The following is a 57671-nucleotide window of genomic DNA, read 5'->3' as shown; positions in this document are numbered from 1 at the left end:
GCGGGTTCAAAAGCGGCGCGAACTCGTGGAGCGCCTCGCCGGTCCAGCCGGCGGCGTCGAGCGCGTCGTCGATGTCGAGCAGTTCCGTGAGCGCCCCCGAGAGGAGCGTCTGGTCGATTGCGCCGGGCATCCCCACGGGGAACAGCAGGTCGGGGCGCATCGACTCCGGCCAGTCGCCGCACCGGCCGCCGACGTGGAGCGCGATTGTGCCGCCGAGGCTGACGCCGCCGACGCCGACGACCGGCGCGCCCTCGGTCCGCGCCCAGTCGGTGAGGACGGCGGTCTCCAGCGCGGCCGCCGAGTAGAGCGTGAACAGCCCGACGGGCGCGCGGGCGATGTAGGGCTCGCCGCTGTACCGACCGAGTAGCTCGCGGCGGCCGTGCCACGGCGCGTCGGGGAGGATGACCCGGTAGCCCTCTGGGGCGAGCGCGCGCGCGACGTACTCCTCTTCGGGCCAGTAGGTGAGTTGGTCGTCGAACATCCCCCACCCGGAGTGGAAGATGAGCGTCGGCAGGTCGGCGTCGCCGCCGGCGTTGGCGTCGATGTCGACGGGTTCGTACACCCGCGCGGTCGCCCGGTCGCTGAGGTGCGGCGACGGCGACCGGAAGCGAAGCAGGTACTCGGCGGTTCCCGGCCCGCGGACGGTCGCCGAGCGCTCGACGCGGGGGAACTCCTCGGCCGCGCTGGACTCGGCGAAGCCGTACAGTCGCTCGGGTTCGGCGAGTTCGTGGTTCCAGCGGGTCCGCGCGTCCTCGGGCGAGGGCGTCTCGAACTTCACCGGCGGCACGAGGTGTTCCTTCGAGAGGAAGCCGAAGATGTCGGTCGGTTTGGCCCGCCGTTCCGACACCTCGCGGCGCTCTCGCTCGACGGCGACGCGCTCGTCGGGCGTCGACTCGCCGTCGCCCCAGAACACCTGCTCCCAGCGGTCCATCGTCTCGACGTACGCGCCCCGGAGGCGGGCGTACCGCGCGAGAGCGCGTTCGATTCGGTCGTGGAGGTGCGGCGCGGGCGGCGCGCCGACCTCGCGGAGGTACGCTTCCGGCCCCTCCGAGAGCGCCACGTCGGCCGCGGCGCGAGCGCGGACGACCGCGAACTCGCGGGGGAGCGAGCGTGTCTTGAACGCCTCGAACGGGCGCGAGGTCAGCAGTCGGCCGGCGGGGGAGGTGAGCAACCGGTGTACCGCCGGGGTTTCGAGATGGTCCATACGGTGTGATACGAGTGACACGATAATGACCCTAGGCCCGCGTGTCGGAGAGTGAGAACGGTCGGGGTCGGCCGGCGCTCAGTCCGAGTCGAACCGCCAGCGCGTCGCGTCGGCGGGAAAGCCGGACCACGCCAGCGCGCGCTCGGGTCGAACCCGGAACACCGGCGTCCCGTGGCGAATCCCGTACTTCGCCTCGTAGGCGTCGTCGACGCGGGCGAGCGTGGCCTCGTCGGCGGTCTCCGCGTCCAGTCGCTCGGCGACGCCTTCGAGGATGACCACGTCGGTCCCGCTTTCCGTGTGGACCGCGAGGCGCGGGTCGCGCACGAGGTTCCTGACCCATCTGGTTCGCTCGCCGCCGCCGCAGTGGAACGCGCCGTCGACCCAGACGCCCCAGACCGGGCGGGCGTGCGGTCGACCGTCGGGGCGGGTCGTCGCGACCCAGAACACCTCGCCGTCGGCGAACGCGGTTTCGACGACACGCCACTCTAGAAGCCCTCCCTTCGAGTCGGGAATGCCGTAACTCGCTTCGGTCTCAGGGCGGTCGCGGGTGGTCGCCGGCGGCTCGTCGGCAGGCATGAAAGAGGGAGGGGCCGCGAGAGGTTAAGCGCGAAACCCTACCACGCCGTGAGCGCGTCGGTCCCGTGGGTCCACGTCAGGGCCGCGAGGAAGGCGAGGACGCCGGTGATGGCCGTCGCGCCGCCGACGAAGAACACCCACTCCATGCCGACTTCGGCCATGAGGTAGCCGCCGAGAAGGGGCGCGACGACGCTCCCGGGCCGCCAGAGGAGTTCGCGGATGCCGAAGCTACTGGCGACGCCCGCGCCGCCGGAGCCCTCGTCGGCGAAAAGCGCCATGCTGGCCGGTTCGCGGAGGCTGTCGGCGATGCCGAGCAGACCCGCGAGGCCGACGAGCGGGAGGAACGCGGGCGAGAGCGGACCGAGGAGGGGGAACGCCGCGGGGAGCGCGAGCGCCTCGCCGACGGCGGGCGAGAAGGGGACGGCGAGCGCGATGAGGCCGTAGAGGCCGCCGCCGACGAAGACGAACCGCGCGCGGCCGTACCCGTCGGAGACGCGGCCGGTGTAGGGCTGACAGAGCATGTTGGTGAACTTCTCGGCGACGACGGTGGCGGCGACGGCGATACCGCCGTATTCGAGGCCGCCGGAGGCCGCGGCAACGCCGGCGTAGATGGGCACCCACGTCCGGACGAGAGTGACCGCGACGGCGTACTGGACGCGAAACGTCGCCATCGTCAGGATGCGCTCGTTGAGCGCGAGGTCAGTGAAGGGAAAGCCGCGGACGCGGGTCTCGTCCGGCGGGAGGAACACCCAGATAGCGACGACGGCGATGCTCAGGAGAATCGTGATGACGATGAAGATGGGCGTGAAGCCGAACAGGTCGTAGAGGACGCCGGCGCTGATACTCCCGAGGATTGAGGCCGCAAAGCGGGCGGCGTTCGCCTTCCCGATGTGGTTCGCGCGCGTCCCCTCGCGGGCGAGTTCGCCGACGAGCGCGAGCGACATCAGCCCCGCGCCGGTGACGGCGACGCCCTGTGCGGCCCGCGCGACGATAAACGAGAGACTGGAGTCGACGAGCGGAAAAGCGGCGTAGACAACCGCGCCGAGACCGACCGTCCCGGCGAGGACGAGGCGTTTGTCGTAGCGGTCGCCGGCCCACGACAGCGGCACGACGGCGACGGTCTGGGCGAGCGTGAAGCCGGTGGTGAACATCCCGATGACGAACCCTCGTGAGAGGGAGAAACCGCCGAGCACGAGCCCGCCGAGGGCGAACTCGGGCACGAGGACCGCGCTCGGGTCGAGTTCGTTGATGTACTTCGGAAGCAGGGTGACGAGCGTGATGAAGCCGAACCCCCCGGCGAATCGAGTGAGATACAGCGTCCAGAATCTGAGACGGGTGCGGTCCATGGGCTGTGTGCGGCCAACCGGCGAAAAGAGGTTCCGGAACCGGCGGTCACCGTCGGCGACCTAAAAGCCCGTCAGATAGCGGCAGTGGGCTTTATCTTTCAGGACAAATGACATATGATATGGAACAGGTGGGTGGAGAGACGGCGGCGAGAGGCTCGGAGACGCGTCTCGTTCGGATCGAGCGGGAGATGAACGACCACGGGGCGATGACCGTCCGCGTGGTCGAGACCGGAGAGCTTCGCACCGTGGTGGCGTGTGCGACGTCGGACCTGCGGGAGCGACTCGCTTCGACGGCGGCTGGCGCGGAGTTCCCGCTTCGGCTCGCGCCGTCGCCGGGGCGCGGGAACTCGTGGGTCGCACTCGGGTGGTAGTCAGGAGTCGAAAAGCAGTTTCGCGCCGACCGCGAGGCCGCCGAACAGCACCACGAGCACCGCGCCGGCGACGACGTCGGAACCGAAAAGCACCCCGAAGTCCGGGGTGAGAACCGCAAGGAACCGGCCGGGGTCGAAGTGGTCCTCGACGCCCGTGGCCAGTCCGAAGACGATGGCGACGAGAAGCGTGATGGAGACGAGGACCAGTTCGGTCCTGTCGCTCTGGTTCATAGTCGGTAGCGTTCGGAGCGGGACATAAAACATCCGAGGGTGGGAAGCCACTCACCTATCAGCTATCCGAGTGATATAGACAGAAAGCCTCGGCTGTCGGAGCTGGTCTGGAAGGAAGGTAGTGGGCCGGACGCGATTTGAACACGCGACCGTCTGATTAAGAGTCAGACGCTCTGCCTAACTGAGCTACCGGCCCTTGCAATCTCTCGTAACTGCCGGTAGGTAAAATGACTTTCCTTTCTGTACGACGACGGCAGGGACGCACACGCGCGAAACAACGGACAAACGGTGGGTGTTAAGTGGCGGCCGGCCGGAGTAGCGGGCAACGATGAGTGCAGGGGTCAGCATTTCCTCGATGTCTACGTACGCGATACTCGGCTGTGGGAGCGTCGGGCACGCGGTCGCCGAGGAACTGACAGACGAGGGAAAAGACGTCCTCATCCTCGACAAGGACGAAAGCCGCGTCGAAGCCCTGCGCGACCAGGACTTGAACGCGCAGACCACGAACATCGCCGACCCGGAGCTCGCCGACGCCGTCACCGGACGCGACGTGATTCTCATCCTCTCGTCGGACGTCGAGGCCAACAAGGCCGCCGTCTCGACCATCCGCGACCGCGACGAAGACCAGTTCATCGTCGTCCGCGCCTCCGACCCCGTCTCAGAGGACGAACTGACGAAGCTCGGTGCCGACGTGGTCATCAACCCCTCGGAGGTCATCGCCGACTCCGCGCTCCGGAGCGTCGAGTCCGGCGAACTCGAATACAAGGCCCGCCAACTGGCCGATATCCTGCGTGACACCGACCACGGGATGGCCATCCTCACCCACGACAACCCCGACCCCGACTCGCTCGCCTCGGCGGTCGCCCTCCAAGCCATCGCCCGCGAGTACGACGTCGAAGCCGACATCCTCTACTCGGGCGACATGGGCCACCAGGAGAACCGGGCGTTCGTGAACATCCTCGGCATCGAACTCACCCCGCGGAGCGACTCGAAGCCGCTCGAAGAGTACGGCGCGGTCGCGCTCGTCGACCACATGAAGTCGGGGATGCCCGACCTCGGCGACGCCGATATCACGGTCTTTATCGACCACTTCGAACCCGACGACGGCATCGACGCCCGCTTTACCGACGTGCGGCCGAACGTCTCGTCGACCTCGACGATTCTCACGAAGTACATCCAGGAGTTCGACCTCAGCCCGTCGCAGGCGGTCGCCACGGCGCTTCTCTACGGGATTCGAGCCGAGACGCTCGACTTCAAGCGCGACACCACCCCAGCCGACCTGACCGCGGCGGCGTACCTCTACCCCTTCGCCGACCACGACACGCTGGAGAAAGTCGAGTCGCCGTCGATGTCGCCGGAGACGCTGGACGTGCTCGCCGAGGCCATCCAGAACCGCGACGTGCAGGGCTCGCATCTCGTCTCGAACGCGGGGTTCATCCGCGACCGCGACGCGCTGACGCAGGCGGCCCAGCACCTCCTCAATCTGGAGGGCATCACCACGACGGCCGTCTTCGGCATCGCCGACGACACCATCTACCTCGCGGCGCGGTCGAAGGACATCCGCATGAACATCGGGAAGATTCTGAGCGACGCCTTCACCGGCATCGGCGAGGCCGGCGGCCACTCCACGCAGGGCTCCGTCGAGATTCCGCTCGGCATCTTCACGGGCATCGAGTCCAACGACGACAACCGCGACACGCTCCTCCAACTCACCGAGGAGGCGGTAAAGCGCAAGCTCTTCCGTGCGATGGGCGTCGAGGGCGGCGAGAGCGGAAACGGGAGTTAGAACGTCAGGCGACGAGCGACTCTTCGTCTTCTTCTGGGTTCTTCAGGCGCTCGATGACGTCGTTGATGAGGATGACGTCGCCGACGGCGCGGACCCACCGATACGGGATGAGAACGCCCTTCCCGGGTTCGATCTGATTGCGGAACAGTTCGTCGTTCAGCGCCGTCAACGCGAGGCCGGTGACCGTCTCGTGGTCCAAGTCGAGGCGGACGTCTTCGACCTCGCCGACGAACACACCGTTGTTCGAGTAGACCTCCCGGCCTACGAGCGTCGTAATCTCTTCGGGCGTCCCGTCCATATCCGCCAACATGGGATGCCGGGTCTTAATTGTTCGTAGCCCGCGAGTCGGGGCGCAGACGCGCGGCAGACGGGCGTCCGACGCCGGCGGGAAATCACCGGACGAAGACGTGTCCTTCAGTTGAGAAGACGGGGGCGAGTCGCCGCGAACGACGACCGAGACAGGAGCCGAGTCGGGGGCGCGTTACCGCCGCGGCGCGACCAGTTGAATCGGGTGTTGCATCGGGCGGCTGAGGAGCGAGTCGAGCTGTTCGAGACAGGAGGTGCCGCTGGCGACGACCGTGCGGTCCCCGTTCTCGTCGGTCTGGAACTGCCCCTGTAGCTCGGAGCCGACGTCGACGCTGAGTTCGTAGTACTCGGACTTGTAGCCGAACGAGCCGGCCATGCCACAGCACTCCACGTCGGACGTGGCGACGTCGTAACCGAGGTCCGAGAGGACGGCCTCGGTGTGGCCTTCGAGGCCGAGCGTGCGCTGTTGGCAGTGGCTGTGGTAGGCGACTTCCTCGCCCGCACCGGCCGAGAGCGCGTCGGCGTCAGCGCCGTTGTCCAGCAGGCCGAAGACGTACTCCATGACCTCGTAGCTGGCCTCCGAGATGCGCTCGAAGGACTTCTCGGGCAGGAACTTCTCGTACTCGGTTCGGAACATCGCGAGGTCGGACGGCTCGATGACGACGATGTCGCGGCCGTCGTCGATGTGCTCCGCGAGGCCGGCGTACACGTCGTGGGCGTGGTCCTCGGCGGTCGCAATCATGCCCTGCGAGAGCGGGGCGCGACCCGACGAGCGAACGTCGGGGACGATGACGTCGACGCCGAGAGCTTCGAGGGCGCGGACCGCGGCCTTGCCGCGTTCGACCTGCACGTGGTTCGTGTACACGTCGGGATAGAGGACGGCGGTGCGGACCGGGTCGTCGACCCGCGAGGTGCGGCTCTCGAACCAGTCTTTCAGCGTCTCGCGCTGGAATTCGGGGAGTTCGCGGCGGGCGTCGATACCGAGGAACCGCTCCATGAGGTCGCGGGAGACGTCGAGGCCGGCGGCCCAGTTGGAGACGGGCGCGAAGAAGCTCCCGACCTTCGCGGCCGTCTCGAAGTTGCCGAAGAAGCGCTTCTGGAGGCTGACGCCGCCGGGTTCCTCGTCGGGGGTGAGTCCCTCGACGAGCCAGTCGAGTTCGGACACCTCGCCGCGGTTGACCCGGTCGCGGACGACCGTGTTTATCCACGGGATGTCGATTTCGACCGGGCAGGCGGTGGTACACCGGCTACAGCCGGTACAGAGGTCGTTGAACTCCGCGGCGCTGTCGAGGCCCTCGACGCCGGCCTCCCAGCCGGTGCCGATGCCGCCGGAGTAGGTCTCGCCGCCGAAGGCGTGGCCGCCGACGTGCTGGAAGTTGGCGCAGACGTTGGAACACGCCGAACACCGGATGCAGTAGAGCGTCTCGCGGAGTTGGTCGTCCTCGCGCATGTCGAACCGCCCGTTGTCGATGAGCACGAGATGGAAGTCGCGGTCCGTCTCGGTCGCCGAAAGCGGCGTGTCGGGGGCGTCGAAGTCGACGGTCGGCGACTCGACCGGCGGCGTCAGAAGCGAGATGTAGGAGGTGATGTCCTGTCCCGTCCCCGACTTGCCGATGAGTTCGACGAAGGGCCGGAGGTCCTCGACGGTCGGAATGACCTTCTCGACGCCGGCGACCGCGACGTGCGTGTCGGGCACGACGGCGGTCTTCCGGGCGTTGCCCTCGGAGGTGACGAGCGCCATCGTCCCGGTGTCGGCGGTGATGAAGTTCGCGCCGGTCATCCCCACGTCCGCGCCCTCGATGAGTTCGCCGAGCCGTTCGCGGGCGAACATGGTGAGTTCCTCGGCGGTTTCGAGGGGTTCGTCGGGGTCGAACGCCTCGTTGAACAGGTCGGCGATGGCCTCCCGCGACTTGTGGATGGCGGGCGCGACGATGTGCGACGGCGACTCGTCTGCGACCTGCAGGACCCACTCGCCGAGGTCGGTCTCGACCACGTCGATGTCGGCGGCCTCGAGGTCCTCGTTGACCTCTATCTCCTCGGAGGTCATCGACTTCGACTTGACGACGCGCTCTGCCTCTTTGTCCTCGCAGACCTCGCGGATGTACTGGTTCGCGTCGGCCGCGTCGTCGGCGATGTAGAGCGTGCCACCGTTCGATTCGACGGTCTCGCGCAGTTGGTCGATGAGTTCGGGGAGCCGTTCGATGGCGTCTTCCTTGATGGCCCGCGCCTCCGACTTCAGCCCCTCGTAGTCGTCGAGCGTCTGGACCGACTGGTAGCGCCCCTCGTTGAACCCGCGGGTGCTCGTGCCGACGGCGTCGCCCTCGGTCTCCATCAACTGTCGAATCTTCGCCGCCTTGGCCTCGCGCGCCTTACTCATCGAGAATCACCACGTGGACTTCCTTCGGACCGTGCGCTCCCTTCACCAGCGCGCCCATGTCGGCGGTGGCGCTGGGACCGGTGGCGATGATGGCCGAGGGGTGTCCCGTGCGGAACTCCTCGCCCAGCCAGTCGAACGCCTCGGGCATGCCGGGGACGATGTCCGACCGCCGGAGGACGGCAACGTGGAGGTCGCCGAACAGGCTCACGGGTTCGACGCCGTCGGGCGTGCCCTGCACGACGACGCTCCCGTAGTCCGCGATACCCAGCCCGGCCGCCGTGACGCCCGCGTTCGCCTCCCGGAGGTCCGCCGGGGTCGGGTCGATGTTCACCCAGTCGGGGAGGTCGACGCCGTCGTACGGGAGGGAAACGCCGATAGTCGGGTCCGAACAGAGTCCTTCGAGCACGTCCGCCAGCCCATCGGGAGACGCGTGTGTCCAGCCTACTTCGAGTCGTTCGAGCGAGTCCTCGAACGTCGCAACCGTGCCGGTTGACATACGTGGAGCTAGCGCGTTCTACATAATCGTTCTTCGGGTTCAGACACCACTCTGTCGGTTAATTATGAAGGATTGGGTCAGGGGAATCGACCGACCGCCTCGTCCGCGTCGGCGACCGTGCCGGCCGCCTCGCGCTTGCCGGCGGCGGACTTCGTCACCGCGTAGGCCTGCACGACCAAGTAGCCCGCCCAGAGGAGGTAGCCGCCGGTCCCGCTCCCGAGGACCGTCGGGACCGTTCGGAACGTCGCGAGCCCGATTCCGTTGAGCCACGTCCCGATGAGGAGGACGCTGAAGTAGCCGTAGAAGCCCGTCGCCCACCACATGCCGACGACGCGCGCCCAGCCGGGTTGGACGTGTTCGGGGAGCCGCGTCGTGTTCATCACGAGGACGAGCGCGGTGTAGGGCCACATTATCACGCCGGACATCGCGGCCCCGACGACGAGGAAGAAAAACGGCTCTTGGCCCTCGAACGGCGAACTGAACAGGAGGATGATGACGACGCCCCAGACGCAGAAGGCGGTGAGGAGCCGCCAGAACAGCTTCGGGAGGTCCCAGCCGGCCTCGCGACCGTAGGACTCGTAGAGGGCGTCGGCGCTGTTGCGGACGAACGACTCGACGATGGCGTACTCGGTGGTAAACAGCGCGACGAAGAGGACGGCGAAGACGAGAAACGAGCCGACCGGGCCGAGAAGCGGGACGACGTCGCCGAGCCACATCTGAATGGCGTTGGCGGTCGACCCCGACGCGTAGCGCATGGCGACGCTCATCAGCGCGGGGGCGACGAGGAGCAGGCCGAACACGAACGTGAGCAGGTGTTCGAGTTGGACGACGCGCCACCAGCCGCGCCAGCGGCGGAGGTTCGTCAGCGTCGGGCGGAACGCGAAGCCGTCGCGCTGGATGGGTTCGGGGTCGTCGCCGCGAAGCGGGTTCTTCACGCGCCCCTGATAGTTGCCCATGCCGTAGCCCTTCTCCCGCATCCAGAGGCTCTGAGAGAGGTTCAGGTAGCCGCCCGCGCCGGCGAAGGCGAGACCGCCGAGGAAGACCGCGATGTCCAGTCCCTCGGGGAGCGTTCCGACCGACCCCGCGGCCGCGGGGAGGTCGGCGAACTCGACCCACGAGCCGGTGACGGCGACGAGGAGCAGGGCCGCGCCGATGGCGACGAACAGGAGGCCGATTTGGAACACCTCGACGGCGTTGTACATGACCGACGACACCTGATACGAGAGCCAGATGACGCCCATGAGGGCGGCGGCGACGAGTTTCCACGTCGCGAGCGACGCGCCGAAGAGCGCGACCGACCCGTCGAGTCCGAGCGCCGTCGTGGCGACCTGCGCCGCGCCGGCGGCCCACCCCGGCCAGCCGAGGCTGATGAGGCCGCCGACGAGGAACGCCCACGGCCAGTACGACCCCACGCGTGCGAACGCGCGGAAGATGCTCTCGCCGGTGGCGAGCGTCCAGCGCTGAAGCTCCGTGTTGATGAGGAACTGCGTGAAGACGCCGACGACGAACGCCCAGAACACCGCCCAGCCGTACTGCGCGGTCAACACCGGCCAAAAGAGCGTCTCGCCGCTCCCGAGCGACGCCCCGAGCATGATGGCCGAGGGGCCGACGACGTGGCCGACGCGGGGGACCCGCGGGAGGTCGGCGAGGCGGAACGACCCGCCCTCGCCCGACTCGGGGTAGTCGTCCGAGTCGTCGGACTCCTCCAACTCCTCGTAACGAAGCGGGAGATACCACGTCCCGCGGTACTGCTTTCCCTCGACCTCGGAGGCGTAGACGTCGTCGCCGCCGGCGACGCTCGGTTCCGTCGAGGGCGCGGACGCCGAGGGGTCCGCGCCGGAGTCGTCCGAGTCGTCGAGCGCGTCCGACCGCGCGGACGGGTCGGCGTCGGAACCGGGTCGACCGTCGCTCACGAGACGAGACACCCCGGAACGGAACTATCGGACGGCGAATCGCTTGACATCGATGCGTTTGCCGGAATTGTGGCCCGATGGTGTATAAATTCGTAGGGTGGCTGTCGCGTTCGAAAACCGGACTACCCGCCGAGGAAGTGCCAGATGTGGCCGCGCTCTTCCGGCGGGTCGACGCCCGGCAGTTGCTTGAGCGCCGGCTGAATCGCGTTCCACCAGCCCTCGGCGGACTCGAAGCCGGCGGGGTAGTCGTGGTACACGTCCCGCAGGAAATCCGCCTTCTTCGCCTCCGGGTGGTCGGTGAGGTACTGGTACGCCGCCGACAGCGCCTCCCGGCGGGCGTCGAGCATCGGGCCGCTCCCCGGCAGGTCCGCGCGCTCGATGGCGGACGAGACGGCGGGCGGGTGGTCGAGGTCGTCCGGGTCGTCGGCCTTGGCCTCGCCCGAGTCCCCGGTTTCGGAGGGCGAAGCCGAGTCGGTCGAGTCGGCGGCCCGCCCCGCAGTCGACTCCTCGCGGGCGGGCATCGGAATCCAGAACACCCGGCTCCGAGCGCCGACCTTCCGGGTGGCGAGGTCGCCGCGTTCTTCGAGTTCGTTCAGCTTGTTGTGCGCGGTGCGCCGCGAGCAGTCGAGCGCCTCCATCACGTCGGTGGCGGTGAGGGGGCGAGCGGCGTCGTCGCGCCCCTCGAACACGTCCAAGACGGCGTCCAGCGAGATGCGTCCCACGTACTGTCCGTGCTCGTTTCGAGAGCGCGCGCGAGACTCATCGTCCATGATAATTCCAGTTCACACGACTGTATAAGCCTTTGCACACGAGTGAACATCCAGTACACTCGTGTGTTGTAGCCGTGAAACACGTGTGTTGTGGTCGCTTCGAGAATCGGTTTTCCAAAATCGGCTCCGAACGAGAACAGACAGGATAGACCATGTGAAACCAGAATTCGGCGGTTAATCGCGTATTTGTCCGAATATCCACGAGTGTACTGGGTTGTGTACTTCGGGTAAGTCGACCCCAGGAGATATGTCATGAATAGCGACGAACGATAGATATTTATCACAAAGGTTGTGTAGCGGATGCCACGATGCACCGCATCAGGCACGAATCTGGAACGGAACAGGCTGGAACGAACTGCGGAGGTGTGCGGCATGGTTAACGCGACCGACGCGGTCGTCGCACTGCTCCCGCTCATCACCATCGCCTATCTGATGGTCGGGCGGTACTGGCCCGCGACGCGGGCGATGCCCGTCGCGTGGGTCGTCGCAATCGGGGCCGGCGTCCTCGGCTGGGGCATGACGCCGCAGTGGGTCATCGCCTCGACCATCAACGGCTTCATCACCGCCTCGAACATCCTGTACATCGTCTTCGGAGCTATCTTGCTCCTGTACACGCTCAAGCAGACGGGCGCGTTCGACGCCATCAACAACGGCTTCGCCTCCATCAGCGAGGACCGCCGCGTGCAGGTCGTCCTGCTCGTGTTCCTCATGGGCTCGTTCATCGAGGCGGCCGCCGGCTTCGGCACGCCCGCCGCCATCGTCGGCCCGCTCCTCGTAGGCCTCGGCTTCCCGCCGCTCGCGGCCGTCGTGGTCGCGCTGACGGGGAACCTCATGGCCATCACCTTCGGCGCGGTCGGCACGCCGCTCATCATCGGGATGATAGACATCTTCGACGACGTGCCGGTCATCACGAACGCGCTCGACGCGCAGGGCATGGGCGTCGAACAGTGGGTCTCGGAAATCGCCGTCTTCGCGGCGATGAACCACGTCGTCGTCGGCATCCTGCTTCCCTTCATCGGCGTCGCCATGATGACGCGCTTCTTCGGCGAAGAGCGTTCCATCAAGCCGGCGCTCGCAGTGCTTCCCCTCACGCTGTTCGCGTGGGCGTCCTTCTCGGTCCCGTACTTCCTGACGGCGTACTTCCTCGGGCCGGTGTTCCCCGGCCTCGTCGGCGCGATGGTGGGGCTACTGCTCACCGTCTCCGCGCTCAAAGCCGGCTTCTTCCACCCCGACGAGGAGTGGGACTTCGCGCCGCAGACCGAGTGGCCCGACCACTGGGTCGGCGACATCCAGCCCGGCGAGACGAGCCAGCGCGGCGGCGCGGTCGCCGCCGACGGCGGTGCGGTCCAGCAGATGTCGCTGTGGAAAGCGTGGACGCCGTACGTCCTCGTCGCGGCGCTCCTCGTCGTCACCCGCGTGTTCGACCCGCTGACGAGCTTCCTCACGTCGACGCTCGTCTTCGAGTACGCCGACATCTGGGGCACGGAGTTGGCCGGCGACTTCCAGTTGCTCTACCTGCCCGGCGCGGTGTTCCTCGTGGTCCACCTCGTCACCATCGGCCTCCACGACATGGACGCGAAGCAGGTCAAAGCCACGTGGGCGGAGACCGCCGAGAAAGTCACGCCGGCGGTCGTCGCGCTGTTGTTCGCGGTCGCGACCGTCCAAATCATGCTCCAGTCGGGCAACGCCACGGGCACCGACAGCATGCTCATCGTCCTCTCCGAAGGCATGGCAGGCATCGCGGGCGGCGTCTACCCGTTCTTCGCCGCCTTCGTCGGCGCGTTCGGCGCGTTCCTCGCGGGGTCGAACACCGTCTCCGACATCCTGTTCGGCACCTTCCAGTACGGCGTCGCCGACCAGATCGGCACGCCGAAGACCGTCATGCTGGGCGCGCAGGCGGTCGGCGGGGCCATCGGCAACCTCATCGCCGTCCACAACGTCGTCGCCGCGCTCGCGGTCGTCGGCCTCGTCGGCGAGGAGGGCCGCGTCATCCGCCTCGAACTCATCCCGCTTCTGTACTACGGAACCGCGACCGGCATTCTCACGCTCCTGTTCAGCTACGTGCTGTTCCCGGGCGTGTTCTGACCGGCCGGCGCTTTCGACCCGGTTCGGCCCGGTCGAACTGCCCCGATTCGCCGAACTACCTCGGCCCGAATCGACCAGATTCGGTTCGGGGCGACCCGTCTCGACCCGGCTCGACTCGAACCGCGAATCGACTCGCAAACCACCCGCGCGCGACCCGGACCTACGCCCGTCACCGGGTGTCTTTATCCGTTCACGCAAACCGACATACGACAGAGCTAACCAATGGCATCCAACACGCACGAACCGGCCACCGACCCCGCGCTCGCTGGCGATTACGACTACGTCAGCGACGACGTCGAGCGGCCGGGGCTGGTCGAAGACCTCCAGTCCCTCGTCGAGGGCGACGTGCGCTTCGACACCTACACGAGAACGCTGTACGCGACCGACGCGTCGGCGTACGAGCAAGTCCCCATCGGCGTCGTCATGCCGACCTCGACGGCCGACGTGGCGGCGGTGATGGAGTACTGCGCCGACCGCGAGATTCCCGTCCTCCCCCGCGGCGGCGGCACGAGCCTCGCCGGCCAGACCGTCAACGAGGCCGTCGTCCTCGACCTCGTCCGCCACATGGGCGGCGTCGAGGAAATCGACCCCGAGGCGCGGACCGCGACGGCCGAGGCGGGCGTCCGCCTCGGCGAACTCAACGAGGAACTCGCCCCCCACGGCCTGAAGTTCGCGCCCGACCCGGCGTGGGGCGACCGCTCCGCGCTCGGCGGCGCAATCGGCAACAACTCCACCGGCTCGCACTCGCTGAAGTACGGCAAGACCGACTACTACATCGAGGAACTCGAAGTCGTCCTCGCCGACGGGACGGTGACGACGTTCGGCGAGGTGAGCGTCGACGAACTCCGCGAGTCAGGTGACCCCGACGGCGACCTCGAAGCCCGAATCTACGCCGAAATCGCGCGGATACTCGACGAGGAGGCCGACGAGATTTCCGAGCGCTTCCCCGACCTGAAGCGCAACGTCTCGGGCTACAACCTCGACATGCTCGTCGACGAGATGCGCGGCGAGCGCCGCACGCCCGACGACGCCGGTATCGACGAGGACTGGGAGGCCGGCCGCGTCAACCTCGGCCGGCTCGTCGCCGGGAGCGAGGGCACCCTCGGCGTCGTGACGAAGGCGACCGTCTCGCTGGAGGAGATTCCGAACACCGCGTCGGTGGCGCTTCTCACCTACGACGACGTCATCGACGCGATGCACGACGTGGCCCCCATCCTCGAACACGAGCCCGCGGCCGTCGAGGTCATGGACGACGTGCTTCTCGACCTCGCGCGGGACACCGCCGAGTTCGCGGACGTGGTCGGGATGCTCCCCGAGGGCACGGACTCGACGCTCCTCGTGGAGTTCTACGCCGACTCCGACGAGGCGGGCAAACAGAAGGTGGCGAACCTCATCGAAGACCGCGTCATCGACCCCGACGGGACCGAGTTCGACCCCGAGGAGGGCTCGGCCTCGGTGACCGAAACGGAGCGCCGCGCGACCGACTTCATGGAGGCCCACGACGCCGACACCCGCGCGAAGTTCTGGAAGATGCGCAAGTCCGGCCTCCCGATTCTGCTGTCGCGGACGACCGACGAGAAGCACATCGCGTACATCGAGGACACCGCCATCCCGGCGGAGAACCTCCCGGCGTACGTCTCCGACTTCCAGGACATCCTCGACGAACACGACACCTTCGCGTCGTACTACGCCCACGCGGGGCCGGGCGTCCTGCACATCCGCCCGCTCGTCAACACGAAGACCGCCGAGGGCGTCGAGACGTTCGAGGCCATCGCCGACGAGGTGACGGACTTGGTCGTCAAGTACGGCGGCTCCGTCTCCGGCGAGCACGGCGACGGCCGGGCGCGAACCCAGTGGAACCGCAAGCTGTACGGCGACCACCTGTGGAACGTCTTCCGCGACCTCAAGACCGCGTTCGACCCCGACTGGCTCCTCAATCCGGGGAACATCTGCGGCGACCACGACATGACCGAGAACCTCCGCTTTTCCCCCGACTACGAGTTCGACGCCGGCTTCGAGCCGGCGCTGAACTGGGACAACGACAACGGGTTCGAGGGCATGGTCGAACTCTGCCACGGCTGTGCGGGCTGTCGCGGCCAGCAGTCCACCGTCGGCGGCGTCATGTGTCCGACGTTCCGCGCCGCCGAGGAGGAGATTCAGGCGACTCGCGGCCGCGCCAACATGCTCCGGCAGGCCATGAGCGGCGGCCTCCCCGAAGACGAGCTGTTCACAGACGAGTTCGTCGACGAGGTGCTCGACCTCTGTGTCGGCTGTAAGGGCTGTTCGAAGGACTGCCCGAGCGAGGTCGACATGGCGAAGATGAAAGCCGAGGTCGTCCACGAGTACCACCAGCGAAACGGCTCCAGCCTCCGCGACAAGCTCTTTGCCAACATCGATTCGCTGTCGAAGCTCGGGTCCGCGTTCGCCCCGCTCGCCAACGCGGCGACGAAGGTGCCGGGCGCGCGGACGGTCATGGAGAAGACCGTCGGCATCGCCAAGGAGCGCTCGCTCCCGACGTTCCATTCGACGAGCTTCGTCGACTGGTTCGAGAGCCGCGGCGGGGCCGGCGTCCCGGAGGCGGAGGCCGACCGCAAGGCGCTGTTGTTCCCCGACACCTACACGAACTACAACCACCCCGAGGTCGGCAAGGCCGCCGTGAAGGCGCTTGAGGCCGCGAACGTCCACCTCCGGATTCCGGAGGGCGTCGCCGGCTCCGGCCGACCGCCGCACTCGAAGGGCTTTCTCGACAAGGCCCGCGCCGACGCCGAGCAGAACGTCGAGGCGCTCGCGCCCGCCGTCGCAGAGGGCTGGGACATCGTCCTCTGTGAGCCCTCGGACGCGGTGATGTTCCAGTCGGACTACCTCGACCTGCTCTCCGGCGACGACGTGGAAGCCGTCGCGGAACACGCCTACGGCGTCATGGAGTACGTCGACGCGTTCCGGCTGGACGAGTCGCTGTCGTTCCGCCCGCAGGACGACTACCTGACGTACCACGGCCACTGCCACCAGAAGTCCACGAAGAAGGACCACCACGCGGTGGGCGTCCTCCGCCGCGCCGGCTTCGAGGTGGACCCGCTGGACTCGACGTGTTGCGGGATGTCCGGGTCGTTCGGCTACGAGGCCGAACACTACTCCATGTCGAAGGCCATCGGGAACATCCTCGAAGGCCAAGTGGCCGAGAGTCCGGGCGACGTGGTCGTCGCCCCCGGCGCGTCCTGCCGGACGCAACTCGAAGACATGGACGGCGCGACCGACGACCCGCCGCACCCCGTCGAGATGATCGCGCGCGCCATCGACGCGTAAGCGACGCGACGGCAGAAACAACCGATTCGAGCGCGCCGCCGGTCGCCGTCCCGCCTCGTTTTTCGTCGCAGATACGTTTAGGGCGCTCGGCGGCCAACCGCGGGACGACGGAGATGCGAGGGAACCAGCCATGACACCGATGGAACTCGACGACGTGCGCGTCGACGCGTACATGACGACCGGCGTGGAGACCGTCGGCCCCGACGCGTGGGTCACAGACGTGGTCGACAAACTCAAGGCGGGACCGCAGTACGGCGGCCTCCCGGTGGTCGACGACGAGAACCGCCTCCTCGGGTTCGTCGGCGCGATAGACCTCTTGGAGGTCAACGGCGACGTGCGGGTCGAGTCGGTGATGAGCCGCGACCTCGTGGTCGTCCGCCCGGAGATGACGGTGAAGAACGCCGCGCGCGTCATCTTCCGCACCGGCCACCAGTTCCTCCCCGTCGTCGACGACGACCGAGTGTTGCTCGGCCTGTTTTCGAACGGCGACGCGGTGCGGAGCCAAATCGAGCGGACGACGCCCTCGAAGGTCCAGAGCACCCGCGAGATGCTCGAACGGACCCACGACACGTCAATCGACGTCGGCGAGCGGGAAGTCGAGGTCGGCTCGCTGATTCCGACCCAGCGGGAGGTCTACGGCGACGAGCTCGAGGGCCGGAAGTACGAACTCCAGAACGGTCTCGCGGAGCCGCTCATCGTCGTCTCCCACGGGTCCGAGACGCTCCTCGTCGACGGCCACCACCGGGCGATGGCCGCGAGGCGGCTCGATATCGACCGGATGCTCGCGCACGTGCTCACGGTCTCGTCGGAGGACGTCGACGAATTGGGCCTACGCAAGATGGCCCGACTCGGCGGCCTCCGGTCGCTCGCGGACGTGGAGGTCAACGACTACCTCCAACACCCGCTCATCGAGAAGACAGAACAGTAGCGAACGCGGAGCGAGGAGGCGAAAACGGTGGGGTGGTGGCGCGGCGGGCTACTCGGCGAGGTCGTCGAGCGCGTCGCCGAAGGCTTCGAGGCCGGTTCCCATCGCCTCGGGGTCGCCGCCCAGCGAGATGCGGAACGACTCCGGCGAGTCGAAAAATCGGCCGGGGACGACGAGCACGCCGCGGTCCCACGCGGCGTCCGCGACCGCGTCGCCGTCGGCGTCGGCGTGGTCGAGGAAGGCGAACGTCCCGCCGGCGTGGATGCGCCCATCGAGGTCGTCGCGCTCGGCGACGAACGACGCGAGGAGGTCGTGGTTGGCCGAGAGGTGCTCGCGGGCGGCGGCCTCTATCTCGTCGCTGTGGTGGAGCGCGCGCCGGGCGAGTTTGGTGCTCGGTTCGGCGACCGCGGGGAGGTACATCGACGCCGAGCGGGCACGCTCGACGACCTCCTCGGGGGCGATAATCCAGCCGACGCGGAGGCCGCCGAGGCCGTAGAACTTCGTCAGCGACCCGGTGACGACGGTGTTGTCGAGGCCGGACGCCGTGGTGCCGCCGAAGGGGCCGTCAACCGCGGGGTCGACGAAGGGCGCGTACACCTCGTCGACGAGGAGGTAGCCGCCGGCGTCGGCCGCGGCCGCCGCGACCTCGGCGAGTTCCGCGCGCGGCGTGAGTTTGCCCGACGGGTTGTGGCGGTTGGTGACGATGGCGAACGCGAAGGCGTCGGTCGAGGCCCCGTCGAGGCGGGGCGGTTCGAGTTCGTAGTCGTACTCCGGCGGGCGGACGAAGCGGTCGACGCGCGCGCCGAGCGCCTCCGAGGTGACAACGAGCGGCTGGTAGCCCGGCTTCTCCACGAGCACCTGCGGGCGCGAGGCGTCGGATTCGTCACGGTCTTCGTCGTCGCCGGACGCGAGGTCGAGGAGGGCGCAGGCGGCGAGGAAGTTCGCGTTCGTCGCGCCCGCGGTGACGAGGACCGACGACTCGGAGACGCCGTAGCGGTCCGCGAGTTGGCCGGCAAGCGTCGCGTCTTCGGGGTCCGAGCGACCCGCGAGAACCGGCGGGACGAGGTCGTCGCCGCGCCGGGACGAGCCGAGGTCGCTCGTCGCGAGGTCGTGGGTGGCCTCGTCCACCCGGTCGACAATCCACTCCAGATAGGGAATTCCGGGAAACGTCGTCGTCATTGGGACTCCTTCGCGGGCACTGCCGTAAGTCGTTGGGGTCTCGGGGACATCGGCCGCAGGCGATGGGGGACGGCGGGGCGCTCAGCGGTCGTCGGTCGGCGGCCGAGGAAGCGGCGCGGCGTCCGTCTGCCAGTCGTCGATGCGTCGCCTGGCCCACGACACCGCCGGCCGCGAGTCGTTGTAGATGACGCCCGCGAGACCTCGCTCCGAGTACGCGACCAGGAACGCGACGGGGCCGTCCGGGAGGTCCGAAACGACGAGACTGTAGGGAAGCGAATCGACCGACCGGAGCGAAAAGGAGTCGACCGACCACGCCTCGGCGAGCTGTGGCCGATAGGCGGTGACGAGCCGCTGGACCACGTCGTCGGTGGCGACCATGTCGACCGGGATGCCGCCCTCGACGACGGCCCGGTAGTAGGCGTCGACCTGCGAGGGAAGGGCCCCGCGGACGCAACCGCGTACCGACGTCGCCTCTTCGACGAAGGACGTGAGCTTCGACAGCGCGGGGCCGGAGCCGCCATCGGTGACGGAGATGGCGTCACAGCCGTCGAGGAACGCCGGTGCGAGCGGCGCGTCCGAGTCGAGCGAGTCGAGCACCGCGGCGGCCGCGTCGATGTCGTCCAGACACTCGACGAAGTGCGCGTACGTATCGAGCGCCATTCGACCGGCGAGCGTCGGGCGGTGGACGCCGCCGTTCGTCTCGACGAAGCCCGCGCTCTCCAGCTCGCGAAGCCCGCGGTCGACCGTCGACCGCGACACCGGGAGGTCGTCCGCGAGCTCCGCCGTCGTCCGAGGCTGGCGAACGACGGCGTCGAGCACGTCGGCGCGCGACGCGAGCACGTCGAACACCTCGTCGACCTCGGACCGAACCATGTCGAACTGCATGAACGTGTTACTACTTAAATAACAGGAGAACCGACGCTCAGTATATAAATAAACGAACTATTTATATAGCATAACTCACGGTGTGCGTGAGTGATGCGATGGGTGAAGTAAAGCGTGTGGCAGGAGTATGAGGGTATGCCGGGGTGCCTCTGACAACCGGCTTTTCGCCCGAACCGGGGTGCCCGGTCCGGTTCGGGCGTCAGAAGGGGAAGACATTCCCCTTCACATTTTGCTCCGAAACGCTTCTTCGACGAGGGGAACCGCCGTCTCCACCGAGTCGCCGCGCGCGAGGTGCGCGTCGCACGAGCAGTCCGACGAGCCGAAGCCATCGACGCCCGCCGCACCGAGCGACGACGCGAGGTCGGTCGCGACCGCGCACTCCACGTCGCGGTCGGTGACGCAGACGACGCGCGCGAGGTCGACCGCGGGGGACCCGCCGAGGTAGTCGACGTGCCAGTGGCGGGCGTCGTGGTCGCCGGCCGCGACGCGCCGGTGGCGGCGGACGCGGCGGAGGCCGCCCGTGCCGAACGCGCTCCCGACGTAGACGTAGGCTCCCGCCGAGAGGCGGTGGTCGCCCAGCGCGCCGACCTCGACGGTCACCGCGGGCGCGTCGAAGACCAGCGCGTACGTCCCGACGGGCGACCGAGCGTCGAGCGACAGCGGGTCGTCGTCGGTGCCGAGGACCGCGGGGTCGAGCGAGTGGACTGTCGGGGCGTCGTCGGTCGGGGTCCGCGGGGCGGTCATAGTCGGAGTACGTCCGTCCGGTTACGAAAGCTCGGCGGGTCGCTTTTCGGCGTTGTCGAGGAGAGCCGGGAACAGGTCGGCCGCGGCGGCGTCGAGGTCGTAGACGCTGTGGACGTCGTCGGGGTCGCGACCGCGGCCGCTGGCGACACCGACGGCCTTGGCGATTCTGTCGTAGTTGTCGCGGACGAGACTGCCGAGGAGACCGGGCATCCCGGCGCGGTCGGTGAGTTCCTTCGCGGCGGCGCGGCCGGCGTAGACGCGGCGCGCTCGGCGGTCGACGAAGACCATGGCGAACGGCACGTCGGCGAACTGGGCGTCGAGGAACGCCTGCGCCGCGTCGTCGTACCACGAGATGGCCTCCACGTCGTCGAGGCGCTTCAGCGCCGACGCGGCGACAGAGCAGTAGGCGCACTCGCCGTCGTAGATGAGCACGGCGTCCGCGGACTCGTTCATAGCTTTCGTCGGGACGCAGAGAACAAAAGCGGCGCGGCGGGCGTGCCGTGTGCTATCAGTTCCGGCCTGCGACAGCGTTAGGGCGACCACGTCCGCAGTGGGCGTGTGGACGACCTCATCGAGTGGCTTCGGACCAGACCGTACTACGAGGGGCAGATTCGGTCCCACCGCCGGTTCGAGGCGCGCGAGCCGGCGTTCGCCGACGTGGACCTCGAACCGCGGTTGGCGTCGGCGCTCGACGACCGCGGCATCGACCGGCTCTACCGGCATCAGGCCGAGGCGGTCGAGGCCGTCCGCGGCGGGAACAACGTCGTGTTGGCGACGCGGACCGCGAGCGGCAAGAGCCTCGCGTACACCGTCCCGGCGTTCGAGCGGGCGATGGACCACGGCGGGCGGACGCTCTATCTCGGCCCGCAGAACGCGCTCGTCGCCGACCAACTCGACACGCTGTCGGACCTCGCGCGCGGCCTCGGCTTCGGCAGTCGCGTCTCGGTCGACCAGTACACCGGCCGGCTGTCGAAATCGGAGAAGCGCGAGGTGAGAAAGCGGATGCCGACGGTCCTGCTTTCGAACCCCGACATGGTTCACTACGCGCTTCTCCCGCACGCCCACCGGCTGTGGGAGTGGTTCTTCTCCTCGCTGGAGACGGTCGTCATCGACGAGGTCCACGGCTACCGCGGGGTGTTCGGGAGCCACGTCGCCCTGCTCGTCCGCCGGCTCAAGCGCGTCTGCGAGCGGTTCGGTGCCGACCCGCAGTTCGTCTGCTGTTCGGCCACCATCGGCAACCCCGTCGAGCACGCCGCGCGCATCACCGGCGAGCGGGAGGACTCCTTCACGCTCGTCGACGAGGACGCGAGCGGGACCGGCGAGACCAACTGGCTCCTCTGGAACCCGCCGGAGTACGACAACCCCGACGCCGGCGGGTCGGGGCGGCGGCGCTCGGGTCACGTCGAGACGAAGAACCTCTTCGTCGACCTCGTCGCGCGCGGCCACCAGACGCTGGCGTTCACCCGCGCCCGACAGGCCGCCGAACGGTACGCCACAGAGAGCGCGAGCGACCTCAGAAGCCGCGGCGAACACGAACTCGCGGGCGAGGTGGCGGCGTATCAGGCCTCCCTGACCCACGACCGGCGGCGAGAGATAGAGGCCGGCCTCCACGACGGCGACATCACGGGCGTCTGGAGTACCAACGCGCTCGAACTCGGCGTCGACGTGGGCGGCCTCGACGTGGTGCTCATCGACGGCTACCCCGGCACGCGGATGTCCGCGTGGCAACAGGCCGGGCGGGCGGGACGCGGCGACAGGCCCGCGCTCGTCGTCCTCGTCGGCGGCGAGGACCAACTCGACCAGTACCTGATGAACCACCCCGCGGAGTTCTTCGACGGCGACCCCGAACGCGCCGTCTCCGACCCGGAAAACGACCATCTCCTCCCCTCGCACGTCGCCTGCGCGGCCGCCGAAAACTGGCTCTCGACTGGAGACGAGTCCCACTTCGGCGGGTCGTTCCCCGGCGTCGTCTCCGACCTCGAAGCCGACGGGACGCTGGCCCGCCGGGAGACCGACGACGGCCTCCGGTGGACCCACGACGGGAGCGAGAGCCCGCAACACGCGATGAGCCTCCGAACCATCACCGACCGCGAGGTGCAACTGATGGACTCGCGGAACGACGAGACCATCGCCACGCTGGCGTTCGACGACGCGCTCCGGGACGCCCATCCCGGCGCGGTCTACCACCATCAGGGCCAGACGTACGAGGTCGCCGAGTTGGATTTGGACCGCGACGTGGCCCGACTCCAGCCGACGTGGGCGGACTACTACACCCGCGTCCTCCACGACAAGCACATCACGGTCGAGCGGGACATCCTGTCGAAGCCGCTGTCGGCGCGAGACGACGTGGAGGTCCGGTTCGCGGAGGTGACGATGCGAAAGCAGATAACGGGGTTCGAGCGGCGCGACCCGAAGCGCGGGACGACAATCGGCCAGCAACTGCTCGACCTCCCGGAGACGAGCCTGCGGACGAAGGCGCTGTACTTCACCGTCCCCGGCGACGTGGAACGGGAGATGCGCGAGCTATCGAGCGACCGCCCGGAGGGCCGCGACTACGGCTTCAACGGCGGCATCCACGCCGCGGAACACGGCATGATTTCGCTGTTCCCGCTCCGACTGCTCTGTGACCGCGGCGACATCGGCGGGCTCTCGACGCCGTACCACGCCCACACCGACCAGTCGACGATCTTCATCTACGACGGCCACCCCGGCGGGGTCGGCATCACGCGCGCCGGCTACGACATCGTGGAGGGGCTGATGCGCCAGACCGCCGACCTGATTTCGGACTGCGACTGCGAGGACGGCTGTCCCTCCTGCGTGCAGTCGCCGCAGTGCGGCAACGCGAACGACCCGCTGGCGAAGGACACGGCCGTCCTGCTGTTGGAGTCGCTGACGGGGACGCGGGCCTGAATCCGGCGGCCGGGCGCGAACCGCCCGCCCCCGCCGACCCGACGGGTGAAATATCACGATACCGGCATTTCAGGGCCGCTATTCCGAACCAACAGCTATTTTTGGGAACCCTAAATCTATAGGGGCAATGAACGCGGACATCTGCGTGGTCGTCCCGACAATCCGGGAGTACGAGTGCATGCGAGCGTACTTCGAAAACGCCCGCGCGCACGGGTTCGACCTCGACCGACTGTTCGTCCTCCTCGTGACGGAGGACTTCTGCGACGCCGAGGGGATGGCGTCGATGCTGGACGACGAGGGAGTCTCGGGCGCGGTCTTCGACGGGTCGGCCCGCGAGGAGTGGTACGACGAACACGACATCTCCGAGTACTCGCATCTCGTGCCGGCGGCGAGCCACGCCCAGACGAGCTTCGGCCTGCTGTACATGTGGGCGCACTCCGAGTTCGACTACGGCGTGTTCATCGACGACGACACGCTCCCGCACGACGAGTGGGACTTCTTCGGTCGCCACATGGCGAACCTCGACCGCACCGACGAGGTGGAGTCGGTGTCGAGCGACGAGCGCTGGGTGAACGTCCTCTACCAGAACGCCGACGAACACGGGCTGTACCCCCGCGGCTATCCCTACTCGGCGATGGACGAGACAGTCGAGACCGGGACGCGCGAACTCCGCGACGTGGTCGCCTCGCAGGGGCTGTGGACGAACGTCCCCGACCTCGACGCGGTCCGCATCCTGATGGACGGCGACCTCGAAGGGCAGGCCCAGACCCGGACCGACTTCGAGGACTTCGACGGCGACTTCGTGGTCGAGCCGGGCCAGTACCTCACCGTCTGCTCGATGAACCTCGCGTTCGAGCGCGAGGTCATCCCGGCGTTCTACCAGCTCCCGATGGACGACAACGAGTGGGAGGTCGGCCGCTTCGACGACATCTGGTCGGGCGTGTTCCTCAAGCGCGCCGCCGACGTGCTCGGGAAAGACGTCGTGACGGGCTACCCGCTGTGCGAGCACAACAAGGCCGCCCGCCCGACGTTCGACGACCTCAACAACGAGGTGCCGGGGCTCGAACTCAACGAGCATCTCTGGGAGGTCGTGGACGCGGTCGGCGGGGACGCCGACAGCTACGCGGGCGTCTTCGAGGCGATGGCCGACGCGCTCGCCGACGGCGACTGGTCCGAGTACCGCAACGGCGACTTCTTCAACTACGTCGGCGAGCACATGCGCGACTGGCTGGACTGCCTCGACGCGCTCGCCGCGCCGCGGGCCGCCGCGCCGGCCGACGACTGAGCGGGCGACGGCGAACGCCACCCGCGCGACGCCGCGGGGGAGGTGGCCCCCGTCCCGCGATTCGGCCGCTTCGCTCGACAAATCGGTAGGTATAAATGATTTAGGGAGACCTAAATCAATGTATGCACGAACGCGACCGAGAGCTTCGCGGCCACAGTCGCCGCCGGTTCATCGCGACGACGGCGGCCCTCGGGGTCGGCGCGCTCGCCGGGTGTACCGGCGGCGACGAGGAGACGGAGACGACGACCGAAGCCGGAGCCAACGAGTCGGCCGGACAGATCGGGTCCGGGCGGTCTCCGTTCGGCGACCGCGACATCACCGGCGGCGTCTCCGTCACGGAGATGCCGGACCTCTCGGGCGAACTCACGCTCTACTCGGGTCGCGGACAGGCGCTCGTCGGCGAGCTCATCTCCTTTTTCGAGGAGTACTACGACGAGTTCACCATTCGCCCGCGGTACAACTCGGCGGCCGAACTGGTCAACCAGATTCAGACCGAGGGGCAGAACAGCCCCGCGGACGTGTTCTTCTCGGTCAACGCGGGTTCGCTCGGCGCGCTGAAGGACGCCGGTCGCACGCAGGAGCTTCCGAGCGACGTGCTCGACCTCGTCCGCGACGAGTTCCACGACCCGGACGGCCAGTGGACCGGGACCTCCGGTCGCGCCCGGACCGTCCCGTTCAACACCGACCAGTTCGACGAGTCGGACATCCCCGACGACATCATGGCCTTCCCCGACACGGAAGCGTTCAGAGACAACATCGGCTGGGCACCGACGTACTCCTCGTTCCAGGCGTTCGTCACGGCGATGCGCGTCCTCGAAGGCGAAGACGCCACGAGAGAGTGGTTACAGGGAATGCAGGACCTCGGCGTCACGGAGTACAACGACGAGTTCCTCGTCTCGCAGGCCGTCGCCGACGGCGAAATCGGCGCGGGCTTCGCCAACCACTACTACATCCAGCGCATCCTCGCGGGACGAACGAACGCGCCGCTTTCGACCGCGTTCACCGCGGGCGACGCCGGGTCGATTTTCAACGTCGCGGGCGCGCTCGTCCTCGACAGCACCGACGACGCCGAACTGGCGAGCAACTTCGTTCGCCACCTGCTTTCGGCCGAAGCGCAGGACTACTTCGCGCGGACCACCTTCGAGTACCCCCTCGTCTCGGGCGTCGACCCCATCGGCGAACTGCCGAGCATCGACGAACTCAGCCCGCCGGAAGGCCTCGACCTGACCCAGCTTTCGGACCTCGAAGGAACCGTGGAACTCTTGCGTGAGGTGGGCGTCCTCTGAGGTAGCACACTCATGGCGACCGAACAGCAGACGGGGACCGGTGGAGGGGACGACGAGCAACCGCTCGGTCTGACCATCGCGAGCGGGGCCGTCGCCGCCGCCGTCGTCGTCCCGCTGTTGTGGCTCGTCAAGACCGCGCTCGAAGTCGGGTTCGCCGAGGCGGTGTCGCTCGTCACCCGGCCGACGACCGTCGAAGTGTTCCTGAACAGCGCCGTGCTCGTCACGCTCGTCACCGCCGCGTGCATCGGGCTCGGCGTCCCGCTGGCGTATCTGACCGTCCGCACCGACCTGCCGTTCAGGCGCTTTTGGACCGTCGTCGTCTCGCTCCCGCTCGTCATTCCGAGCTACATCGGCGCGTTCGCGTTCGTCTCGGCGTTCGGCCCGCGGGGCGCGTTCCAGCGGCTCTTGGCCCCGCTCGGTGTCGAGTCGCTCCCCGAGATATACGGATTACCCGGTGCCGTTTTGGTGCTGACGCTCTACACGTACCCATACGTGTTCATCACCACCCGGGCCGCGCTGAAGTCGATGGACACCACGCTCATCGACGCCGCGCGGACCCTGAACCACAGCCGCTGGGAGGCGTTCAAGCGGGTGACGGTCCCGCAGATTCGCCCCGCGGTCGCCGCCGGCTCGCTCCTGACGGCGCTGTACGTCCTCTCGGACTTCGGCACGCCGGCGATTATGCGGTTCGACGCCTTCACCCGCGTCATCTACGTGGAGTTCGGGACGTTCGGCCGCGACACCGCGACGCTCCTGTCGCTCCAACTCATCGCCGTGACGCTCCTCATCTTGACCCTCGAATCGAAGATTCGGGGCGACGAGCGCACGACGACCGGCGGGCGCTCGGGGGCACCGATGCCGCTCGGCCGGTGGAAGTACCCGGCGCTCGGCTTCGCGGCGCTCGTCGCGACCGTCGCGCTCGTCGTCCCGCTCGGCATCCTCTTTACGTGGCTCGCGCAGGGCGTCGCCGCGACGAGCGGGTCGCTCGCGTTCCAACCCGAGTACGCGTTCAACTCGGTCCTCGTCGCGGCGGCGACCGCGGGCGCGGCGACGCTCGCCGGCCTGCCCGTCGCGTACCTCGCCGCGCGGCACCCCTCGCGGCTCAGTTCCGTCTTCGAGCGCGCGACCTACGTCGGCTACGCGGTGCCGGGCGTCGTCCTCGGGCTGGCGCTCGTCTTCTTCGGAAGCTCGTACGCGACGCCCATCTACCAGACGCTCTACCTCCTCGTGTTCGCCTACGTCATCCGCTTTCTCCCGCAGGCCATCGGGTCGCTCCGGGCGTCGTTCCTCCGGGTCGACCCCGCGCTCCCGGAGGCGGCGCGGACGCTCGGCGAGACCCCGACGGGGGCGTTCCGGCACGTCACGCTCCCGCTCGTCGCGCCCGGCCTGTTCGGCGGCGCGGCGCTCGTCTTCCTGACCACGATGAAGGAACTGCCCGCGACGCTCCTGCTCCGCCCCTCGGGGTTCAGCACGCTCGTGACACACATCTGGACGGCCTACGAGCAGGGCTACTTCGGTCAGGCCGTCGTGCCCGCGTTCATCCTGCTTTTCGTCTCCGGGCTCTCGATGCTCGTTATCATCACCCAAGAGGGATACGATGTCAAATAGCACACTCTCGACCACCGACCGCTCGAACCGCGCGGAATCCACCGGCTCCGAGGCCGACGACGAGGACATCGGCGGCGTCCTCGAACTCGACGGCGTCTCGAAGTCCTACAGCACCGAGTCGGTCATCGACGACCTCTCGCTCAGCGTCGAGGAGGGCGAAATCCTCACGCTCCTCGGCCCCTCGGGCTGTGGGAAGACGACGACGCTCCGACTCATCGCCGGACTCGACCGCCCCGACGGGGGCGAGGTCCGACTGAACGGGAGCGTCGTCTCCGGCGGCGACACCTTCCGCGCGCCCGAGGAGCGCGGCGTCGGCGTCGTCTTCCAGGAGTTCGCGCTGTTCCCGCACCTCACCGCGGCCGAGAACATCGCCTTCGGGCTGAAGGACCTCGGCGAGGCCGCACGCGACGAGCGCGTCGCCGACCTCCTCGACCTCGTGGGACTGGAGACCCAAGGCGATAGCTACCCCGACGAGCTCTCCGGCGGCCAGCAACAGCGGGTCGCCCTCGCGCGCTCGCTCGCGCCCGAACCGGCCATTCTGCTCCTCGACGAGCCCTTCTCGAACCTCGACGTGGACCTCCGCGTCCAGATGCGCGAGGAGGTCCGCCGCATCCTCAAGGAGGCCGGCGTGACGGCCGTCTCCGTCACCCACGACCAAGAGGAGGCGATGTCCATCTCCGACCGCGTGGCCGTGATGAACGACGGCGACCTCGAACAGGTGGGCGAGCCCGAACAGGTGTTCCAACACCCCGAGTCCCGTTTCGTCGCGGGCTTCCTCGGCTACGCCGGCTTCCTGCCGGGGCGCATCGCGGGCGACGTGGTCGAGACCGAACTCGGGACGGTCGGCCGCGACCAGATTCACGGCCTCGCGCCCGAGTACGACGACACCGACATCGACATCCTCGTCCGCCCCGACGACGTGTCGGCGCACGCCTGCAACGGCGGCGGCGACGGCCACGGCGAGGTCGTCGGCAAGCGCTACCTCGGGCCGACCATCCTCTACGAGGTCGAACTCCACGGCGGCGACACCCTGCTGTGTATGCACAACCACGACGAGACCGTCCCGACCGACGGTTGCGTCGAGGTGACGCTCGACGCCGGCCACGAACTCGCGTGGTTCCCGCGCGAACAGCGCCCCGAGACCGGCCTCTACTCGGACTGAGAATGGGTCGGCGAGACTCGAAGACGGGCCGGAGCGTCCCGCTCGGCGGGCGCGTGCGAGCCGCGGTCCGCGGCCTCGCGTTCCACACCGACTTCTCCATCGACATCGACCGAACCCGGACGCGGCGGCGACTCGCCGCGCTCTGTGTCTCCCTTCTCGTCGGCCTCGTCGTGACGTGGCTCGCGGTCGACCTCTTTCCGTACCACACCGTCAACGACGACGAGGGCGTCTATCTCACGCAGGCCGCGATGCTCCTCGAAGGCAAGCTGTTCCTCTATCCCGGCCAACTGACGGAGGCCGTCAGGCCGTGGTTCTTCGTGGTACAGGAGACGCCGAGCGCCCCCGGCGGCGTCCAGCTCTACTCGAAGTACTCGCCGGCCGTGCCGGCGCTGTTCGCGGTCGGCCTCGCGGTCGGGCTTCCGAACCTCGTGTTGGGAGCCGTCGCCGCGGCGTCCGCCGCGCTGGTCTACGCCCTCACCGCCGACGCGTTCGACCGGACGACCGGCGTCGTCGCGGCGGGCCTGCTCGGTCTCTCGCCGCTGTTTCTGCTCACGTCGGCGACGTTCCTCGCGTACGCGCCGACGACGATGCTCAACCTCGGGTTCGCCGTCTGCTACGTCCGGGCCGCCCGCCGGGACTCCTCGGGCTACGCCGTCGTCGCCGGCGCGCTCGTCGGCGCGGCGTTCTTCGCCCGCCCGTACACCGCCGTCCTGTTCGCCCTGCCCTTCATCGCCCACTCGCTGTGGGCGCTGGCGACTGCCCGGCGCGCGGGGACCGGCTGGGTCGTCTTCCGCCGGTACGCCGCCGTCGCGCTCCCCGGTCTCGCGTTCGTCGGCCTGACGCTCGCGTACAACGCCGTCGTGACGGGCGACCCGCTCACGTTTCCATACATCGCCTTCGCCCCGCAGGACGGCGTCGGCTTCGGCGAGCGGGCCATCCTCGACTACGAGGTCGTCTACACGCCCGCCATGGGCGTCGAGACCGCCGTCGAGGCGCTCGACCTGCTCGCGTTACGCTGGGGGCCGATGGGGTGGCTCGGCACCGTCGCCGCGGTGTTCGGCCTCGGCGTCACCGCCCGCCGCTGGTGGAGTCACAAGACCGGCCGGAACCTCCGGGGAAGCGCGAGACGCCGCCACCACGGACTCGGCGGCCGCGACCGCGCGTTCACCGAACTCTCCGACGACGCCCTCGCCTGCGTCGTCGCGGGCGTGTTCGCCTCGGTGTTCCTCGGCAACGCCGCCTTCTGGGGGACACACAACGGTCTTCGAAACGGCCTCATCGACCTCCTCGGCCCGTTCTACCACTTCGACGCGCTCGTCCCGCTCGCGGTGTTCGGCGCGGCCGGCGTCGTCGCCGGCGCTCGGCTCGTCCGCCGACTGGCCCACCGCCGCTTTTCGGCTTCGGAGGCCCGCGGCGTCGTCTTCTCGGTGCTTCTCGTCTCGGCGCTGTTCGCCGGCGGCGTGACCGTCGGCGCGGTCGAAGACCCCTACGACGAAAACCGGCTCCGAACCGAGAACCTCGCGGCGACCTACGAACCGCTCCTCGACGCCGGCTTCGAACAGCCGCCGCTGACCCCGTCGGTGCCGGGCGTCGATGCCGGCGGCCTCGAAGGCGGTGCCGACGGTATCGGGGGCGGTGCCGGCGGTCTCGGCGTCGCCGGCGACCCGTCCGCCGCCGGTAACGAGACGAAGGCGCTCGTCTTCCACCCCGACCCCTACGGCGACTGGTCGGCCCATCCCTTCCAGACGCTCCGCAACGACCCCGGGTTCGACGGTCCGGTGGTGTACGCACTCGACGACGGGGCCGAACGGGACTTCGCGGTCCTCGACGCCACGAACCGAACGCCGTATCGGTTCACCTATCGGGGGACGTGGACCGGAGCAACCGAGGCGGTCGAACCGGACCTGACCCGACTCGACGTGCTCGCCGGCGAGCGGGTCGACGCGACGACGACGCTCGGCGCGCCCGCGGGGGCGAACACGGCGTCGGTTCGCGTCGAGACCGAGGCGGGCTACGCCCGTTACGACGCGGCGACGGCCGAGAACCTGACCGTCGAGTGGTCGCTTTCGCCGGCGGGCGTGGCCGTGACGAACCGGCCGCTGGCCGCCGGTCCCGAGCGGCTGTCGATTCCGGCGGGCGCGAGCGAGGTCGACCTCGCGGTGACCTACGTCGGCGACTTCGGCGAGACGGTCACGTACCGACAGACCGTGACGGTCGAGCGCTCGGGCGGCGAGATACGGGTTCTCTGGCCGCCGGAGACCCGCGTCTGCCGGCTGACCACCGACTGCGGGACTGAAGGCGAGTGGGTCGGCCCCGACGGCGACTACCTCGACGGCGTCTCGGTCGAGACCGACGCGCGCGTCGCCTGAGGCGAGCGTCGAGAGCCGGCGGCTCGCGGGCGGTGAGCGTCGGGCGAAAAATGAAAAACGTCTCGGCGTCGCGGTCGGCGGCTCAGTCGTCGGCCGGGCCGGTCGAGCCCGACGAGCCGAGGAAGCCGTCGACGGTCGCACGCTTCGCGATGTGCGGGCGGTAGACCCACGCGTTCAGGAGGACGATGGGAACCATCGTCGCCGCGACGAGCGCGTAGCCGACGTGCAGGTTCGGCAGGAGCACCGACGAGTAGACGAGCGGATAGGTGATGCCGCCGATGGTGCCGACGCCGCCGACGACGCCCGCGACGGCCCCCGAGCTGTTGGGGAACATCGCGGGGACCTGCGCGAAGATAGCGCCCTCAGCGAAGGCGCAGGCCATGCCGACCATGAAGCCGGCGGCCACCGCGATGAGGACGGTCCCCGAGAGGCCGGCGAGCGTCATGACGAGCATGGCGACGACGATGAACGAGAGCGACACGAACGTCCACTGCTCGCGGTAGCGGCCCTCGAAGACGGGCAGGATGTCCATCTCTTTGCGCGCCAGCACGTCGCTGACGTAGCCGCCGATGGGCCGGAGCAGGCCGGCCGCGATGGAGAACGTGGCCGCGAACGTGCTCGCGAGCACGAGGTTGTTCGTGTTGAACGCCTCGCGGTAGTAGGTGGCGAGCCAGCCGTTCATCGAGAGTTCGAGACCGAAGCTCATGACGTAGGCGAGCGCGAGCGCGACGGTCCCGTAGCGGGTCGCGGTGTGGACCCACTGCTTGAGCGTCGCGTTGTCGGCGGTCGCCTGCCGGCGCTCGTCGTTCGCCGCGGCCTCGCCGAGGAGGTAGTAGGCGACCGCGAGCAGAATCGAGACGACGCCGGTGTAGAAGAACGCCGCCCGCCAGTTGCTCTGGAACAGGGGCCCGCTCCAGTCGGCCCCGAACACGCGGGGCAGGATGAGCGCGCCGCCGGCGGCCCCGGCGTTCCCGATGCCGGCGTAGATGCCCTCGGCCATGCCGAGGTTCTCCTCTTCGAACCACTCCGAGACGTGTTGGATGCCGATGACGAACGTGATGCCCGCCGTGGCGACGATGAGGCGCTCGACGAAGAACACGGTGTAGCTCTCGGCGAAGGCGCTCGCCATCGAGAACACCCCGACGTAGCCGAGGACGATGGCGAACACCACCGGCGCGCCGAACTTATCCGAGAGCCAGCCGGTGAGGATGCGGCCGAAGGGCGCGAGCCAGATTGCCGCGCTCGCCAAGATGCCGATTTCGGCGAGCGAAAGCCCGAACTCCTCCGCCATCGGCCCCGTGAAGGGCGCGAACGAGAACCAGATGAGAAAGGAGAAGTTGAACCCGATAGTGGCGAGAAGGAGCGTCCGCCACTTGGTCATCTTTACGAGACCCATACAGCAACCTCCGAAATAGAAGCACAATCGTGTACAATTCTACCGTTCTTCTGTATTGGTTTGAACATCATGTAGCGGATAGCACAGAGACATCATAGAAAAGTACTGTCCACAATGCCCCATAAACACTTACCGAGTGTTTAGGGAATTGAACCAGATAAGGAGTGTATTACCGATATTATCCGATAATACACCGAGTTATACCGTGGACATACGTCCAAAAACGCTCGGAGAGTATGAATCTGGTGGTGAGTTCTCTCCCGTCGGCTACGGGTCGCGCCGCCAGACGACGGCCGCCCCGTTGGCGAGTTCGACCGCGAGCGGATTGGAAGCGGCGGTCGAGCCGTCTGGTTCCTCGACGCCGGGAGCGACGAGCGCCGGCTCCCAGCCGTCGGTCGGGACGGCCGGCGCGTTCGCGTCCCCGGCCGCGTCGTCGGCGAGGGTCGCGGGCGACACCTCGACGGGGACGCCCTCCATGTTGGCGGCGAAGAGCAGTTGTTCGCCACCGGTCGAGTCGGTCGCGTCACCCCCGTCCGGTGCGGTCCGGAAGCCGTAGTAGAGGACCGTCCCGTCGGTCGGGTGACGGTAGGTGAAGTAGTCGGCGGCGTCGAGGTCGGCGATGAGCCACGGCCGGTCGTGACGGAACTCGCGGGTTTCGAGGCGGAAGGCGGTCCGCTCGTCGTCCTGTTCGTCGCGCCAGTGGACGAGGTTCGAGAAGTCGTGCACGTCGCGCATCCACGCGTAGCCGTAGGCTTCGAGGTCCGCGGCCGAGAGGTCGTCGCCGAGCGGTTGGTCCATCGCCGAGAGCATGTCGGCCATCACGTCGAGGTCGTAGTCGGTCGCGCCGACCGCCGACGAGAGGGCGTTCATGAAGGTCAAAAGTCCCTCGCGGGAGTCGAAGCCGAGGTCCTTCACGCGCCGGAAGAAGCGGTCGTCCTCGAAGTCCTCGTCGCGCACCTGCCAGTAGCAGAACTTCGACTCGTCGGAGACGACCTTGACGTTCCACGTCGGGTCGGTGTCGCGGACGAACCCCCACGGCGCGCGCATGTTGGCGTGGACGAAGTCCATCGGGACGCCCGGCAGGAAGCAGTGGAACAGCATCGACGACGCGGCGTTGTCGTACGCCTCGCTCAGCGTCTCGGGGTAGTCGTCGCCGAGATAGGGGTTGACCGGCGACTGGTTGAACTCGACCGTCGGGTCTATCTGCGTCCCCCGGCGGACGGTGTCGTGGTTGGCGACGCCCGTCAGCCAGTTGCCGCCGAACTCGCCGACCTCGCGGACGCGCCACCACTTCGTCGCCCAGAAGGTGAGAAGCGCGGGGGTGTTGTGGGCGAAGGTGATTGGCGACCACTGGAACGAGTGGGGGTGTTGCTCGATGAGCGCCCGGTACGAGGAGGCGAGTTCCCAGTCCTCGCGCGGCCACGGCCGCCCGTCCTCGTAAATCATCCACGGCCGGTACTCCGTGCCGGCGACCTCCTGCGTCACGCGGTCCATCTCCGCGAGGAAGTCGTCGTCGTGGTACATCTCGCCCGTCTCGGGGTCGTGGGAGGTGAAGTCCTGCGCGCCGTCGACCCGGATGCCGTCCGCACCGAAGTCCATCTTGCGCTCTTGCATCTCCAAGAAGACGGCGCGCGCGGTCGGTTCGGTGTAGTCGAGGTGCTTGCCGTACATCCCCGGGCCGAGGACGTACCGGTCCGAGAGGAGTTCCGCGCCGCGGTTGTCGGCGTGGCCGAGCGCGATGTCGAAGACGACCTTTATCGGTCGCGGGAGGTCGTGGCAGGCGGCGATGAAGTCCACGAGTTCGTCCGGGCGGCCGGTTTCGAGGACGGCCGGATTCGGCGCGGAGAAGGCGCTGACGACGATGTCGTAGCCCCAGTTAATCATCTCCGGGCGGGCGACGTCGACCGTCACCTCGCCGGCCGAGCCGTCGGCGACCGTCCAGAAGTCGTGTTCCGCCTCGTTCTCGGTCAACGGCTCGACGGGCATCAACTGAATCCCGTCGTAGCCGGCGAAGGCGCGCTCCCACGGGGCGAGGTCGTCGCCGGCGCGCTGTTTCGCGGCGATTCCCTCGTACACCTCGGCGAGTCCGGCGAGCGACCCGCGCTCCGTGGCGGTTCCGGGGTGGATTTCGAGCATGCTCGTCGCGGGGTCGATACGCGGGAGGCCGCCGTCGTCGGTCGTGGCCACCCGCTCGTCGTCGGTGCCGAGCGCCTCGAAGTAGGCGCGGTCGGCGCGGGTCTCGTCCAGCCTGTCGAGGTCGTACACCTCCGCGGGCGCGAACGCCCCGAACGGAACCGAGTACGCGACGGGGTCCTGAACCGTTCGCTCCTCGCCGTCGTCGCCCTCGTAGACGAGACGGTAGAGCGCGCCGAGAGTGTCGCGCGTGCCGGCGCGGACGCCCTCGACGGCCGCCCAGTGGTACTCGCCGACCCGACGCGTCGGGACGCGGTGGCGGTCGAACGTCACGCGCCGGTGGTCGGTTTCGCCGGGGTCGAGGTCGGCCGGCGGCGTCAGCAGTTCCAGTTCGACGGCGGCCTCCGGCACGCCGTCCTCGACGAGGTCCGGCGTCCAGAAGCCGAACTCGACGACCTCGTCGCGGCGGTGCGCGCCGAGTTTCGTCGTCAGCGTCTTGGCGGCCGAGAAGTCGTCGTCGCGGCTCTCGACGACCGATTCGTGCCACGAGGCGAGGTCGTCGGTTCGGTCGGCGTGCAGGGTCGGCGTGGGGGAGTTCGTGCTCATGGTGAATCGGGTCGGTCGGGTCGAACGGAGGCGAAAGCGGAGATGGAGGCGAAGTCGGAGACCGCGCGAACGTGAAACGGGACGCGCGAGGCGTTACGCGAGCGGGCAGACGACCACGTCGTCGACGCGGACGCCGCCCTCGGCGGCGACCGAGTCGCCGGAGACCACGTCGGTCGCGTCGACGGCGAGGTCGCCGACGTCGACCGTGGTCGCGCCGGGCGCGAAGTTGAGCGCACAGAGGTACGAGCCGTCGTCGTGGTCGCGGACGAACGCGACCGCGCGGTCGGAGTCGGCCTCGTAGTCGATGCGGCGGAACGTCCCGTCGTACCGGAGCGCGGGCGTCTCGTCGCGGACCTCGATGAGCCGCTCGTAGTGCTCGCGGACGTCGTCGCGGGCGTGGTCCCACGCGAGGGCGTCGCGGCGGCCGCGCTGGCCGATTTCCTGCCCGCCGTAGACCATCGGCACGCCGGGGAGCGTAAACAGCGCGCCCGCGGCGGCCAGCGCCTCGTCCTCGCCGCACTCGACGATGTAGCGCGTCTCGTCGTGGTTTTCGAGGTAGAGCATGAACGACGCGTGGTCCGGGAAGCCGACCTGCGTCCGCTGTTCGATGGCGTCGAGGACGCGCTCTGCGGGTTCGTCGCCGCGGCCGACCTGCCGAAGGGTGAAGTACAGCGTCGTGTCGAAGTGCATGTCGAACATCCCCTCGTGGAAGTCGGCGATGTAGGGGATGGTCTCGTCCAGAAGCAGGAACTCGGGGTCTTTCGCCTTCACGCGGTCGCGAATCTCCTGCCAGAACGTGTCGGGGACGGCCCACGCCATGTCGCAACGAAAGCCGTCGACCACCTCGGCCCACATGTCCACCGCGTCGAGCAGGTAGCGCCGGACTTCGAGGTTTCGGTGGTCGAAGTTGGCGATGTACTCCCAGTCGAAGTAGGTGCCCGGCTCGCCGTTTTCCTGCCACTCGTACCAGTCGTAGTACTCGGATTCGGGGTTCTTGTAGGCGTCCTCGAAGAAGGGGTGGGCGCGCGCGGAGTGGTTGAGCACGAGGTCGAAAAGCACCTTCATGCCGCGGTCGTGGGCGGCGTCGACGAACCGCTCGTAGTCCTCGCGGGTGCCGAGGTCCTCGGCGACGTCGTAGAAGTCCACGATGTTGTAGCCGTGGGGCGCGTGGTCGTTCTCCAGAACGGGCGTGAGCCACAGGCAGTCGACGCCGAGCGATTCGAGGTAGTCGAGCCGCGTTTCGAGCGCCTCGAAGGTGTTGTCGGCGTCCTCGACGTCCGAGGCGTAGCCGCGGACGTAAATCTCGTAGAGCGTCACCTCTTGGGCCCACTGCGGCGGGTCGTTCGGCCGGGAGACGGAGACGGACGCCTCCTGCGCGCCGGAGCCGTCAGTGTGGCCCGTCACGTCGGCCCGTACCGCCTCCGTCTCCGCCTCGGCGACCCCGCCGTCGGCGATGGCCTCGCGTTCGACGGTCACGGTGTCGGGGACGCTGTACGTCTCGTCGAGGGCGACGGCGTGGACGCGGAGCCGGTCGCCAATCGCCGAAAGCGGGACGCGGAGCTCCCAGCCGTCGGTCTCGACGGCCGCGTCGTCCACCTCGTCGCGGTCGTCGACGACGAACTCGACCACGAGGTCGTCGCGGTCGGTGTCGCTGTCGGGGTTCGGGTGCGGGTCGGCGCGGACGACGACGACGCCGTCCTCGACGGTCGCGTCGAGCCTGATGCGCGGCCGACCGCCCCGTCCCCGCTGGGCGTCGCCGGCGCCGCTTCCGGAGCCGGACGCGCCGCCGCTGAACCCCGTCGGGCGCGCGGAGCCGCTCTGTCCGCTGTAGCCGCTCATCCCGCTCATCCCGCTCGCGCCGCTTCTGACCGAGCCGGCGGGCAGGTAGGAACCGGGGAAGACGCGGACGGTGAGCGTGTACGTCACGTCGGGCGCGTCGAGTTCGACGACGTACCGCCCGGCCGCGTCGGGCGTGAACTGCACGACTGCGGTGTCTTCGTCGAGTTCGAGGCTACTGGCGACCGGCGCGCTCCGAACCCGCCACGAGTAGTCCGCGTCGGGGTCCGGGTCGCGAGGCGCGAGTTGTACTGACTCGCCGACAGCCATGAACTGCGGCGGTCCTGGGTGTTGCATACTCACAATCAACGTGCCGGGTGACTTTGAGTTTACCCCTGATGTGACCGGCGTTCCGGTGAGAGACGGGTTCTACCGAGTCGCCACGGCGTCTGCCGAATTCGTCGGTCTACAGGCATAAATGATGGCAAACGGGCGGCCAATACTTATGGTTCGGGACCCTCGTCTACCTCTATGCGACTTCGGACCGCGTTAAACGAATACAAACGCGACCGGGGCGGACGCTTCCCAGAGGAGTGTCAGACCTCGGACGGCGCGTTTTCGGGTCACGGGGACCGACTCGTCTACGTCGGCCTCGACGGCTCCCTCCGGGACTACTCTGCTTCGCTTTCGGGCCTCTACGGCATCGACCGCTCTCGGTTCGGCATCGAGACGGACGGTGAGACACACTGGTTCGACGAACTGGAGTCCGTGCGACAGCACTACTACCGGGAGACGAGCCTCGTCGAGACCGAGTACGACGCCGGGGAGTACACCGTCCACCAGTACGACCTGACGCTCGGCCGCGCCCACGTGACGCACGTCGAACTCCGCGGTGCGATTCCCACCGACGCCCACCTGACGGCGTTTCTCACCTTCGCCCCCGAGGGTCGAGAGACGCGGGTCGGCCGGCTCATCCACGAGGCCGGCGGCCCGAACGACACCCAGGCGGTCGAGGTGTTCCACCGAAACGAACACGACTACGTCACCGCGTCGACCGGTCTCACCGACGTTCGGGGCCAGATTCCCGAGCGGTTCGACGAGATTCTCTCCGACGACAGCTTCGACTTCCCGCGGGAGGCCGTCCTCGACCGCTACGAGGACACCCACCTCTCGGGCGACGTGGTCGTCAGCGCCCCGCTCGAACAGGAGGGCCGCGCCGCGCGAACGACGCTCGTCACCCAGCTTTCTGACCACAACGAGATGGCGCGGACCGACGCCCTCGCCGACCTCCGACACTGTTCGGTCCAGCACGCGACCGCGGACGCGCTCCGGGGGGCCGCCCGCGAGCAGGCCGAGGTGTCCGTCCCCGACGGGACGCCGCGCGAGCGAATCGTCCGCGCCGACCTCCGGGCGCTGTCGCTTCTGACCGCCCCCAGCGGCGCGCGAATCGCCGGCCCCGAGTTCGACCCGTTCTACGCCCACTCCGGCGGCTACGGCTACACGTGGTTCCGCGACGACGCCGAGGTCACGCAGGCGCTCGCGCACGCAGACGACGCCTTCGGCCTCGGCCTCGGCGACCGCCTCGCGACGAGCGCGGCGTTCTACTGCGAGACGCAACTCGAAGACGGCACGTGGCCCCACCGCGTCTGGGCGGTCGACGGGACCGTCGCTCCGGGCTGGGCGCACGGCCGCGTCGAGGGCACCGGCGACGAGGAGTATCAGGCCGACCAGACGGCGAGCGTCGTCGCCGCGCTCGCGTCGCTCCTCGCCGAGCGCCGCGACGAACTCGACGACGAACTCGTCGGGCGCATCCGCTCGACCGTCGCGGCGGGCGTCTCCGGACTCGATAGCAGTCTCGAATCCGACGGGCTCCCGAAGCCCTGTCAGAACGCGTGGGAGAACATGAGCGGCCGGTTCACGCACACGACCGCGACGTTCCTCCAGGCGTACGCCACGGTCGCCACCGCGCCCGTGAACGACGACCTCCGCGAGCACGCCGCCGAGCAGGCGACCGCGGTGTACGAGGGGCTCGGCGAGCTCTGGTCCGACGAGCGAGAGGTGTACGCCCTCCGAATCGACGGGAACGGCGGCCTCGACGACCGCCTCGACTCGTCCACGTTCGCCCTCGTCGACGCCGTCGACGCCTACGCCGACGTCGGGGAGGTCGACTCGAAGACCGCCGACCGGCTCGTCAAGCACATGGCCGCGACGCTGAAGGGGCTCTATCGGAACCCCCGCGGCGACGTGGCCGGATTGGTCCGGTTCGAAGAGGACTACTGGCGCGCCGACGGGCAGGACGGCGAGAAGGTCTGGTCCGTCTCGACCGCGTGGGGCGCGAACGCCGCCGCGAAGTTCGGCGTCCTCTGTGACCGCCTCGGGAAGGACGGCCGCCGCTTCGTCGAGCGCGCGACGAACCTCTACGAACTGCTCCAGCCCGACGGTCCCTTCACGACCGGCGCGGGCTACCTCGCAGAGCAGGTGTTCGACGACGGGCGCTTCGACAGCGCGACGCCGCTGGGGTGGCCCCACGCGATTCGCATGGAGACGACCGCCATCCTCGCCGACATCGACGCGCTCCCCGCGCCGAAACCCGCGCCGACCGGGCCGGAGAACCGGCCACGGTGGACGACCGGCGAGAAGTACGGCATCGGCACCGTCGCGGACCACTACGCCGACGACCCCTCGCGCGTCTGGTTCACCCTGACCGAGGGCGCGCTGACCGAGGTCCGCTTCCCGCGGGTCGACCTGATGAACCTCCGGACGCTCGACTTCCTCGTCGTCGACGCCGACCCGGACGACGAGTACACCGCGCGGACCCACAACGAGACCCGCCGCGACGACCACGCCGACACGGTCGAGCGCCGGGCCGAAATCGTCGACGACGACGCGCTCGTCTTCCGGCACGTCGTCACCGAGACGGGCGACGGCCGCGGCCACGAGTGGGAGCTCACCGTCGAGTACGTCCTCGACCCCGAACACGACGCGATGCTCGCCGACGTGCAGTTCGAGTCCATCGACGGCGACGACTACGAGCTGTACACCATCGCCGACACGGCGCTGGCGAACACGGGGACGAAAGACCGCGGCATCCGCCTCGGCCAACTCGGGAGCTACCACCTCGTCGCCCGCGACGCGGGCGCGTTCGACGCCGGCGACGGCCACGAACCGCTCCTCATCGACCAGGACGGCAGGGAGTACAGCGTCGCCATCGCGCTCACCGCCGCCGGCCGCTTCGAGTGGGCGACCGTCGGCGTCGCCGGCTCGCGGTACCTCGCGGACTTCTTCTCGAAGGGCGCGCTCCCGAGCGCCCAAGAGCGCGTCGACGACGAGAACGTCGTGCTCGTCGGGCGCATCGGCACGGGCGACGAACTCGGCGAGACGCTGGCGCTCGGCTTCGCCGAACACGCCGACACCGCCGCCGCGCTCGGCGAGGCGGCCGGGGCGCTCACCCGCGGCTACGAGACGGCCCGGTCGGCCTACGTCGACTCGTGGGCCGACTTCCTCGCCGACAAGGAACTCCCCGGCTCCGTCGCCGGCGACGACGACCTCGCCGCGCAGTACAAGACCGCGCTCATGAGCCTGCGGGCGGTCGAGGACAAGACCTACCTCGGCGCGGGGCTCGCCTCGCCGTCGGTCCCGTGGGGCGAGGCCGTCGCCGCCGAGGAGCCGAAGGGGTACGGCTACAACTTCGTCTGGTCGCGCGACCTCTATCAGGTGTTCACCGTCTTCGAGGCCGTCGGCGACGTCGAGACGGCCATCGACGCGCTGGAGTACATCTACACCTACCAGCAGGACGACCGCGGCTTCATCCCGCAGAACACCTACCTCAACGGGCGGACCCGCTGGGGCGGCGAGCAGATGGACAACATCTCGTTCCCGCAGGTGATGGCGTACATGCTCCACGAGCGCGGCGTCACCTTCGACGACGTGGGCTACGGCTACGAGAACGTCAAGCACTCCGCGGACTACGTCGCGCGGAACGGGCCGCCGACCGCACAGGAGCGTTGGGAAGAGGAAGCCGGCTACTCGCCGTCGTCCATCGCGGCCGAAATCGCCGGCCTCGGCTGTGCGGCGGCCATCGCGCTCGACGAGGGCCACCCCGAGGACGCGCTCGTCTGGCTGGCGCTGGCCGACGACTGGACCGAGCGCGTCGACGACTGGACCGCCACGCGGACCGGCACCGACCGCAACACCCACACGCCGTACTACGTCCGCATCACCCGCGACGGCGAACCCGACGCCGGGCACCTGCGGACGCTCGCGAACAACGGGCCGACGCTCGACGAGCGCGAAATCATCGACGCGGGCTTCCTCGAACTGACCCGCCTCGGCATCAAGCCCGCCGACGACGAGATAATCCGGAACTCGGTGAAGGAAGTCGACGAGACCATCCGCGTCGACACGCCCCACGGCCCGGCGTTCTACCGGTACAACGGCGACGGCTACGGCGAGCGCGAGCGTGACGAGGAGGGCGCGCCGTGGTCGGTCGACGCCAAGGGCAAAGGCCGCCTGTGGCCCATCTTCACCGGCGAGCGCGGCGAGTACGAACTCCTCGCGGGAACCGAGGAGGGCGACCTCGCGCCGGACAACCTGCTTCGGACGATGGCCGCCTTCGCCAACTCCGGCCGCATGCTCGCAGAGCAGGTCTGGGACCGCGAACACGCGACCGACTTCAACTGGGAGTTCGGCGAGGGCACCGGCAGTGCGACGCCGCTCGCGTGGTCGATGGCCCAGTACGTCCGCCTCGCCCACGGCGTCGACGCCGGCGAACCAGTCGAGACGCCCGCGTTCCTCCGCGAGCGGTACGTCGAGTCCGACCGCCCCGACGGGCCGTCACTCCGCGTGAGCACGCGCTTCAAGGGCGACAAACTCGTCGTCTCGGGGCAGACCGACGCCGCCGTCGTCGCGGTCAAGACGCCCGGCGAGACCCGACTCGTCGAGCCCGACGGCGAATCGTTCGAGGTCGAGGTCGCCATCGAGTACGGCGAAAATCAGGTGACCGTCGCCGCGGCGACCCACGAGGACCTGACGAAAGCCGGCACGACCGTCTCGCGGTTCACGCTCTGAGACGGCGCGACCGACCGGCCGCCGAGCGCCGCCCGGGGCGGGGTCGGCGGTTCGCTTCTGTTTTCGACCCGTTCCGCCAGCACCGCTTTTCCGTCTCCGGCCGAAGGGTCAGGTATGCCGGTCTACCAGCGTCGAACCCGTATCGCCGCCCCGCTCGAACGCGTCTGGGAGTTCCACTCCGAGGTGTCCGGGCTGGAGGCGCTCACCCCGGCGTGGATGAACCTCGAAATCGAGTCGGTCCGCGGCCCCGACGGCGAGGCCGACCCCGACGAGTTCGTGGCCGGAACGGAAATCGAGATGTCGATGCGGCCGTTCGGCGTCGGCCCGCGCCAGCGGTGGACCTCGCGCATCCTCGACCGCGAGGCGGGCGAGGGAACGGCGTGGTTCCGCGACGACATGGTCGGCGGCCCCTTCCCGCGGTGGGTCCACACTCACCGCTTTGTCGCCGACGGCGACGAGACGGTACTCGAAGACCGCGTGGAGTACGAACTCCCGTTCGGCCCGCTCGGCGACCTCGCGGGCGTCTTCGGCGGCGTCGGCTTCGAGGGGATGTTCCGCGGGCGACACGCCGAGACGAAGCGCCTACTAGAAGAAAGGTAGCGACGGGTCGGCGGGAGCGCCGGAGAGAGCGACGGCGGGAGCGGCGACGGCTCAGTCGTCGCTGAGCGAAAATCGCGGTTCGACCTCGGAGCGGACGCCGCCGATGTCGAACTCGAAGCGCGCGCCGCCGAGGTCGGGTTCCGGGGCGGTCACCTCGATGTCCCAGCCGTGGGCCTCGACGATGCTCTCGACGATAGAGAGCCCGAAGCCCGTGCCGGACGCGGAGGTCGTGTGCCCGTGTTCGAAGACGGCGTCGCGCTCGTCGGCCGGGATGCCGGGGCCGTCGTCGGCGACGTAGAAGCCGGTCTCGGTGGGGCCGACGCGAACGATGAGTTCGTCGGACGCGCTCGTCGCCGCCGACTCGTGAGTCGCGGGCTCTGTACCCGACGAATCCGCAGGAGAGCCGTCGGTGGTGGCCGCGTCGGACGCGCCCGCCGCTCTCTCCGACGCGCCGTCTGCCGAGGCGTCCCCGGGGTCGCGACAGGGGGCGCCGTGTTCCACCGCATTCCGAAACAGGTTCTCGAACGCCTGTTGGAGCCGCCCTTGGTCGGCCTGCGTGGACCCGAGGCCGTCCTCGATGATGAACACCGCGTCGTCGCCGGTGTCGACCGCCTTCCACGCCCGCTCGGCGACGTCCTCGATGGCGATAGAGTGCGTCTCGCCGACCGTTCGGCCCTGTCTGGCGAGTGTGAGCACGTCGTTGAGGAGCGTGTCCATCCGGGTGACGCCGTCGAGCGCGCGGCCGAGGTAGGCCACGTCCTCTTCCTCGCGGGCGAGTTCGACAAAGCCCTTGGCGACGTTGAGCGGGTTCCGGAGGTCGTGGGAGACGACCGACGCGAACTCTTCGAGGCGGTCGTTCTGCCGCTGGAGCTCGCGCTCGCGTCGCTGGCGGGCCAACGTGTGCGTGATGTTGTTCCCGACAGAGCGAAGTAGATCGACTTCGGTGTCGGTCCACGAGCGACTCGTCTCGACCACGTCGAAGACGACGAAGCCGACGAGCGCCCACTTCGACACCATCGGTACGGCGACGAAGCCGCCGGTCTCGACGTCGGTGAGCACGCGCTTCGTGTCCGACGCATCGGGCGGGAGGTCCGAAACGCGATGGAGGCGGACGTTCTCGAAGCGGTGGAGTCGTTCGAGCAACCAGCGGGCGTCTTCGAGGGCGACGCGCTCGGGGTGCTCGCAACGGTCGCCGCCGCGCCAGTCGTGCATCCGGGCGGCGACGTTCGTCTCGTCGTCGTAGAGGTAGACCGAACAGCGGTCGAGGTCGGCCACCTCGCCGACCGACTGGAGCGTCCACTCGATTTTCGTGCCGATTTCGTCGGTCTCGGCGCTCATCAGCGACGTGGAGGTGTCCAAGACGGCGTCTTTCAGGCGCGTCTCGTAGCGCAGTCGGTTCCGCCGGCGGCGACGCTCGGTCACGTCCTGTAGCGTCCCGATGACGGCGGGGTCGTCGTCCTCGGTGGGGCGGAGCGCGAGGTGGCCCTCACAGAGGAGGTCGTCGTCGTGCGGGTACGCCGGGCCGGGCGACAGCACCGTCTCGAAGCGCTCCGTGTCGGGGGCGTCCGGGGCGATGACCCGCTCGAAGGCGGCGCGAATCTCGTCGTCGGACTCGGCGGCGAGGTCGGCGAACTCCCGACCGATAACGGCCTCGCGGTCGTAGCCGGTGAGTTCGCAGAAGACGCCGTCGGCGGAGGTGAAGCACCCCGACGAGTCGAGCGAGTAGACGCCGCTGTCGAGCACCTCGATGGCGGTTCCGTAGCGCTCGGAGGCCGCCTTCGCGCGGTACTGCGAGACGGCGTTGACGACGCGGTTGGCGAGGACCGTGTACTGGTCGGTGCCGGTGTCTTTCTGCATGTAGTCGGTCGCGCCGACGCGGAAGGCGTCGCGGGCGACCTCCTCGGAGCCTTTGCCGGTAAAGAGGATGAAAGGGAGGTCGGGGTGTTCGGAACGGACCGCGCGGAGGAACTCCAGCCCGTCGACGTCGGGCATGTCGTAGTCCGAGACGACGCAGTCGACCCGTTCCTGTCGGAGTCGTTCGAGGGCGTCGGCCCCCGAGTTCGACGTCGATACCGACAGGTCGACGTCGCCGGCCTCGCGTTCGAGGTAAATCGATACGAGGTCCGTCAGACTGGGTTCGTCGTCGACGTGGAGGACGCGTACGTCGGCCCCCGACCCATCGTCCATACGATGTAGCGACCGCTCACCGTAATGAGCGTTGTGACGCGGTTATCACCACCGATAACTAAATCTGAGAGCTCGACTCCGGTGTTCTGAACCGGGGCTATCCGATTCAGGAGCGCCGCTCAAGACGCGCTGACGTAGATTCCGCCAAGGACGACCGCCCCGCCAAGGACCGTCGGAAGCGTGGGAATCTCACCGAGGAGAAAGAGCGCGAGTATCGTACTGCCGACGGGTTCGCCGAGGAGCGAGACGGAGACGACGCTCGATTCGAGGTGGGCGAGCGCCCAGTTGATGACGGTGTGGCCGAAGACGCCCGGTCCGACCGCCATCCCGAGAAACAGGAGCCACTCGCGGGGCGGATAGCCCGTCAGCGGGTCGCCCCGGCCGACGGCGACGACGAGGAGCGCGGCGGCGCAGACCGCGTAGACGACGACCACGTAGGGGACGAGCGCGACCCTGCTTCGAACGCTCCGGCCCGTGAGGACGTAGGCGGCCGCGGTCACGGCTCCGACGACGGCGAGCCCGTTTCCGAGAAGCGGGCGCGGCGCGCCGCCGGCGGTGAGGAAGTCGGAGACGGACATGAGCGCCATGCCCGCGAGCGCGACGCCGATGCCGACGGCGGTGCGGCGGCTCACGCGCTCGTCGAGGACGGCCCACGCGCCGACGGCGACGAAAAGCGGTTGGGACTGCACGAGCGTGACGCTCGCGGCGACCGTCGTGTGGTTGAGGCTCTCGAACCACGACGCGAAGTGGGCCGCGAGCGCGACGCCCGCGCCCCCGGCCGCCAGCAGGTCCCGCCCCGAAATCGTCGCCAGCGCGTCGCGATGGCGGACGAGCGCGACCGGTGCGAGCAGAGCCACGGTGAACAGAACCCGGTAAAAGGCCTTTATCAGGCTCGGCGCGGCGCTCCAGCGGACGAGGATGGCGCTCGTGCTGACCGCGAGGACCGCGATGCCGAGGCCCGCGAGCGGCGAGATGGGGGCGTCGGAGTCGGACGTTGACACACCTCCACGTCGTGGGGGGGTCCGCTTACCGTTTGTGGGTCTCGGGGGGTCGAGGCGACCAGCCGGCTCCCCTACTACTCCTTCCGGGCTCGAATCAGCGCCTTCGGATTGGCGAACGAGACGACGGAGTCGCCGTCGAACTCCACGTCGAACCGCGCTTTCGCCGCCTCGGACGCCCCGCGGAAGCGGCGTTCGAGTTCGTCTCGGTCCTCGGGCGAGACGTTCGTCCGCTCGGTCCACGGGTCGAACTGGAGGCGTATCGCGGCGGTCTCGACCGCCTCGACCGACAGCCCCGCGGCCTCGAACCACTCGCGCCACCGGGAAATCGGGTGGAGTTCGACGTGGGTCGGGTCGCGGAGCACCTCGACGCCGTTGAGGAACTCGGCGAGGGCGGCGTCCTCGGGCGCGACGTTGTCCTCGAAGGCGAAGACGCCGCCGGGTTCGAGGACGCGCGCGACTTCGGCGACGAACGACTCGGGGTCGGGGAAGTGGTGGGCGGCGATGCGGCAGGCGGCCGCATCGAAGGAGTCGTCCGCGAAGGGGAGGCGCTCGGCGTCGGCGACGACGCCCGCGACGGGGTACTCGCGGACCGCGGTGGCGACCATCTCGGGGGCGGCGTCGGCCGCGACGACCGAGGAGACGCCGACGTCGGCTATCGCGCCCGCGGTGTGGCCGGCCCCCGTCGCCACGTCGAGCGCGCGGGTCGCGCCGCGGCACCACGACGCGAGCGTCTCGCGGTCCTCGCCGAGGCGGTGGACCTCGCTGTCGAAGTACGACTCCGCGGCGCTTCCGAACTGGGCGGCGGTTCGGCGTTTCTCGTCGCTCATGACGCGGGGTTCGCGCAGGTCGGTGAAAAAGGGGCGCGAGGAGACAGGTCGGAACGCGGGCGAGGTGCTATCCGCGCGGCGGCGGGCAGAAGGACGCTACGGCGCGTCCACGTCCGCGTCCGCGTACTCCGGGCGCTCGGCGTACGGAATCGGGTCGCGCTCGCCGAGATTCTGGAACGCCTGCAGGCGGAACGCACAGGAGTCGCAGGTGCCGCAGGCCGGTTCCTCGGCGCGGTAACAGGACCACGTGTGCTCGAAGGGGACGCCGAGTTCGAGGCCGCGGCGGGCGATATCGGTCTTCGAGTCGTGGACGAACGGGACTTCCAGCGAGATGGTCGTGTCGGGTTTCGTGCCGACGTCGACCATCGCCTCGAAGGCGTCGAAGAACTCGGGTCGGCAGTCGGGGTAGCCCGAGTAGTCCTCGGAGTGCGCGCCGACGAAGACGGCGTCGCAGTCGTTCGCCTCGGCGTACGAGACGGCCATCGACAGGAGGTTGGCGTTGCGGAAGGGGACGTACGAGGTCGGGATGTCGTCGGCGTCCATGTCGGCGTCGGCGACGGCCATCGAGTCGTCGGTGAGCGACGACGCACCGATCTGCTTCAGGTGGCTCGTCTCGATGTGAAGGAAGTCCCGAGCGTCGAGTTCGTCGGCGAGCGCGCGGGCACAGTCGAACTCCTTCGACTCGGTCTTCTGGCCGTAGGAGGTGTGGAGCGCGTAGAGTTCGTAGCCGCGTTCTTTGGCCTCGTAGGCGGCCGTCGCGCTGTCCATGCCGCCGGAGAGGAGGACGACGGCGCGCTTCTCGTCGGACGTGGATTCGGTATCGATATCGGTAGTCATCGTTGTCGTGGAATGGTTCGGGATGCGTTCGGAGTGCGTTCAGAGTGTTTTCGGCGGTACTCAGGTCTCGGGCGCGTCGTTCCAGAGGTCGACGTGGAGTCGCGGCGTGTAGCGGTAGCCGAACGACGCGGCGAGGTCGGCCACCTCGGTCCGGGTCCGGGCGAGTTGCTCGCGGGTCTGTCCCTCGGGCATGAGCAACACGTCGCTGTCGCGTACCTCGCGGTCGGCGACGCCGCGCACGTCGGCGACGAGCGACTCGATTTCGTCGAGGTCGTCGCGGCCGGTGACGACGAACTTCAGTTGGAACTCCGCCGCGTGTTCGACCAGCGAGGCGAGCGCGTCGAGGTCGACGCGGGCGTCCTCGTGGCGCGCGGTCCAGACGCCGGGGTCAACGTCGGCCGGCGCGTTCTCGGGCGTCGGCGTCGACGACGCGAGTTTGGGGCTGACGCTCGCGAGGTCGACCGGCGCGTCCGTGTCGAGCGTCCCGTTCGTCTCGACGGTCAGGTGGTAGTCGTCGGCGAGCGCCGACAGGAGCGCGTCGGTCTCGTCGTGGACGAGTGGTTCGCCGCCGGTGACGACCACGTGCTCGGGAGAAAGCGACTCGACTTCGGCGACGATTTCGTCGAGGGTCATCCACGCGTGCGTCGGCTCCCACGAGGTGTGAAACGAGTCGCAGAACCAACAGCGGAGGTTACAGCCGCTGGTGCGGACGAACGTGCTCGGGACGCCGGCGAGCTTGCCCTCGCCCTGGAGCGACGCGAACAGCTCGTTTATCGGGAGGCGGTCGCCCTCGGCGTCGGTGTCGTCGCGGGCGACGGTGTCGGAGACGGGCATCAGAAGCCGGCGCAGAGCTCCGACGTTTCGCTGACCGAGACCGAGACCTCGGAGACGGTGTCGGGGAGCGCCGCGAGCAGTTTCTCTTCGAGGACGACCGCCATCACCTCGGCCGTCGGCGGCGCGTCGAGGACGACCGTCCCGTCGGCGTCGCCGGAGCGCTCGAACGCCTCGACGAGCGGGTCGCCCGACTCGACGAGAAATCGGTGGTCCCACTCGTCGATGACGTCGGTGACGACGCCCTTGTCGACGACCCAGCCCTCGTCGGTCAGGTCGCCGACGACGCGGACCGAAATCTCGTAGTTGTGCCCATGTGGGCGGCTACACTTGCCGTCGTGGTGGAGGAGGCGGTGTCCGGAGCTGATGCGAATCGGCCGGTCGCGACCGATGTGGAGGACGCGCTCGCCTGCTCGGGACAGCGGGGTCTCGTCGTCGGCGTCCGCCGACTGTTCGTGTTCTAGTGTTCCCCGAGGCATATTCGAGGATTATCACGGGAGCATTTAACTGTCCTGTCTCGGCTCTGTCGGTCGAATGGCCGGAGATGCAGTTCCGAACCGCTCCGAGAAACAACGCGACGCGGGCGACGGCCGGGCGCTACGGTTGGTCGGCGATTGCCTCGCGCCACTGGTCGGGGACGCGCGTCGGGCGACCCTCGTCGTCCAAGGCGACCTGGACCGTCTCGCCGGTGGCGACGACTTCGCCCTCGTAAGAGAGCGTGTAAGTGAGCGGGAAGCTCGTTCCGCCCGGCTCGCCGGCCTCGACTTCAACCTCGACGGTGCCGACGCCCTCGATGGGCGCGCGGTAGTCGAGTTCGAGGTGCGCGACGACGAAGTTCGCGTCCGAAAGCGGCGTGTCCATCACCTCCTCGAAGAAGCGGACGCGGGCCTGTTCGCAGTAGGTCGCGTAGACGGCGTTGTTCACGTGTCCGAGCGAGTCGTGGTCGCGGAACCGGACTTCCACCTCGGCGACGAAGCTCATGGCAGTTCGTGACACGGGCGAGCAGTATAGCACCGACGGTTTGCCTCCGGCGAACGCGGGGAGAGAGTTCAGCGAGGGGACCGCGGACGGCTCAATTGGCCGTCCGCGCCGACTGGTCGGTGGGGAGCGTCCGGCGACCGTGGAGCGCGACGGCTTTCCAGACGTTCGAGCGCGAGCCGGCGCGCACCATCTCGACGGGGACGCGAGCGCCCTCGGGAAGCGATGCGAGCGCGTCGCGGATGCGCTCGGACTCGTAGGCGACGAGGTGGCGCGTTTCGTTCGTCTCGTGCAGTTCCACCGTCATCGTCTCGTGGTCGTTCATCTCGACGCGGACGTTCACCAACACCGGCGCTGACGCGAGGGTCACCATCACGCTCACCTACGAATTCTCCCGTCATAAGCCGTTATAATACTGATATCTTCGAGTATGGACTCTACATAGCTGACGGGAGAGCCGCGAGTGAGGGGTGGGTGAGGTGACTGGACGAGGGACCCGCCCGAGGGGTACGCCCATATCGAGTCGCCCCGAACGACCGACCGATGAGCGACCGCGAGTCCCGACCTCGAACCGAGTGCGACCCGGCCGACTCGACCGTCACGGTTCGCGTCCGCGACGTCAACACCGACAGCGACCGCGTCACCGACCTCGACGTCGAACGCGGGACCGTCCTCCGCGACGCGCTTCTCGACGCCGGACTCTCGCCGTACGCGCGGCTCACGAAGCGAGTGAACTGCGGCGGTCGCGGGCTCTGTGCGACGTGCGGCGTCCGGGTTCGCTCGGGCGAGCCGACGCCCGACCACTGGCACGACGGCCTCGCGGCGCGGTTCGGCTACCCGCGGCTCTCCTGTCAGGTTCGCGTCGACGAACCGATGACCGTCGAACTGGTCGAGAAGGTGGTGTGGGGCGGTCGGGAGTAGCGGAGTGAATCAGCCAATGCGAGCGAAGACGGTCCGCTCTCTGAGTTGCAACGTTGAGAGAATCCGCTCTCCCCGATTTGAACTCACTCGCAACGCTTCGCGTTGCTCGCTGCTCAAATCGGGTCGAGGAGTCCTTCACATTCAACACCGCTCGCTACGCTCGCGGGTGTTGAAGTTCAGTCCGCTCTCCCCGATTTGAACGGGGGACAAGCCGATCTACAGTCGGCTGCTCTGCCAGGCTGAGCTAAGAGCGGTCAAGAGAATCTCAATCTACGGGTAGACTTAAGAATTCTCATTCCGGGCGGCGAAGCGCCCGACGACGGGGTGATTACTCGTCTGTCGTCGCCGACTCGGAGTCGTCTGGAGATGTTGACTCGGAGTCGTCCGACTCGTCGCCCTCGGCGTCGGTGTCGCCACCGTTCGACTCGGTGTCGAGGTCGTCAGAGCTCGTCTCCCGGACGCGGATGCCCTTCCCGGCGAGGTGTTGCATCTGACGCTGGGCGAAGTCCTCCTCGCTGGTCCCGCGGGTGGCGAGCACGTAGACGAGCGCGCTCCCCGTCGGGCGCATGGTTCGGCCGGCGCGCTGAGAGCCCTGCCGGCGAGAGCCGCCGAGGCCGGAGGCGACGATTGCGAGTCCGGCGTTCGGGAGGTCGATTCCCTCGTCGCCGATGCGGGAGATGACGAGCGTGTCGAGGTCGCCGGTGCGGAACGCCTCGAAGTACGCCTCGCGGCGGTGGTGGCGGGTCTCGCCGCTGACGAACGGCACGTCGAGCGCCTCGGAAATCGCCTCGCCCTGGTCGAGATAGTCGACGAAGACGAGCGTCTTCGAGTCGGCGTGGCGGGCGCGGAGCCGACGGATCTCGAATATCTTGCCGGGGTTCATCGCGGCGAGCATGTGCCGCTCGCGGCCGTCGCTGGAGGCCCATTCGTTTCTGGCCATGTCGCTTCCCCACTCCACGTAGCGAATCTCGACTTCGGGCTCCTGAACGTAGCCGGCGTCGAAGAGCTTCCCCCAGTCGGTGCCGATGGGCGGGCCGATGAGCGTGAAAATCTCGGCCTCTTTGTCGTCCTCGCGGATGGGCGTCGCCGACAGCCCGAGGCGGTGTTTGGACTGGAGGTCGGCGCTCCGCTGGAAGACGCGACTCGGGATGTGGTGGGCCTCGTCGTAGATGATGAGCCCCCAGCGGCGCGAGTCGAAAAGCGAGCGGTGGCGGTCCATCCCGGCGGTCTGGTAGGTGGCGATGGTGACGGGGCGAATCTCCTTCGCGCCGCCGTGGTACTCGCCGATTTGGTCCTCGTCGAGGTCGGTCGTCGAGAGCAGTTCCTCGCGCCACTGGCGGGCGAGTTCGCGGCTCGGAACGAGAATCAGCGTCTCGCCGCCGACCGCGGCGAGCGCGCCGATGCCGGCGATTGTCTTCCCCGCGCCGGGCGGTCCCACGAGGACGCCGGCGCGCTGGTCGACGAATCGGTCGACCCAGTCACGCTGGTAGTCGCGGAGGTCGACGCCGAGCGTGACGTCGAGTTCCTCGCCCTCTTCGAGGTCGCGGTCGTCCTCGACGGGGTAGCCCGCGTCGTAGAGGATGCGCTTTATCGCCGCGATTTCCTCGTCTCTGACCCACGCCTCCGTGTCCGAGATGGGCGCGTAGACGTGGTCGTCGTCGAGTTTCTGGAGCGCGACGTTGCCCATCAGACTCTCGGTGGCGGCTTCGAGCACGGTGTATCCCTCCTCGTGAGAGTAGAGCCGGAACTGGTGGGCGCGCTTCCACTGGTCTTCGACCCACGCTTCGAGGTGCGGCGACCGCTCGGGAAGGACCGACCGGAGCATCGAGAGCAGTGACTCGACGTCGTCGAAGGGGGCCTGCCACACGTCTTCCTGTCGGATTCGATAGAGGTAGCCTCGGCCTCGACCCTCGCGGTCGCCGGTGGTGTCGACGAGGTGCGCGAACTGCGAGAGCCGCGCCCGCGTGTACTGGGTGGGATTGTCGACGACGACCTCGCGGCGCTTCGGGAAGAGGACGACCCGCTCGCGCGAAGCGAGTTCGCCCCACTCGGTGGGGTACCAGACGACCGGGTCGGTCTCGACGTTCACCCGCTGGACCCGCCCCGCGTCGGCGAGGGCGTCGAGTCCGTCCATCGCGTCCGCCTGCGAGACCCCGAGACGGCGGGCGACCTGCTGGGCGGTCGCGACGGGGCGACCCTCGGATTCGAGCGCCCCGTAGAACGACGCGAGCGAGACGCCGTCAGCCGCGTCGCTCGGTTGGTTCGCGTCGGCCGGGGGCGCGTCAGGAAGGGACGCGTCGGACACGCTGGACACGTCGGCCACGTCAGATACGTCGGGAGTATCGGATACGTCGGTCGCATCGGCCAACCGGTCGAGTACGTCTCGGGACGTGCCGGTCCCGTCGCCGTCTCCGTCGGGAGGACCCGGGTCCTCGTCCTCGGCAGTCATCGAACGCGGGTACGGCCGCGACGGGGAAACGGCTTGCGACACCGGGAGTCCGTGAGACGGACGGGAGAACCCGCTCGTCACGGGTGAGAGCAGTTGGGGTTCGACGGGAGCGAACGGGGGGCGAGAAGACGCGACTCGATTTCGTCGAAGCGGTTCTGCGTCGACCCGACGTTATCGAGACGTACTCGACCGCGCCGGGGCCATCCGGTCGAAGACGGCTCGGAAGTCGTCGTCGACGGTGAGGAACTCGGGGAACTCTTCGAGGGTCCGAACGCCGTCGAGGTAGACGTACTCGACCGGTTCCGAGGGTATCTCCTCGAAGACCTGAACCGGGCCTCGCTCGGTGAGGCCCACGAACGGTCGCCCCTCCGGGTCGGTCTGGGGCGTCAGTTCGTGTTCGAGGTAGAGTTTCGCCATCGCGAGCGCGCTCGCGAGTGGGACCTGTCCCGGCGTCAACTGCCACGTGACCTCTCGGTCTTCGTAGTGGACAGTGGTCACGTAGCCGTCGTCGAACCGAAAGCAGTCGACTCGCTCTCCCGAACGCGACCACCGCGTCTCCGTCGTACGGGAGCGTTCGAGGGACCATTCCTCGTCGTCACCGCGGTCGAACACGGCCTCGCCGAGGCGCACCCACACGCGACTGAGCGCACGCATACGTCACTGATTCGTCCCCCTGGGTAATTGCATTGACGCCACGGGAACGAAACAGTCCGTCGCGAGTGAACGTTGTGACGCGAGGCCGTCTCGGGCGCGGATGTATCGGAGCGTGGCGATGAGGCGTGGACGCTCGGGTGTGAACAGTCGGATATGCGTGAACAGCCGGATGCACGTGAGTCGCACGCACACCACGTTTCCGGTGAACGAGGAGACTGCCCAGCGAGTCGTTACCGCGGGTGACCCACACCTCGCTTCCGGTGAATCGCGAGTCCGGGTGAGACGGGCAGAGACACCACGTTTCCGGTGAATTAGCGCGAGACGTTCGGGAGAGAATCACCCGACTCGGTGCGAGAGTGGCAAGCGGAGAACGTAGTCCCGCAAGCCGTCGCCGCGAGCCGACTCGCCGAAGAACGTTGCAACGCTGACAGACACCACGTTTCCGGTGAAATGCGGCGTGAGGGAACGGGGAGTAGCACCGACCGACGGAGCCGTCAGTTCGCACGTGGCTCGCAAGGACGGAGTCACGCGAACACCACGTTTCCGGTGAACTGGTGAGTGGCTGACGGTGGGAGCCGAGGCCGAAAGCGAGTCTGACGACTCGAACCGTTCCCGTGCGCCCCGGATACAGCCGAATCGGTCCACTTATAACGAACACACCACGTTTCCGGTGAAAACAGTCGTCGTAGCTACTCTCCAGAGGTTTCTGCCACGGGTTACGGAACCGATGTGAGACACCACGTTTCCGGTGAGTTAGCATGCCGGGCCGTCAGTGGGCGTCGAACGGCAACTCGGCTCTCGTCGGTGGTTAGAACAGCACGTATAACAACAATTAAATAGTTTATTTGTGTTACCGACCATTGATACACTCGTGAAGATAAAAAGTACTCGAAACTCGAGTACTGTTCGACCGGAACAGGTCGTCTCAGTCGAGTGTTTCCGGGCGACTCGTTGATTCTCGGAACCGGCCGTGTCGTCGGCCGTTCTTGACTCTACTGTGGTGACTACGGGTCTGTCAGAGGTGTGAATATCGTTCGCCTCGTCGCTTTCGGACGCTCTCTCCTCGTTTTTGCCCGGGGGCAAAAGCTGGGCAGTCTGTTTCCGTGCGGTCAGGGAAGAACCCCCACACCGTGTTTCCGGTGAACTGAAACCTCCGTTTCGTGTGGACCGACGACCGGGGTTCGGAGCCGTTCACCGGAAACGTGGTGTGTGTGTGCTGGGTCGAATGGTAAGTCCTTTCACCGGAAACGTGGTGTGTTGCGAACATGCCTAACGCCAGCGACGACCTCTTCACCCGAGAGGACCCCATCTTCGCCAACAAGGAGTTGTTGGAGATTAACCACCTCCCGGGTGAGGGTCGCATCGTCGGTCGCGACGACGAGATTTCGGATCTCGCGACCGCGGTGAACCCCGCCATCTTCGGACAGAGCCCGAGCAACGTCCTCATCTACGGGAAGACGGGGACAGGGAAGTCGCTCTGTGCGAAGTACGTCTCCCAGCGCCTCGTCGAGACGGCCGAAGAAGAGGGGGTGAAAGCGACGTTCGCCTACGTGGACTGCGCGCAGGACACGACCGAAACGCAGGCCGTCCAGACTATCGCCGACAGCGTCAACGACACCGCGGTTACCGGGATTAAAGTCCCCGACAAGGGGCTTTCGACGTCGACGTACTACAAGCGGCTGTGGCGCATCCTCGACGCGCTGTACGACGTGGTTCTCATCATCCTCGACGAGATCGATAAACTGAGCGACGACGATATCCTCATGCAACTCTCGCGGGCCGGTGAAGCAGGGAAAATCGCCGGCTGTAAGCTCGGTGTCATCGGTATCAGCAACAAGATACAGTACAAAGACCGGATGGACGAGCGGGTGAAATCCAGCCTCTGCGAGCGCGAGTTCGTCTTCCCGCCGTACGACGCGAACCAGCTCCGCGACATCATGGACGCCCGGAGCGACGCGTTCCGCGACGGCGTGTTAGACCCCTCGACCATTCCGCGGGCCGCGGCGCTCGCCGCCCGCGAACACGGTGACGCGCGGAAAGCGATCGACATCTTACGGTACGCGGGGGAAATCGCACAGTCGATGGGAGCGAGTACCGTCAAGGAGAACTTCGTCACGCAGGCGCGTCAGCGCGCGGAGACCGACCGCTTCCGCGAGCTGATTCGCGGGTCGACACCGCACTCTCGCTACGTCTTGCAGGCGCTTGCTATCCTCTCGCTTTCGAACGAAAAGCAAGACGGCTTCCGAACGAGCCGCGTCTACGAGGTCTACGAGAACATCTGCCGACAGCAGGGCTCCGATAGCCTGTCACTCCGGCGGGTTCGAGACCTCCTGAAAGAACACGCCTTTCTCGACATCATCGAACAGTCGAAACACAGCGGCGGGAGCGCGGAAGGAAGCTACACCAAGCACCAACTTCTCGAAGATCCGGACGTGGTGAGGGACGTCCTCATCGAGAACACGGACACCTGATTGGAGAATCGGAATCTCGACCGGGGCGTGTGAGGACCGAACCGGCTAGCGGGAACGCTGTACCACCGCAGGCGTACCTCCGTAGAGCGGCCTCTTATAGTTTATTGCAATGACACGTGACCGGAATATTCACGCGTGACCGCCCCGGTCACGATTCTCACGGCGAAGACTCACGGTTCGAGTCGGTCGACCGGGACCGACGTCGACCTGACCGATTCGTACAGGCTTTCGACCCACGAGACGACCTCCGGCGCGTCGCCGTCCACGAGGGCCGTCAGGTTGTTGTGTTCGTCGTAGGCGGAGACGATGCCGTGGCCGTCGACCACCAGCAGTCCGAAATCGAGGCTCTCCTCCGCGATTCGAAGCTCGAACTGGTCGAGCTCCCGCGCGCGCTCGAAGGAGTCCGGATAGGCGTCTATCGACCGTTCGAGGACTCCGCGGTCGACGATGAGTTCCATCCGGGTGTTCTCCCCCAGCACCGCCTCGGCCGATTCGTTGAACACGCGACTCACGATGGGCGCGACACCGCGGAAGCGGTCGACCGGCTCGTTTCCGACGATAGTCAGATATCTGTTAAGCGGCGCGTGCGGGTCGTTGTCCGCGGCGGTCGTGATGTTCATCTGACCGAGGACACCGGGCGGAGCGTCCTCACAGATCTCTGCGGCGTCCGCCAGAAACTCGCTCATCCGGTCGGCGCATTCGACCGCCTCGGTGAACCGCTCGTACTGCTCGTGGACGATCGTCCCCCCCGGTGTGAGGTGATACAACCCATCGGCCTTCTTCGCCCATCCGCGGTCACAGAACCCCGCGAGTGTCCGCTGTGCCGTCTCTCGGGCGCAGTCACAGCGTTCCGCGAGCTCTGTCGGTCGGCGTGGTTCGACCGCCAAGGCTCGAAGAATCGCCTCCCTGCTCTGTGACCCCACGAGAAACGCCACGTCCTCCCGCGCACTCATGTCCTTCCGTTAGACTATCCGGCATTTTACACTTATGGGTGTTCGCACCTGCGACGCGGCGAAAAATCGATGGTTCGGAAGCGCCTATCCGAGAAGGCCGAGCGCGTCGATGCGCTCGACGATCTCTTCGACGGCGGTTTCCGCGTCGTCCGTCCGCTTTCCGCCGGTGATAACGATTTTTCCGGAACCGAAAAGCAGGATGACGACTTTCGGCTCGTCCATCCGGTAGACGAGACCGGGGAACTGCTCGGGTTCGTACTCGACGTCTTCGAGTCCGAGACCGATAGCCAGCGCGTTCAGGTTCAGGTTGTGTCCGAGGTCGGCGCTGGAGACGATGTTCTGGACGGTTATCTCTGGCTCGTCGTCGACGGGAATCTGAAGCTCGCGGAGCTTGTCGAAGATAATGCCGAGTGCGTCGTGCACGTCGTCGATACTCTTTGCACCCGTGCACACGATCTTCCCCGAACGGAAGATGAGCGCAGCGGCTTTCGGGTCCTGGGTGCGATAGACGAGGCCCGGGAAGTTGTCCGGGTTGAAATCTGCACCGGGGAGGTCGTCGGCGAGGGCTTCGAGGTCGAGCTCCTGACCGATCCCGGTCGATGCGACTACGTTCTGAATCTCGATGGAGTCTGCCGGCCCACTCATTGCTCGCACGTGAATCGTACCTCCGGCCTTATAAAGCGACCCGTTATAAACCGACTTCAACGGGTCGATTCTATCCACGCTTCGTACGCGCGCGAAACTAATACATTGATTTCTCGCTCGACCGAATTGATGTCACAACTGACCGCGCGTGAAGTTATGGCACGCCTCGTGTCTATTTTTCTCACAGAGCCACTAAATCAACGAGGTTAAATGTATCCCCGG

43 protein-coding genes and 2 tRNA genes (1 of these 45 running past the window's edge) are annotated in these 57671 nt (G+C 68.0%); 15 read left to right on the top strand and 30 right to left on the bottom strand.

Annotated elements, in window-relative coordinates:
• From C438_RS15320 to C438_RS15310, 3 genes are all read right to left on the bottom strand, one after another.
• A protein-coding gene (locus C438_RS15320) for an alpha/beta hydrolase family protein (RefSeq protein ID WP_004970568.1) crosses the window boundary here: on the bottom strand, positions 1 to 1204 show its 5' portion. The gene continues 254 nt to the left of window position 1, outside the view; the window shows 1204 of its 1458 coding nt (coding positions 1-1204); the start codon lies at positions 1202 to 1204; the stop codon falls past the left edge of the window.
• Positions 1205 to 1282: 78 nt separating this feature from the next.
• Positions 1283 to 1780, bottom strand: a complete 498-nt coding sequence (locus C438_RS15315; protein ID WP_004970567.1) for a pyridoxamine 5'-phosphate oxidase family protein — start codon at positions 1778 to 1780, stop codon at positions 1283 to 1285.
• 38 nt (positions 1781 to 1818) lie between these two features.
• Complete coding sequence (locus C438_RS15310; RefSeq protein WP_004970566.1) at positions 1819 to 3126, bottom strand: MFS transporter; 1308 nt, start codon at positions 3124 to 3126, stop codon at positions 1819 to 1821.
• Between the two features lie 119 nt (positions 3127 to 3245).
• Between C438_RS15310 and C438_RS15305 the strand changes: the two genes are divergently transcribed.
• Positions 3246 to 3497: a hypothetical protein gene (locus tag C438_RS15305; RefSeq protein ID WP_004970565.1), complete on the top strand. Its 252-nt coding sequence runs from the start codon at positions 3246 to 3248 to the stop codon at positions 3495 to 3497.
• On the opposite strand, the gene C438_RS15300 is transcribed toward C438_RS15305, so the two are convergent.
• Complete coding sequence (locus tag C438_RS15300) at positions 3498 to 3728, bottom strand: hypothetical protein (RefSeq protein ID WP_004970564.1); 231 nt, start codon at positions 3726 to 3728, stop codon at positions 3498 to 3500.
• A gap of 122 nt (positions 3729 to 3850) precedes the next feature.
• Positions 3851 to 3924 (bottom strand) — tRNA-Lys (locus C438_RS15295).
• A 132-nt stretch (positions 3925 to 4056) separates the two neighbouring features.
• On the opposite strand from C438_RS15295, the gene C438_RS15290 reads away from it, so the two are divergent.
• Positions 4057 to 5514 (top strand): DHH family phosphoesterase, encoded by a 1458-nt coding sequence (locus C438_RS15290; protein WP_004970563.1) that lies wholly within the window; start codon positions 4057 to 4059, stop codon positions 5512 to 5514.
• A gap of 4 nt (positions 5515 to 5518) precedes the next feature.
• On the opposite strand, the gene C438_RS15285 is transcribed toward C438_RS15290, so the two are convergent.
• From C438_RS15285 to C438_RS15265, 5 genes are all read right to left on the bottom strand, one after another.
• Positions 5519 to 5812, bottom strand: a complete 294-nt coding sequence (locus tag C438_RS15285; RefSeq protein ID WP_004041580.1) for a PRC-barrel domain-containing protein — start codon at positions 5810 to 5812, stop codon at positions 5519 to 5521.
• Between the two features lie 183 nt (positions 5813 to 5995).
• The gene (locus C438_RS15280; RefSeq protein ID WP_004970562.1) at positions 5996 to 8197 is read right to left on the bottom strand and encodes an LUD domain-containing protein; all 2202 of its coding nucleotides are present in this window, start codon (positions 8195 to 8197) and stop codon (positions 5996 to 5998) included.
• Positions 8190 to 8693, bottom strand: a complete 504-nt coding sequence (locus C438_RS15275; protein ID WP_004970561.1) for a LutC/YkgG family protein — start codon at positions 8691 to 8693, stop codon at positions 8190 to 8192. Before C438_RS15275 ends, C438_RS15280 begins: the two co-directional genes overlap by 8 nt.
• A 77-nt stretch (positions 8694 to 8770) precedes the next feature.
• A complete protein-coding gene (locus C438_RS15270) occupies positions 8771 to 10606 on the bottom strand; it encodes an Nramp family divalent metal transporter (protein WP_004970560.1) in 1836 nt (611 codons plus the stop codon).
• Positions 10607 to 10728: 122 nt separating this feature from the next.
• Entirely contained in the window at positions 10729 to 11376 is a 648-nt protein-coding gene (locus C438_RS15265) for a hypothetical protein (RefSeq protein ID WP_004970559.1), read from the bottom strand.
• A gap of 372 nt (positions 11377 to 11748) precedes the next feature.
• On the opposite strand from C438_RS15265, the gene C438_RS15260 reads away from it, so the two are divergent.
• From C438_RS15260 to C438_RS15250, 3 genes are all read left to right on the top strand, one after another.
• Positions 11749 to 13461: an L-lactate permease gene (locus C438_RS15260; protein ID WP_004970558.1), complete on the top strand. Its 1713-nt coding sequence runs from the start codon at positions 11749 to 11751 to the stop codon at positions 13459 to 13461.
• Between the two features lie 222 nt (positions 13462 to 13683).
• Complete coding sequence (locus C438_RS15255) at positions 13684 to 16764, top strand: FAD-binding and (Fe-S)-binding domain-containing protein (protein ID WP_004970557.1); 3081 nt, start codon at positions 13684 to 13686, stop codon at positions 16762 to 16764.
• Between the two features lie 139 nt (positions 16765 to 16903).
• Entirely contained in the window at positions 16904 to 17692 is a 789-nt protein-coding gene (locus C438_RS15250) for a CBS domain-containing protein (RefSeq protein ID WP_004970556.1), read from the top strand.
• A gap of 48 nt (positions 17693 to 17740) precedes the next feature.
• Here the strand turns inward: C438_RS15250 and C438_RS15245 are convergent, their stop codons facing one another.
• From C438_RS15245 to C438_RS15230, 4 genes are all read right to left on the bottom strand, one after another.
• Positions 17741 to 18868, bottom strand: a complete 1128-nt coding sequence (locus C438_RS15245; RefSeq protein ID WP_004970555.1) for a pyridoxal phosphate-dependent aminotransferase — start codon at positions 18866 to 18868, stop codon at positions 17741 to 17743.
• Between the two features lie 81 nt (positions 18869 to 18949).
• The gene (locus C438_RS15240; protein ID WP_004970554.1) at positions 18950 to 19753 is read right to left on the bottom strand and encodes a helix-turn-helix transcriptional regulator; all 804 of its coding nucleotides are present in this window, start codon (positions 19751 to 19753) and stop codon (positions 18950 to 18952) included.
• Positions 19754 to 19975: 222 nt separating this feature from the next.
• Complete coding sequence (locus C438_RS15235) at positions 19976 to 20497, bottom strand: GIY-YIG nuclease family protein (RefSeq protein ID WP_004970553.1); 522 nt, start codon at positions 20495 to 20497, stop codon at positions 19976 to 19978.
• Positions 20498 to 20518: 21 nt separating this feature from the next.
• Positions 20519 to 20950: a DCC1-like thiol-disulfide oxidoreductase family protein gene (locus tag C438_RS15230; RefSeq protein ID WP_004970552.1), complete on the bottom strand. Its 432-nt coding sequence runs from the start codon at positions 20948 to 20950 to the stop codon at positions 20519 to 20521.
• A gap of 105 nt (positions 20951 to 21055) precedes the next feature.
• Between C438_RS15230 and C438_RS15225 the strand changes: the two genes are divergently transcribed.
• The 6 genes from C438_RS15225 to C438_RS15200 all read left to right on the top strand — a co-directional run bounded on the left by C438_RS15225 (position 21056) and on the right by C438_RS15200 (position 31117).
• On the top strand, positions 21056 to 23407 hold the full coding sequence (locus C438_RS15225) for a DEAD/DEAH box helicase (protein ID WP_004970550.1): 2352 nt from the start codon (positions 21056 to 21058) through the stop codon (positions 23405 to 23407).
• A gap of 127 nt (positions 23408 to 23534) precedes the next feature.
• Positions 23535 to 24692, top strand: coding sequence for a hypothetical protein (locus C438_RS15220; protein ID WP_004970548.1), 1158 nt, complete (start codon positions 23535 to 23537; stop codon positions 24690 to 24692).
• 122 nt (positions 24693 to 24814) lie between these two features.
• A complete protein-coding gene (locus C438_RS15215) occupies positions 24815 to 25978 on the top strand; it encodes an iron ABC transporter substrate-binding protein (protein WP_004970546.1) in 1164 nt (387 codons plus the stop codon).
• A 12-nt stretch (positions 25979 to 25990) separates the two neighbouring features.
• The gene (locus C438_RS15210; RefSeq protein ID WP_004970543.1) at positions 25991 to 27586 is read left to right on the top strand and encodes an ABC transporter permease; all 1596 of its coding nucleotides are present in this window, start codon (positions 25991 to 25993) and stop codon (positions 27584 to 27586) included.
• Complete coding sequence (locus C438_RS15205) at positions 27576 to 28748, top strand: ABC transporter ATP-binding protein (RefSeq protein ID WP_004970541.1); 1173 nt, start codon at positions 27576 to 27578, stop codon at positions 28746 to 28748. Before C438_RS15210 ends, C438_RS15205 begins: the two co-directional genes overlap by 11 nt.
• Before the next feature lie 2 nt (positions 28749 to 28750).
• Positions 28751 to 31117, top strand: coding sequence for a DUF7846 domain-containing protein (locus tag C438_RS15200; protein WP_004970539.1), 2367 nt, complete (start codon positions 28751 to 28753; stop codon positions 31115 to 31117).
• An 82-nt stretch (positions 31118 to 31199) separates the two neighbouring features.
• On the opposite strand, the gene C438_RS15195 is transcribed toward C438_RS15200, so the two are convergent.
• The 3 genes from C438_RS15195 to malA form a co-directional block, all read right to left on the bottom strand.
• Positions 31200 to 32498, bottom strand: coding sequence for an MFS transporter (locus C438_RS15195; RefSeq protein WP_004970535.1), 1299 nt, complete (start codon positions 32496 to 32498; stop codon positions 31200 to 31202).
• 282 nt (positions 32499 to 32780) lie between these two features.
• Positions 32781 to 35252 (bottom strand): glucosylglycerol hydrolase, encoded by a 2472-nt coding sequence (gene gghA / locus C438_RS15190; protein WP_004970533.1) that lies wholly within the window; start codon positions 35250 to 35252, stop codon positions 32781 to 32783.
• Positions 35253 to 35345: 93 nt separating this feature from the next.
• Complete coding sequence (gene malA / locus C438_RS15185; RefSeq protein ID WP_275039885.1) at positions 35346 to 37385, bottom strand: alpha-amylase MalA; 2040 nt, start codon at positions 37383 to 37385, stop codon at positions 35346 to 35348.
• A 174-nt stretch (positions 37386 to 37559) separates the two neighbouring features.
• Between malA and C438_RS15180 the strand changes: the two genes are divergently transcribed.
• Entirely contained in the window at positions 37560 to 42095 is a 4536-nt protein-coding gene (locus C438_RS15180) for a glycoside hydrolase family 15 protein (protein WP_004970529.1), read from the top strand.
• A 114-nt stretch (positions 42096 to 42209) separates the two neighbouring features.
• On the top strand, positions 42210 to 42695 hold the full coding sequence (locus C438_RS15175; RefSeq protein ID WP_004970526.1) for an SRPBCC family protein: 486 nt from the start codon (positions 42210 to 42212) through the stop codon (positions 42693 to 42695).
• 51 nt (positions 42696 to 42746) lie between these two features.
• Here the strand turns inward: C438_RS15175 and C438_RS15170 are convergent, their stop codons facing one another.
• The 8 genes from C438_RS15170 to C438_RS15135 form a co-directional block, all read right to left on the bottom strand.
• A complete protein-coding gene (locus C438_RS15170; protein ID WP_004970524.1) occupies positions 42747 to 44882 on the bottom strand; it encodes a hybrid sensor histidine kinase/response regulator in 2136 nt (711 codons plus the stop codon).
• A gap of 119 nt (positions 44883 to 45001) precedes the next feature.
• Positions 45002 to 45883 (bottom strand): DMT family transporter, encoded by an 882-nt coding sequence (locus C438_RS15165; RefSeq protein WP_004970522.1) that lies wholly within the window; start codon positions 45881 to 45883, stop codon positions 45002 to 45004.
• A gap of 74 nt (positions 45884 to 45957) precedes the next feature.
• Positions 45958 to 46710 (bottom strand): class I SAM-dependent methyltransferase, encoded by a 753-nt coding sequence (locus C438_RS15160; protein ID WP_004970520.1) that lies wholly within the window; start codon positions 46708 to 46710, stop codon positions 45958 to 45960.
• A gap of 96 nt (positions 46711 to 46806) precedes the next feature.
• Positions 46807 to 47547 (bottom strand): 7-cyano-7-deazaguanine synthase QueC, encoded by a 741-nt coding sequence (gene queC, locus C438_RS15155; protein WP_004970517.1) that lies wholly within the window; start codon positions 47545 to 47547, stop codon positions 46807 to 46809.
• Between the two features lie 60 nt (positions 47548 to 47607).
• Complete coding sequence (locus C438_RS15150) at positions 47608 to 48381, bottom strand: 7-carboxy-7-deazaguanine synthase QueE (RefSeq protein ID WP_004970515.1); 774 nt, start codon at positions 48379 to 48381, stop codon at positions 47608 to 47610.
• A complete protein-coding gene (locus C438_RS15145) occupies positions 48381 to 48857 on the bottom strand; it encodes a 6-pyruvoyl trahydropterin synthase family protein (RefSeq protein ID WP_004970513.1) in 477 nt (158 codons plus the stop codon). Before C438_RS15145 ends, C438_RS15150 begins: the two co-directional genes overlap by 1 nt.
• A gap of 118 nt (positions 48858 to 48975) precedes the next feature.
• A complete protein-coding gene (locus C438_RS15140) occupies positions 48976 to 49359 on the bottom strand; it encodes an acyl-CoA thioesterase (RefSeq protein ID WP_004970511.1) in 384 nt (127 codons plus the stop codon).
• A 91-nt stretch (positions 49360 to 49450) separates the two neighbouring features.
• Positions 49451 to 49729, bottom strand: a complete 279-nt coding sequence (locus C438_RS15135) for a hypothetical protein (RefSeq protein WP_004970509.1) — start codon at positions 49727 to 49729, stop codon at positions 49451 to 49453.
• 170 nt (positions 49730 to 49899) lie between these two features.
• Here C438_RS15135 and C438_RS15130 point away from each other — a divergent pair, with 170 nt between their 5' ends.
• The gene (locus C438_RS15130; protein WP_004970508.1) at positions 49900 to 50277 is read left to right on the top strand and encodes a 2Fe-2S iron-sulfur cluster-binding protein; all 378 of its coding nucleotides are present in this window, start codon (positions 49900 to 49902) and stop codon (positions 50275 to 50277) included.
• Positions 50278 to 50457: 180 nt separating this feature from the next.
• Here the strand turns inward: C438_RS15130 and C438_RS15125 are convergent.
• From C438_RS15125 to C438_RS15115, 3 genes are all read right to left on the bottom strand, one after another.
• Positions 50458 to 50531 (bottom strand) — tRNA-Tyr (locus C438_RS15125).
• 74 nt (positions 50532 to 50605) lie between these two features.
• Positions 50606 to 52726 carry a DEAD/DEAH box helicase gene (locus C438_RS15120; protein WP_004970506.1) on the bottom strand — a complete coding sequence of 707 codons (2121 nt, stop codon included), beginning with the start codon at positions 52724 to 52726 and terminating at the stop codon, positions 50606 to 50608.
• Positions 52727 to 52897: 171 nt separating this feature from the next.
• Positions 52898 to 53380, bottom strand: a complete 483-nt coding sequence (locus C438_RS15115; RefSeq protein WP_004970505.1) for a hypothetical protein — start codon at positions 53378 to 53380, stop codon at positions 52898 to 52900.
• A gap of 1265 nt (positions 53381 to 54645) precedes the next feature.
• Here C438_RS15115 and C438_RS15110 point away from each other — a divergent pair.
• Positions 54646 to 55851, top strand: coding sequence for a Cdc6/Cdc18 family protein (locus tag C438_RS15110; RefSeq protein WP_004970504.1), 1206 nt, complete (start codon positions 54646 to 54648; stop codon positions 55849 to 55851).
• 170 nt (positions 55852 to 56021) lie between these two features.
• Here C438_RS15110 and C438_RS15105 read toward each other — a convergent pair whose 3' ends face one another.
• Positions 56022 to 56804, bottom strand: coding sequence for a helix-turn-helix transcriptional regulator (locus C438_RS15105; RefSeq protein WP_239640699.1), 783 nt, complete (start codon positions 56802 to 56804; stop codon positions 56022 to 56024).
• A gap of 84 nt (positions 56805 to 56888) precedes the next feature.
• Complete coding sequence (locus C438_RS15100; protein ID WP_004970502.1) at positions 56889 to 57449, bottom strand: TATA-box-binding protein; 561 nt, start codon at positions 57447 to 57449, stop codon at positions 56889 to 56891.
• Between the last annotated feature and the right edge of the window lie 222 nt (positions 57450 to 57671).

This window comes from Haloferax denitrificans ATCC 35960 (assembly GCF_000337795.1).
GTDB classification, from domain to species: Archaea; Halobacteriota; Halobacteria; order Halobacteriales; family Haloferacaceae; genus Haloferax; species Haloferax denitrificans.
Note: the sequence above shows the minus strand (reverse complement) of the source record. Positions and strands in the feature narration are given on the sequence as shown.

Coding starts and splice junctions, on each gene's coding strand:
- C438_RS15315 (WP_004970567.1), bottom strand. CDS start 1,780: ATGCCTGCCGACGAGCCGCCGGCGACCACCCGCGACCGCCCTGAGACC.
- C438_RS15310 (WP_004970566.1), bottom strand. CDS start 3,126: ATGGACCGCACCCGTCTCAGATTCTGGACGCTGTATCTCACTCGATTC.
- C438_RS15305 (WP_004970565.1), top strand. CDS start 3,246: ATGGAACAGGTGGGTGGAGAGACGGCGGCGAGAGGCTCGGAGACGCGT.
- C438_RS15300 (WP_004970564.1), bottom strand. CDS start 3,728: ATGAACCAGAGCGACAGGACCGAACTGGTCCTCGTCTCCATCACGCTT.
- C438_RS15290 (WP_004970563.1), top strand. CDS start 4,057: ATGAGTGCAGGGGTCAGCATTTCCTCGATGTCTACGTACGCGATACTC.
- C438_RS15285 (WP_004041580.1), bottom strand. CDS start 5,812: ATGGACGGGACGCCCGAAGAGATTACGACGCTCGTAGGCCGGGAGGTC.
- C438_RS15280 (WP_004970562.1), bottom strand. CDS start 8,197: ATGAGTAAGGCGCGCGAGGCCAAGGCGGCGAAGATTCGACAGTTGATG.
- C438_RS15275 (WP_004970561.1), bottom strand. CDS start 8,693: ATGTCAACCGGCACGGTTGCGACGTTCGAGGACTCGCTCGAACGACTC.
- C438_RS15265 (WP_004970559.1), bottom strand. CDS start 11,376: ATGGACGATGAGTCTCGCGCGCGCTCTCGAAACGAGCACGGACAGTAC.
- C438_RS15260 (WP_004970558.1), top strand. CDS start 11,749: ATGGTTAACGCGACCGACGCGGTCGTCGCACTGCTCCCGCTCATCACC.
- C438_RS15255 (WP_004970557.1), top strand. CDS start 13,684: ATGGCATCCAACACGCACGAACCGGCCACCGACCCCGCGCTCGCTGGC.
- C438_RS15250 (WP_004970556.1), top strand. CDS start 16,904: ATGGAACTCGACGACGTGCGCGTCGACGCGTACATGACGACCGGCGTG.
- C438_RS15245 (WP_004970555.1), bottom strand. CDS start 18,868: ATGACGACGACGTTTCCCGGAATTCCCTATCTGGAGTGGATTGTCGAC.
- C438_RS15240 (WP_004970554.1), bottom strand. CDS start 19,753: ATGCAGTTCGACATGGTTCGGTCCGAGGTCGACGAGGTGTTCGACGTG.
- C438_RS15235 (WP_004970553.1), bottom strand. CDS start 20,497: ATGACCGCCCCGCGGACCCCGACCGACGACGCCCCGACAGTCCACTCG.
- C438_RS15230 (WP_004970552.1), bottom strand. CDS start 20,950: ATGAACGAGTCCGCGGACGCCGTGCTCATCTACGACGGCGAGTGCGCC.
- C438_RS15220 (WP_004970548.1), top strand. CDS start 23,535: ATGAACGCGGACATCTGCGTGGTCGTCCCGACAATCCGGGAGTACGAG.
- C438_RS15215 (WP_004970546.1), top strand. CDS start 24,815: ATGCACGAACGCGACCGAGAGCTTCGCGGCCACAGTCGCCGCCGGTTC.
- C438_RS15210 (WP_004970543.1), top strand. CDS start 25,991: ATGGCGACCGAACAGCAGACGGGGACCGGTGGAGGGGACGACGAGCAA.
- C438_RS15205 (WP_004970541.1), top strand. CDS start 27,576: ATGTCAAATAGCACACTCTCGACCACCGACCGCTCGAACCGCGCGGAA.
- C438_RS15200 (WP_004970539.1), top strand. CDS start 28,751: ATGGGTCGGCGAGACTCGAAGACGGGCCGGAGCGTCCCGCTCGGCGGG.
- C438_RS15195 (WP_004970535.1), bottom strand. CDS start 32,498: ATGACCAAGTGGCGGACGCTCCTTCTCGCCACTATCGGGTTCAACTTC.
- gghA (WP_004970533.1), bottom strand. CDS start 35,252: ATGAGCACGAACTCCCCCACGCCGACCCTGCACGCCGACCGAACCGAC.
- malA (WP_275039885.1), bottom strand. CDS start 37,385: ATGCAACACCCAGGACCGCCGCAGTTCATGGCTGTCGGCGAGTCAGTA.
- C438_RS15180 (WP_004970529.1), top strand. CDS start 37,560: ATGCGACTTCGGACCGCGTTAAACGAATACAAACGCGACCGGGGCGGA.
- C438_RS15175 (WP_004970526.1), top strand. CDS start 42,210: ATGCCGGTCTACCAGCGTCGAACCCGTATCGCCGCCCCGCTCGAACGC.
- C438_RS15170 (WP_004970524.1), bottom strand. CDS start 44,882: ATGGACGATGGGTCGGGGGCCGACGTACGCGTCCTCCACGTCGACGAC.
- C438_RS15160 (WP_004970520.1), bottom strand. CDS start 46,710: ATGAGCGACGAGAAACGCCGAACCGCCGCCCAGTTCGGAAGCGCCGCG.
- queC (WP_004970517.1), bottom strand. CDS start 47,547: ATGACTACCGATATCGATACCGAATCCACGTCCGACGAGAAGCGCGCC.
- C438_RS15150 (WP_004970515.1), bottom strand. CDS start 48,381: ATGCCCGTCTCCGACACCGTCGCCCGCGACGACACCGACGCCGAGGGC.
- C438_RS15145 (WP_004970513.1), bottom strand. CDS start 48,857: ATGCCTCGGGGAACACTAGAACACGAACAGTCGGCGGACGCCGACGAC.
- C438_RS15140 (WP_004970511.1), bottom strand. CDS start 49,359: ATGAGCTTCGTCGCCGAGGTGGAAGTCCGGTTCCGCGACCACGACTCG.
- C438_RS15135 (WP_004970509.1), bottom strand. CDS start 49,729: ATGGTGACCCTCGCGTCAGCGCCGGTGTTGGTGAACGTCCGCGTCGAG.
- C438_RS15130 (WP_004970508.1), top strand. CDS start 49,900: ATGAGCGACCGCGAGTCCCGACCTCGAACCGAGTGCGACCCGGCCGAC.
- C438_RS15120 (WP_004970506.1), bottom strand. CDS start 52,726: ATGACTGCCGAGGACGAGGACCCGGGTCCTCCCGACGGAGACGGCGAC.
- C438_RS15115 (WP_004970505.1), bottom strand. CDS start 53,380: ATGCGTGCGCTCAGTCGCGTGTGGGTGCGCCTCGGCGAGGCCGTGTTC.
- C438_RS15110 (WP_004970504.1), top strand. CDS start 54,646: ATGCCTAACGCCAGCGACGACCTCTTCACCCGAGAGGACCCCATCTTC.
- C438_RS15105 (WP_239640699.1), bottom strand. CDS start 56,804: ATGAGTGCGCGGGAGGACGTGGCGTTTCTCGTGGGGTCACAGAGCAGG.
- C438_RS15100 (WP_004970502.1), bottom strand. CDS start 57,449: ATGAGTGGGCCGGCAGACTCCATCGAGATTCAGAACGTAGTCGCATCG.